47 protein-coding genes, 1 pseudogene and 1 riboswitch (2 of these 49 cut by a window edge) are annotated in these 57,671 nt (G+C 74.2%); of the genes and pseudogenes, 32 read left to right on the top strand and 16 right to left on the bottom strand.

Features of this window, described 5'->3' with window-relative positions:
* The 5 genes in view from LRS74_RS31025 to LRS74_RS31045 are tightly spaced (at most 7 nt apart) and all read left to right on the top strand, a layout consistent with a single transcriptional unit that may run on beyond the window.
* Positions 1–761, top strand: partial view of a hypothetical protein gene (locus LRS74_RS31025; protein WP_277744118.1) — the 3' portion only. The gene continues 547 nt to the left of window position 1, outside the view; only the last 761 of its 1,308 coding nucleotides appear in the window; its start codon lies off the left edge, out of view; it ends in the stop codon at positions 759–761.
* Positions 758–1,714 carry a glycosyltransferase family 2 protein gene (locus LRS74_RS31030; protein WP_277744119.1) on the top strand — a complete coding sequence of 319 codons (957 nt, stop codon included), beginning with the start codon at positions 758–760 and terminating at the stop codon, positions 1,712–1,714. The genes LRS74_RS31025 and LRS74_RS31030 overlap by 4 nt, the downstream gene beginning before the upstream one ends.
* Entirely contained in the window at positions 1,711–2,919 is a 1,209-nt protein-coding gene (locus LRS74_RS31035) for a polysaccharide pyruvyl transferase family protein (RefSeq protein WP_277744120.1), read from the top strand. Before LRS74_RS31030 ends, LRS74_RS31035 begins: the two co-directional genes overlap by 4 nt.
* Positions 2,916–3,467, top strand: a complete 552-nt coding sequence (gene rfbC, locus LRS74_RS31040) for a dTDP-4-dehydrorhamnose 3,5-epimerase (protein WP_277744121.1) — start codon at positions 2,916–2,918, stop codon at positions 3,465–3,467. Before LRS74_RS31035 ends, rfbC begins: the two co-directional genes overlap by 4 nt.
* 7 nt (positions 3,468–3,474) lie before the next feature.
* Positions 3,475–4,839 (top strand): glutamate-1-semialdehyde 2,1-aminomutase, encoded by a 1,365-nt coding sequence (locus tag LRS74_RS31045; protein WP_277744122.1) that lies wholly within the window; start codon positions 3,475–3,477, stop codon positions 4,837–4,839.
* Positions 4,840–4,852: 13 nt separating this feature from the next.
* On the opposite strand, the gene LRS74_RS31050 is transcribed toward LRS74_RS31045, so the two are convergent.
* The 5 genes from LRS74_RS31050 to LRS74_RS31070 all read right to left on the bottom strand — a co-directional run bounded on the left by LRS74_RS31050 (position 4,853) and on the right by LRS74_RS31070 (position 7,858).
* A complete protein-coding gene (locus LRS74_RS31050) occupies positions 4,853–5,539 on the bottom strand; it encodes a phosphatase PAP2 family protein (protein ID WP_277744123.1) in 687 nt (228 codons plus the stop codon).
* 124 nt (positions 5,540–5,663) lie between these two features.
* Positions 5,664–6,020, bottom strand: a complete 357-nt coding sequence (locus LRS74_RS31055) for a zinc ribbon domain-containing protein YjdM (protein WP_277744124.1) — start codon at positions 6,018–6,020, stop codon at positions 5,664–5,666.
* A 70-nt stretch (positions 6,021–6,090) separates the two neighbouring features.
* Positions 6,091–6,486: a helix-turn-helix domain-containing protein gene (locus LRS74_RS31060; RefSeq protein ID WP_277744125.1), complete on the bottom strand. Its 396-nt coding sequence runs from the start codon at positions 6,484–6,486 to the stop codon at positions 6,091–6,093.
* Positions 6,487–6,496: 10 nt separating this feature from the next.
* On the bottom strand, positions 6,497–7,147 hold the full coding sequence (locus LRS74_RS31065; RefSeq protein WP_277744126.1) for an NAD(P)H-binding protein: 651 nt from the start codon (positions 7,145–7,147) through the stop codon (positions 6,497–6,499).
* A gap of 63 nt (positions 7,148–7,210) precedes the next feature.
* A complete protein-coding gene (locus LRS74_RS31070) occupies positions 7,211–7,858 on the bottom strand; it encodes a DsbA family protein (protein WP_277744127.1) in 648 nt (215 codons plus the stop codon).
* A gap of 85 nt (positions 7,859–7,943) precedes the next feature.
* On the opposite strand from LRS74_RS31070, the gene LRS74_RS31075 reads away from it, so the two are divergent.
* The 3 genes from LRS74_RS31075 (at position 7,944) to LRS74_RS31085 (ending at position 10,896) form a co-directional block, all read left to right on the top strand.
* Positions 7,944–8,858, top strand: a complete 915-nt coding sequence (locus LRS74_RS31075) for an AraC family transcriptional regulator (RefSeq protein ID WP_277744128.1) — start codon at positions 7,944–7,946, stop codon at positions 8,856–8,858.
* A 221-nt stretch (positions 8,859–9,079) separates the two neighbouring features.
* The gene (locus LRS74_RS31080) at positions 9,080–10,594 is read left to right on the top strand and encodes an alpha/beta family hydrolase (protein ID WP_277744129.1); all 1,515 of its coding nucleotides are present in this window, start codon (positions 9,080–9,082) and stop codon (positions 10,592–10,594) included.
* A 29-nt stretch (positions 10,595–10,623) separates the two neighbouring features.
* Complete coding sequence (locus LRS74_RS31085) at positions 10,624–10,896, top strand: DUF1876 domain-containing protein (RefSeq protein ID WP_277744130.1); 273 nt, start codon at positions 10,624–10,626, stop codon at positions 10,894–10,896.
* Positions 10,897–11,082: 186 nt separating this feature from the next.
* Here the strand turns inward: LRS74_RS31085 and LRS74_RS31090 are convergent, their stop codons facing one another.
* Both LRS74_RS31090 and LRS74_RS31095 read right to left on the bottom strand, forming a co-directional pair.
* Positions 11,083–12,405, bottom strand: coding sequence for a DMT family transporter (locus LRS74_RS31090; RefSeq protein ID WP_277744131.1), 1,323 nt, complete (start codon positions 12,403–12,405; stop codon positions 11,083–11,085).
* A gap of 159 nt (positions 12,406–12,564) precedes the next feature.
* Positions 12,565–13,347, bottom strand: coding sequence for an alpha/beta fold hydrolase (locus LRS74_RS31095; RefSeq protein ID WP_277744132.1), 783 nt, complete (start codon positions 13,345–13,347; stop codon positions 12,565–12,567).
* Between the two features lie 704 nt (positions 13,348–14,051).
* On the opposite strand from LRS74_RS31095, the gene LRS74_RS31100 reads away from it, so the two are divergent.
* Positions 14,052–14,732 carry an alpha/beta hydrolase gene (locus LRS74_RS31100; RefSeq protein WP_277744133.1) on the top strand — a complete coding sequence of 227 codons (681 nt, stop codon included), beginning with the start codon at positions 14,052–14,054 and terminating at the stop codon, positions 14,730–14,732.
* A 12-nt stretch (positions 14,733–14,744) separates the two neighbouring features.
* On the opposite strand, the gene LRS74_RS31105 is transcribed toward LRS74_RS31100, so the two are convergent.
* Positions 14,745–15,722, bottom strand: coding sequence for a DUF3048 domain-containing protein (locus LRS74_RS31105; RefSeq protein ID WP_277745010.1), 978 nt, complete (start codon positions 15,720–15,722; stop codon positions 14,745–14,747).
* A gap of 198 nt (positions 15,723–15,920) precedes the next feature.
* On the opposite strand from LRS74_RS31105, the gene LRS74_RS31110 reads away from it, so the two are divergent.
* The 9 genes and pseudogenes from LRS74_RS31110 to LRS74_RS31150 form a co-directional block, all read left to right on the top strand.
* Positions 15,921–16,091, top strand: coding sequence for a hypothetical protein (locus LRS74_RS31110; RefSeq protein ID WP_186319256.1), 171 nt, complete (start codon positions 15,921–15,923; stop codon positions 16,089–16,091).
* A gap of 671 nt (positions 16,092–16,762) precedes the next feature.
* Positions 16,763–18,985 carry a hypothetical protein gene (locus LRS74_RS31115; RefSeq protein WP_277744134.1) on the top strand — a complete coding sequence of 741 codons (2,223 nt, stop codon included), beginning with the start codon at positions 16,763–16,765 and terminating at the stop codon, positions 18,983–18,985.
* Positions 18,986–19,060: 75 nt separating this feature from the next.
* Positions 19,061–20,575 carry a GT4 family glycosyltransferase PelF gene (pelF, locus tag LRS74_RS31120; RefSeq protein WP_277744135.1) on the top strand — a complete coding sequence of 505 codons (1,515 nt, stop codon included), beginning with the start codon at positions 19,061–19,063 and terminating at the stop codon, positions 20,573–20,575.
* Positions 20,576–21,201: 626 nt separating this feature from the next.
* Positions 21,202–22,947, top strand: coding sequence for a hypothetical protein (locus LRS74_RS31125; protein WP_277744136.1), 1,746 nt, complete (start codon positions 21,202–21,204; stop codon positions 22,945–22,947).
* 199 nt (positions 22,948–23,146) lie between these two features.
* Entirely contained in the window at positions 23,147–24,148 is a 1,002-nt protein-coding gene (locus tag LRS74_RS31130; RefSeq protein WP_277744137.1) for a GDP-mannose 4,6-dehydratase, read from the top strand.
* Positions 24,149–24,308: 160 nt separating this feature from the next.
* Positions 24,309–25,022, top strand: coding sequence for a sugar phosphate nucleotidyltransferase (locus LRS74_RS31135; protein WP_277744138.1), 714 nt, complete (start codon positions 24,309–24,311; stop codon positions 25,020–25,022).
* Positions 25,023–25,031: 9 nt separating this feature from the next.
* A complete protein-coding gene (locus LRS74_RS31140) occupies positions 25,032–26,045 on the top strand; it encodes an NAD(P)-dependent oxidoreductase (RefSeq protein ID WP_277744139.1) in 1,014 nt (337 codons plus the stop codon).
* 29 nt (positions 26,046–26,074) lie between these two features.
* On the top strand, positions 26,075–26,776 hold the full coding sequence (locus tag LRS74_RS31145; protein ID WP_277745011.1) for a spherulation-specific family 4 protein: 702 nt from the start codon (positions 26,075–26,077) through the stop codon (positions 26,774–26,776).
* A gap of 213 nt (positions 26,777–26,989) precedes the next feature.
* Positions 26,990–27,247 (top strand): annotated as a pseudogene (locus LRS74_RS31150) (endo alpha-1,4 polygalactosaminidase); the annotation flags it as partial.
* 21 nt (positions 27,248–27,268) lie between these two features.
* On the opposite strand, the gene LRS74_RS31155 reads toward LRS74_RS31150, so the two are convergent.
* Positions 27,269–29,128, bottom strand: a complete 1,860-nt coding sequence (locus tag LRS74_RS31155; protein WP_277744140.1) for a protein-arginine deiminase family protein — start codon at positions 29,126–29,128, stop codon at positions 27,269–27,271.
* Between the two features lie 355 nt (positions 29,129–29,483).
* Here LRS74_RS31155 and LRS74_RS31160 point away from each other — a divergent pair, with 355 nt between their 5' ends.
* The 10 genes from LRS74_RS31160 to cobM all read left to right on the top strand — a co-directional run bounded on the left by LRS74_RS31160 (position 29,484) and on the right by cobM (position 41,946).
* On the top strand, positions 29,484–29,984 hold the full coding sequence (locus LRS74_RS31160) for a helix-turn-helix transcriptional regulator (protein ID WP_277744141.1): 501 nt from the start codon (positions 29,484–29,486) through the stop codon (positions 29,982–29,984).
* A gap of 74 nt (positions 29,985–30,058) precedes the next feature.
* The gene (locus LRS74_RS31165; protein ID WP_277745012.1) at positions 30,059–30,679 is read left to right on the top strand and encodes a hypothetical protein; all 621 of its coding nucleotides are present in this window, start codon (positions 30,059–30,061) and stop codon (positions 30,677–30,679) included.
* A complete protein-coding gene (locus LRS74_RS31170) occupies positions 30,672–31,865 on the top strand; it encodes an MAB_1171c family putative transporter (RefSeq protein ID WP_277744142.1) in 1,194 nt (397 codons plus the stop codon). Before LRS74_RS31165 ends, LRS74_RS31170 begins: the two co-directional genes overlap by 8 nt.
* A 363-nt stretch (positions 31,866–32,228) precedes the next feature.
* A complete protein-coding gene (locus LRS74_RS31175) occupies positions 32,229–33,476 on the top strand; it encodes a cytochrome P450 (protein ID WP_277744143.1) in 1,248 nt (415 codons plus the stop codon).
* 212 nt (positions 33,477–33,688) lie between these two features.
* Positions 33,689–35,575, top strand: coding sequence for a methylmalonyl-CoA mutase small subunit (gene mutA, locus LRS74_RS31180; protein ID WP_277744144.1), 1,887 nt, complete (start codon positions 33,689–33,691; stop codon positions 35,573–35,575).
* Positions 35,572–37,776 (top strand): methylmalonyl-CoA mutase, encoded by a 2,205-nt coding sequence (gene scpA, locus LRS74_RS31185; protein ID WP_277744145.1) that lies wholly within the window; start codon positions 35,572–35,574, stop codon positions 37,774–37,776. Before mutA ends, scpA begins: the two co-directional genes overlap by 4 nt.
* 4 nt (positions 37,777–37,780) lie before the next feature.
* Positions 37,781–38,797 (top strand): methylmalonyl Co-A mutase-associated GTPase MeaB, encoded by a 1,017-nt coding sequence (gene meaB / locus LRS74_RS31190; protein WP_277744146.1) that lies wholly within the window; start codon positions 37,781–37,783, stop codon positions 38,795–38,797.
* A gap of 24 nt (positions 38,798–38,821) precedes the next feature.
* The gene (locus tag LRS74_RS33700; RefSeq protein WP_347178176.1) at positions 38,822–39,826 is read left to right on the top strand and encodes a (2Fe-2S)-binding protein; all 1,005 of its coding nucleotides are present in this window, start codon (positions 38,822–38,824) and stop codon (positions 39,824–39,826) included.
* 112 nt (positions 39,827–39,938) lie between these two features.
* Positions 39,939–41,165, top strand: coding sequence for a precorrin-6y C5,15-methyltransferase (decarboxylating) subunit CbiE (gene cbiE, locus LRS74_RS31200; protein WP_277744147.1), 1,227 nt, complete (start codon positions 39,939–39,941; stop codon positions 41,163–41,165).
* 10 nt (positions 41,166–41,175) lie between these two features.
* A complete protein-coding gene (cobM, locus tag LRS74_RS31205; RefSeq protein WP_277744148.1) occupies positions 41,176–41,946 on the top strand; it encodes a precorrin-4 C(11)-methyltransferase in 771 nt (256 codons plus the stop codon).
* A gap of 109 nt (positions 41,947–42,055) precedes the next feature.
* On the opposite strand, the gene LRS74_RS31210 is transcribed toward cobM, so the two are convergent.
* Positions 42,056–42,211: a DUF6131 family protein gene (locus LRS74_RS31210; protein ID WP_277744149.1), complete on the bottom strand. Its 156-nt coding sequence runs from the start codon at positions 42,209–42,211 to the stop codon at positions 42,056–42,058.
* 195 nt (positions 42,212–42,406) lie between these two features.
* Positions 42,407–43,501: a cobalt-precorrin-5B (C(1))-methyltransferase gene (locus tag LRS74_RS31215; RefSeq protein ID WP_277745014.1), complete on the bottom strand. Its 1,095-nt coding sequence runs from the start codon at positions 43,499–43,501 to the stop codon at positions 42,407–42,409.
* Positions 43,502–43,695: 194 nt separating this feature from the next.
* Between LRS74_RS31215 and LRS74_RS31220 the strand changes: the two genes are divergently transcribed.
* Positions 43,696–44,481: a cobalt-precorrin-6A reductase gene (locus LRS74_RS31220; protein WP_277744150.1), complete on the top strand. Its 786-nt coding sequence runs from the start codon at positions 43,696–43,698 to the stop codon at positions 44,479–44,481.
* Positions 44,482–45,013: 532 nt separating this feature from the next.
* Here the strand turns inward: LRS74_RS31220 and LRS74_RS31225 are convergent.
* The 4 genes from LRS74_RS31225 to LRS74_RS31240 form a co-directional block, all read right to left on the bottom strand.
* Positions 45,014–46,549, bottom strand: coding sequence for a precorrin-2 C(20)-methyltransferase (locus tag LRS74_RS31225; protein ID WP_277744151.1), 1,536 nt, complete (start codon positions 46,547–46,549; stop codon positions 45,014–45,016).
* On the bottom strand, positions 46,546–47,205 hold the full coding sequence (locus LRS74_RS31230; RefSeq protein ID WP_277744152.1) for a precorrin-8X methylmutase: 660 nt from the start codon (positions 47,203–47,205) through the stop codon (positions 46,546–46,548). The genes LRS74_RS31225 and LRS74_RS31230 overlap by 4 nt, the downstream gene beginning before the upstream one ends.
* Positions 47,202–48,896 carry a precorrin-3B synthase gene (cobG, locus tag LRS74_RS31235; RefSeq protein WP_347178177.1) on the bottom strand — a complete coding sequence of 565 codons (1,695 nt, stop codon included), beginning with the start codon at positions 48,894–48,896 and terminating at the stop codon, positions 47,202–47,204. The genes LRS74_RS31230 and cobG overlap by 4 nt, the downstream gene beginning before the upstream one ends.
* A 158-nt stretch (positions 48,897–49,054) precedes the next feature.
* A riboswitch (cobalamin riboswitch) is annotated at positions 49,055–49,134 on the top strand.
* A gap of 9 nt (positions 49,135–49,143) precedes the next feature.
* Positions 49,144–50,115: a hypothetical protein gene (locus tag LRS74_RS31240; protein ID WP_277744153.1), complete on the bottom strand. Its 972-nt coding sequence runs from the start codon at positions 50,113–50,115 to the stop codon at positions 49,144–49,146.
* A gap of 60 nt (positions 50,116–50,175) precedes the next feature.
* Between LRS74_RS31240 and cobN the strand changes: the two genes are divergently transcribed.
* Complete coding sequence (cobN, locus tag LRS74_RS31245; protein WP_277744154.1) at positions 50,176–53,814, top strand: cobaltochelatase subunit CobN; 3,639 nt, start codon at positions 50,176–50,178, stop codon at positions 53,812–53,814.
* A 46-nt stretch (positions 53,815–53,860) separates the two neighbouring features.
* On the opposite strand, the gene LRS74_RS31250 is transcribed toward cobN, so the two are convergent.
* On the bottom strand, positions 53,861–53,998 hold the full coding sequence (locus tag LRS74_RS31250) for a hypothetical protein (protein ID WP_260867903.1): 138 nt from the start codon (positions 53,996–53,998) through the stop codon (positions 53,861–53,863).
* Positions 53,999–54,588: 590 nt separating this feature from the next.
* On the opposite strand from LRS74_RS31250, the gene LRS74_RS31255 reads away from it, so the two are divergent.
* Both LRS74_RS31255 and LRS74_RS31260 read left to right on the top strand, forming a co-directional pair.
* A complete protein-coding gene (locus LRS74_RS31255; protein WP_277745015.1) occupies positions 54,589–55,548 on the top strand; it encodes a cation diffusion facilitator family transporter in 960 nt (319 codons plus the stop codon).
* Positions 55,549–55,822: 274 nt separating this feature from the next.
* A protein-coding gene (locus LRS74_RS31260; protein WP_277744155.1) for an AfsR/SARP family transcriptional regulator crosses the window boundary here: on the top strand, positions 55,823–57,671 show its 5' portion. 101 nt of this gene lie beyond the right edge of the window; 1,849 of the gene's 1,950 nt are visible here — the first part of the coding sequence; the start codon lies at positions 55,823–55,825; the stop codon falls past the right edge of the window.

Here is a 57,671-nt window from a genome sequence, read left to right on the forward strand (position 1 = left end):
GCGCGGGCAGCGTGCCCGCCTTCGTGCTCGCCTGGGGTGCGGCCGCCGCGGTGGCCGCGGTGTACGGCTGCCTCCAGTCCGGCATCCGGCCCCAGCTGACCGGAGCCCGCGAGTGGCTGAGCGAGCAGCGCGACCTCGGCTACCGGTACCTGGTCGAGAACGTCGGCGTCAGCGGCGCGGCCCAGCTGCGGGCGTACGGCCTCGGCCTGATCGTCGGGGTCAGCGCGGTGGGCGTGGTCCGGGGCGCCGAGCTCCTGCTCGGCCCCTTCCTCGCCGTGCTGATGGGACTTTCGCTGGTCACCGTCGCGGAGGCGGCGCGGGTGCTGCGCCGGGCTCCGCACCGGCTGCGCCCGTTCTGCCTCCTGCTCGGCGGCGGGCAGGCCGCCGCCGCGCTGCTCTGGGGCGCGGCGCTGCTCCTGGTGCCGGACCGGATCGGCGAGCTGGCGCTCGGCGACGTCTGGCGCTCCGCCTCGGAGCTCATCGTGCCGGCCACGCTCGGCGTCGCGGGCGCGAGCCTGGGCGTCGGCGCGGCGGTCGGGCTGCGCGCGCTCGCCGCGGCCCGGCGCAGCCTGCGCTGTCAGTTGTTCGCCTCCACCTGCTATGTCGGCGGCGGGCTCGGCGGGGCGGCCGTGGGCGGCACGGTCGGCTCGGCCTGGGGCGTCGCCGCCGCGACGTTGTGCGGCTCGGCCGTGTGGTGGCTGCACCTGCGGTCCGCCCTGCGCGAGCGCCACCACACCATCCCCGAAGCGAGGACGTCATGACTGCCTTTCGGCGCATTCCCCGGTTGAGCGTCGGCCTGCCCGTGTACAACGGCGAGGAGTACCTCGCCGAGGCCCTCGACGCCCTGCTCGGCCAGACCTACGAGGACTTCGAGCTGGTCATCTCCGACAACGCCTCGACCGACGGGACACGGGACATCTGCCGCACGTACGCCGCGCAGGACTCGCGTATCCGGTACATCCGGCTGCCCCGGAACATCGGCGCCGCGCCGAACCACAATTACGTGTTCACCGAGTGCCGCGGCGAACTGTTCAAGTGGGCCTCGCACGACGACCTGTACGCCCGGGACCTGCTGCGGGCTTGCGTGGAGGCGCTGGACGAGCGGCCGGACGTCATCCTCGCGCACGCCGACCAGGCGGTCATCGACGGCGACGGCAAGGTGAAGGTCCCGTACGAGTACACGCTCGCCACCGACTCGCCGCGCGCGCCGGAGCGCTTCCGCAGCATGCTGTTCGAGCCCGGCGGCGACGACTTCTACGGCGTGATACGGGCCGACGTGCTGCGCCGGGTGAAGCCGCACGACAGCTACCACCACGCGGACCGCACGTTCGTCGCCGAAATCGGCCTGCACGGACCCTTCCACCAGGTGCCGGAGCTGCTGTACTTCCGCCGCGACCACCCCACCCGCGCCGAACGGGCCAACCCCTCCAAGCGCGCGAGGTGCGTCAACCTGGACCCGCGCCGGGCAGGCCCGCTGCACCCCACGCCCCGGCTGCTCGCCGAGTACGTCGGGGGCTTCCTCTCGGCGATCCGGCGGGCGCCGCTGTCCTCGGTCGAGCGGCGCGCGTGCTACCGCCACCTGGCCGCGTGGATGGCCAGCCGGGCCCGGCCGGGCGCCGGCGAGCGGGTCGAGGACCGCGCCCCGGTCGACCCGACCCGGCTCACCGTCTCCGTCGACGCCCTCGTCGCGGGCCGTGAAGGCAGGCAGACATGAAGTCGGCGAACGGGACGCCGGTGCGCGTCGGGGTCTTCGGCCTGCTCGGCTCCGGCAACCTCGGCAACGACGGGTCGCTCGAAGCCGTGCTCGGGTACCTCCGCGCCGAGCACCCGGAGGCGGTCGTGGACGCGCTGTGCGGCGGACCCGAGGTCGTCGCGACCCGGTACCGGATCCCCGCGACGCGGCTGCACTGGTACCGCGGGGAGTACCGGACCGCGTCGCGGGCGGGCGCGATCGCCGGGAAGGGCCTGGGCAAACTCGTCGACGCCGTCCGCACCGCCGCCTGGGTGCGCCGACACGACGTGGTGATCGTGCCGGGCATGGGCGTCCTGGAGGCCACACTGCCGCTGCGGCCCTGGGGCTTCCCGTACTCGCTGTTCCTGCTCTGCGCGAGCGGCAGGCTGCTGCGCACCCCGGTCGCGCTGGTCAGCGTCGGCGCGGACGCGATCAGCGTCCGGCCGACCCGGGCCCTGGTGCGCTGGGCGGCGCGGCTGGCCGCGTACCGGTCGTACCGGGACGCGCTGTCCCGCGACGCGATGCGGGAGATGGGCGTGGACACCGCGCGCGACGCGGTCTACCCGGACCTCGCGTTCGCCCTGCCGACGCCGCCGCCCGGCCCGACGGGCCAGGTCTGCGTGGGTGTCATGGACTTCCATGGCGGCAACGACGACCGGGCCCGTGCCGACGAGATCCACCGCCGCTACCTCGAAGGAACGACCCGTTTCGTACGTGCGCTGGTCGAGGAGGGCCGACGGGTCCGGCTGCTCACCGGCGACGAGTGCGACGCGCCGGTGGTCGCCGCGATCCTCGAGGCGGTGGACTCGCCCCTGGTCACGGCTGCCGAAGTGTCCTCCCTCGCCGATCTGATGAAGGAGACCGCGGCCGCCGACGCCGTGGTGGCCACCCGCTACCACAACCTGATCGGCGCACTGAAGGCCGGCACCCCGACACTCGCACTCAGCTACGCGGCGAAGAGCGACGCGCTCATGGCGAGGATGGGCCTCGGCGCGTACCGCCATCCGGCCCGAGAGATCGAAGCCGACCGGCTGCTGGAGCAGTTCCGGGAGCTGGAGAAGAGATCGGCGGAGCTACGCCGGACCCTCACCGAGCGCAACGAGGACGTCGCGCAGCAACTATCGCACCAGTTCGCCGCCTTGAGCAGGACCCTGTTCAAGGAGACCGCCCGGCAGGAGACCCCGTGAAAGCGACCGAAGTCCCGGCGATCCAGGGCGCGTACCTCTTCGAGCCGACGCCGTACGCCGACGAGCGCGGCTTCTTCTGCCGCACCTTCGACGCCGACGTGGTCCGCTCGGTGGGCCTCGACCCCGACGCCTTCATCCAGGACAGCGTGTCCCGCTCGGCCAAGGGAGTGCTGCGCGGTCTGCACCTGCGCTCCGGCGCTGGCGAGGCCAAGCTGGTGCGGTGCTCGTACGGGAGGATCTTCGACGTCGTCGTGGACCTGCGGCCCGACTCGCCGACCTACCGCAACGTGGCCTCCTTCGAGCTGTCCGGCGAGACGCAGGCGACCCTCTACATCCCGGCGGGGTGCGCGCACGGCTTCCAGGCGCTGACCGAAACCGCCGACACCTCGTACCGGATCGACCGCCCGCACGATCCGGCCGAGGACGTGACGATCGCCTTCGACGACCCGGAGCTCGCCATCCCCTGGCCGCTGCCGGTCACATCGATGTCCCAGCGGGACCGGGAGGCGTCCGGCCTCGCGGAGGTCCTGAAGCAGAGGGAAAGGTGACGTTCGCGTGGACACCGAAGAGTTCCTGCTGCCCCGGTCGCGGCTGGCCAACGAGCGGCTGCACGCCCTGATTCCCGGGGGCGCGCACACCTACGCCAAGGGCGACGACCAGTACCCCGAGAACCTGGCCCCGGTCATCAGCCACGGCCGCGGTGCCCACGTCTGGGACGTCGACGGCAACCGCTACATCGAGTACGGGTCCGGCCTGCGGTCGGTCAGCCTCGGCCACGCCCACCCCCGTGTGATCGAGGCGGTGCGGCGGGAACTCGACCGCGGCAGCAACTTCGTCCGGCCGTCGATCGTGGAGGTCGAGGCCGCGGAACGTTTCCTGGCCACGGTACCGACGGCCGAGATGGTGAAGTTCGCGAAGAACGGCTCCGACGCCACCACCGCAGCGGTGCGCCTCGCCCGCGCCGTCACCGGGCGCCCGCGGGTGGCCCTCTGCGGCGACCATCCGTTCTTCTCCGTCGACGACTGGTTCATCGGCACCACGCCGATGTCCGCCGGTGTTCCGGCGGCGACCACCGAGCTCACCGTGGCGTTCCCCTACGGGGACCTGGCCGCCACGGAGGAGCTGCTCAGCCGGTACCGGGACGAGGTCGCCTGCCTGATCCTCGAACCCGCCACCCACACCGAGCCTTCCCCCAGCTCTCATCCTGGTTCGAGTAGCGGAGACCCCACTCCCGGCTACCTCGCCGGCCTGCGCGAGCTGGCCGACCGGCACGGCTGCGTACTGATCTTCGATGAGATGATCACCGGCTTCCGCTGGTCCGAAGCGGGCGCCCAGGGCCTCTACGGCGTCACCCCCGACCTTTCCACGTTCGGCAAGGCGCTGGGCAACGGGTTCGCCGTCTCCGCGCTGGCCGGTCGCCGCGATCTGATGGAGCGGGGCGGGCTGCGTCACTCCCGTGACCGGGTGTTCCTGCTGTCCACCACGCACGGCGCGGAAACGCACTCCCTGGCAGCCGCGATGGCCGTGCTCACCACCTACGTCGAGGAGGGCGTCACCGCGCGGCTGCACGCCCTCGGCGAGCGGTTGGCCGCCGGTGTCCGCGACGCCGCGGCCACCATGGGCGTCGGCGACCACATCCTCGTCCGCGGCCGGGCCAGCAACCTGGTCTTCGCCACCCTCGACGAGAACCGGCAGCCGTCGCAGCAGTACCGCACCCTGTTCCTGCGCCAACTCCTCGCGGGCGGGGTGCTGGCCCCGTCGTTCGTGGTGAGCAGCGCGCTCGACGACGTCGACATCGATCGCACCGTCGACGTGGTGGCCCAGGCATGTGCGGTGTACCGCAAGGCGCTGGACGCCGCCGACCCCACCCCCTGGCTGGCCGGGCGGCCGGTGAAGCCCGTGTTCCGCCGCTTGGCATGACATGACGGGGCGGTCAGCGGCGCTCCCGCCGACCGACATCGGCCATCCGGTCGGTCGACCAGTCGGCCGTCAGGTCGACCAGCCACGCGGTCGCCGGCACGACCGCCAGCGCGGTGCACCAGCCGCCGAGGACGTCGGTCGGATAGTGCGCGCCCAGGGCGACCTGTGCCCAGCCCATGGCGCCGCCGGCGACCAGCGCCGCGGCGAGTACGAGGAGCGTGCCGGCCGTCCTGCCGAGGCCGAGCCGGCCGGTCGCGATCAGCGCCACCGCGAGGGCGAGCGCGGTGACGAAGGCGGTGTGCCCGCTCGGGTAGGACAGGTTGTCGTCGCCGTGGATGGTGCGTCCCACCAGGGGCTTGAGCAGCGTCGTCGTCCCGACGGCCAGGGCGGCACCGGCGACGACGAGCACCGCCGCGCGAGGTCGCCGAAGCAGCAGGCAGCCCATCACGGCGGCCACGACCAGCGCCGCCGCTCCGGCGGGCTCCCCCAAGAAGTCCGTGGCCAGAGCGACACGCCGCCACGGCGGCCGCACACTGTCCGCCGTCGGCTGGATGATCCACCTGTCCACCCTGCCGGGCTGGCTGTGTCCGGCGTACAGGACCCCGAGCGCGACGACCACCAGCGTGGCGAGGGCCGCGGTCAGCCCGAGCCACGCGCGCAACGCCGGGGGCAGCACGGCGGGCGCCGGTCGGCCGGTCACCCGCGGCTTCCGCCGGGACTGATTCCCCACCGACGAGCCCCCCTGTGTCGGACGTGGACCGCGCGGGAACCGTCAGGTCGCTTCCGGCGGCCCCGCAAACTGAGGATCGGTCACGCCAGAACGGTCAGCTCTTGCGGACCACGCTGGACTTCAGCTGCATGTGGCCGAAGCCCTCGATCTTGCAGTCGATGTCATGGCCGTCGACTCCGTCGACGAGGCGGATGTTGCGTACCTTCGTGCCCGCCTTGATTCCGGTCGGGTGGCCCTTGACCTTCAGACCCTTGACGACCGTCACGGTGTCGCCGTCGGCGAGTGCGTTCCCGACCGAGTCCTTGATCACCCGCTCCTCGGACGAGGTCTCCGCCTCAGCGGAGGCAGGCGTCCATTCGTGTCCGCACTCGGGGCAGACCAGGAGCGCGCCCATCTCGTACGTGTACGCGCCGGCGCACTCGGGGCAGGAAGGCAAAGGGGTCTCACTCACCTCAACAGTGTATTTCAGGCCCCGGCGGCATCCGGCGCCGCCGCATCGCGGCCGGCGGCCCGCTCCGGGTTCACGCGGAGCGGGCCACCCCCGGTTCCGACAGGGCCGCGGGACCCGCCTCCACCGCCGACTCCTCGCCGACCGGCTCCTCGGGCCCGGTCAGATACCGCCGGGACCAGTCGCTGAGCGGCTCCAGCGACTCGTTGAGCGCGATGCCGCTGGGAGTCAGCGAGTACTCCACCCGCAGCGGGAGTTCGTGGAACACCTCGCGGTGCACGACGCCCAGCGCCTCCAGCTCCCGCAACTGCTGGACCAGCACCTTCTCGCTGATGCCGGGGACCAGTCGACGCAGTTCACCGAAGCGGGGCCGGTGGTGGTAGAGCGCCCAGAGTATGAGCACCTTCCACTTGCCGCTGATGACGTCGACGGCCGCGACGGTGGGGCACTCAACAGTCCGCTTCCTCATGCCACCGACCCTACCGGGCGACGGTGAAACGCTCCCCGATGTGCTGCGGGCGCTCGATCTCGTCGACCAGCGCGACCGCGTAGTCCTCGGCGGAGATGACGCTCTCCCCGTCGGCGTCGGTGACCAACTGCTCGGTGCCGGTGCGGTAGGCGCCGGTGCGCTCGCCCGGGGCGATGGTCGCCGCGGGGCTCAGGCTGGTCCACCGCACGTCGGTCACGCCGCGCAGGAACTCCAGCGCGTCGCCGTGCGCGTGCATGATCTGGAGCAGCCAGTCGGGCAGTCCGGGCGCGTCCCAGACCCGCACGCCGGGCGCCGTCTCCAGGCTGCCCGCGCCGCCGACCGCGATCAGTCGCGGAGCGTCCGCGCCGAGCGTGCGCAGCCCCTCCACCAGGGAACGCGCGGCCGGCTCGATGAGCTTGAGGTGGCCGGGGCCGTCGCCACCGCCGACCGCGCTGACGACCACGTCGTGGCCCTGGGCGGCCGCGGCCACGGACCGCGGGTCGAGCACGTCGCCGGTGGTCACGCCGAGGTTCTCGTGGCTGCGGGTGAGCCTGGCCGGGTCGCGGACGACCGCGGTGACCTGGTGGCCGCGGGACAGGGCCTCGTCCAGGACGCGCTGTCCGATGGTGCCGTTGGCGCCGAAGAGGGCGATCTTCGCCATGGGGGGTTCTCCTTCAGATGATGCGAGGGGTGATACGGGCGGTGATGTGGACATGGGGGGTGATCAGGCGGTGCCGGCGGCCAGGTGCTGTTCCAACGCCGCGGTCAGGTCGTCCGACGAGGCGACCGGGCCGCCCAGGCGGCGCACCCCGCCGGCGGGGGTGTGCAGCAGCAGCGTCGGGTAGGCCTCGACGCCCAGCCGACGGGTCTCGCGCATGTCCCGGACGGCCTCCTCGCGCACCGCCGGGTCCGCCAGCGCGGCGAGCACCGCGTCCGGGTCCAGGCCCAGCCGCCCGGCCAGCGTCCGGTAGGTCTCCGGCTCCGACAGGTCGCGGCCGTCGCGGTAGAACACCTGCTGAAGGGCGCCCGCGAACTCCACCTGGCGCTCCGGCGCCTGGCGGCGCAGCGCCACCAGACCCACCGCCGGACCCGCGGAGTCCATCACGGCCGAGCCGTCGGCGAGCAGCTCTTGGTAGGCGTCTCCGAAGACGGCACCGGTCAGCTGCGCGATGTGCTCGTTGGCGGCCGGGATGTACGGGTGCGCGGCCAGCGGAGCCGCCCGGTCGCCGGTGAACAGCCCGCCGCTGAGGACGCGGATGTCGACCCGCGCCGCGTTGTCGGCGGCGAAGCGACGCAGCGCGGGGCCGAAGCCGTAGCACCAGCCGCAGTACGCGTCGAACGCGTACGTCAGCCGGGCGCGCTCCTTCTCCATGAACTTCTCCTTGTTTCTCTTTCGGTCATCTGCTTTAAAGCTAAGTCCATAAGCCCAGGTGAACGAGGTATCCTGAGGACTGAGCATGGTGAAAAAGCGACACGATCGGCGGAGCGCGATCCCCGAGGTCGCCTATCGGGCCCCGGTCGGGGCGCCGCCGGGCGTCGAGGTGATGTCCCTGCGCGACCTGCGCGAGCGGGCGCCGGAGGGTGAGTTCGACGCGCCGCAGCGACCGCGCTTCCATCTGCTGTTCTCCATCGACGCCGGCACCGCCTCGCACGCCGTGGACTTCTCCGGCTACACCCTGAGTGAGGGCAGCGTGCTGTGGGTGCGCCCCGGGCAGGTGCAGCAGTTCGGCGACCTGGCCGCCATCGAGGGCACGCTGGTCCTGTTCCAGCCCGGCTTCCTGTCCCCGGCTACCGGGGCGGCGGCCCGGCTGGACGATCCGTACGCCGGCACCTGGTGGCAGCCGGTGGGGGAGGACCGCGCGGCGGTCCTCGCGGCGCTGCGGCACCTGGCCCAGGCGTACGACTCCGGTGGCGGGCTGCCGGCCGATGTGCACGCCGAGGTGCTGCGGCACCTGCTCTCCGTGCTGGTGCTCCGCATCGCGCACCAGGCGGCCCCGGCGGGCAGTGCCGTGGCCGCGCCACCGGAGGCGTTCGTGCACTTCAGAGACGCGGTCGAGCGCGACTTCGCACACACCCACCGGGTCGCCGACTACGCACGGGCGCTCGGATACTCGGCGCGCACCCTCTCCCGCGCCACGACCGCGGCGGCGGGGGTCGGCGCCAAGGAGTTCCTGGACCGGCGGGTGGTGCTGGAGGCCAAGCGGCTGCTCGCGCACAGTGACCTCGCGGTGGCGCGGGTCGCCGCGCAGATCGGCTTCCCCGACCCGGCCAACTTCTCGAAGTTCTTCCAGCACCGCGCCGGGCAGACGCCCGGCGAGTTCCGCCGCACCATGCGGGGACCGGGCACCCCCGGGGCCGTGACACCGGGGTAGCGGGCCTGGCCGGCGCCGGGTAGGGGCCCTGGTCGGCGTCGGGGTGGCGGGCCTGGTCGCCGCCGGCGCCCGGAGGCGACCGCTGGGATTCACGGCGCGCCGTCGGTGCGGGGCCTGCCGGGCCCCGCACTCCTGCCCGTTTGCCAAAAACGAACATTTCGGCTTGATTCGGAAGTGGCGGGCCATGAGCCTCGCCGCCGTCGCCGCGCTGGGGGCGCATCATGTGGTTCAACGACCGAACGGACGCCGGGCGGCGCCTTGCCGGGCGCCTGGAGGAGCTGCGCAGCGAGAGGCCGATCATCGTCGGCCTGCCGCGGGGCGGGGTGCCCGTCGCCTTCGAGGTGGCCCGCGCCCTCGACGCCCCGCTGGACGTGATCATCGTCCGTAAGCTCGGCGTCCCGTACCACCGGGAGCTGGGATTCGGCGCCATCGGTGAGGGCGGCGCGCGCGTCGTCCACGAGGACATCGTCCGGATGAGCCGGGTCGACCAGGCGGACCTCGCGGAGGTCGAGCGCACCGAGGAGGCCGAACTCCGGCGCCAGGCCGAGCGGTTCCGAGGCGGCCGAGAGCGGATCCCGCTGTCCGGACGGGTGGTGATCGTGGTCGACGACGGCATCGCCACCGGCGCCACGGCCGAGGCCGCCTGCCGGGTCGCGCGCGCCCAGGGCGCGGCCCGTGTGGTGTTGGCCGTCCCGGTCGCGCCCCCGGACGCGGCGGCCGCGCTGCGCGCCGAGGCGGACGAGGTCGTCTGCCTCTCCACGCCCAGCGACTTCTTCGCGGTCGGCGAGTGGTACCGGGACTTCTCGCAGACCTCCGACGGCGAGGTCATGGAGTTGCTGCACGCCGCCGCGGCGGCATACGGCGAGAGCGCCGCGGGCACCTCGGGCGACACCGCCGCCCCGGAACCGGAACCGGAAACGAAGACGGAAACGAAGGCGGAACCGAACCCGGAGCCGGCCGCGGAGTCGAACCCGCCCCCGAACCCGAACCCGGGGCCCAACCCGGGGCACAACCCGGGCCCCGCCGTGAATCCGGGTCCCGGGGCCGACCCGGCGCCCGCGTCCGGTCCGGTACGGATCCCGGTGGAGGGCGGCACCGTCGAGCTGGCGGGCGATCTGGAGCTTCCCGGGGCGGAGACCGCTGCCCGGCCCGAGGGGGGAGAGGGCGCCCCGGCCGGGCCCGCCCCGGCCATCGTGGTCTTCGCGCACGGCAGCGGCAGCAGTCGGCACAGCCCGCGCAACCGGTCGGTCGCGGAGCGGCTGAACCAAGCGGGCCTCGGCACCCTGCTCTTCGATCTGCTCACCGCCGAGGAGGAGATCGACCGGGCGAACGTCTTCGACATCGAGACGCTGGGGCGCCGCCTCGCCGAGGTCACCCGTTGGCTCCGCGCGGAGACCGGCGGGGCCCAGGCGGTCTGCTACTTCGGAGCGAGCACGGGGGCGGCGGCCGCGCTCCAGGCGGCCGCCGCCCCGGGCGCCGACATCGCCGCCGTGGTCTCCCGGGGCGGCCGCCCCGACCTCGCCGGGGAGCGGCTCGCCGATGTCACGGCGCCGACCCTGCTGATCGTCGGCGGCCGCGACGAGACCGTGCTCGATCTCAACCGGCAGGCGCAGCGCCGGCTGCGGTGTGAGAACCGGCTGACCGTGGTGCCCGGCGCGACCCACCTCTTCGAGGAGCCGGGGGCCCTGCGGAAGGTGGCTGATCTCGCGTGGGAGTGGTTCAGCGCGCATTCTTGAAGCCTGAGAGGCAAGAGGAGGTGGTCGCCGTGGAGACGATCGTCGGTTGCAACATCGAGATGGAGTTCCATGAGGTCGACGCGACGTTGACCGAGGCTGACGTGCGGGTGCGCCTGCACGACGGGACCGAGGTGAAGGCGCATGGCATCGCCCACCGGCACCCCGACGACCCGGCCCAGCAGCGGGTCGGCGAGGAGATCGCGGCCGCCAGGGCGCTGAACGACCTCTCCCGGCAGCTGCTCGACAAGGCAGGGGGAGACATCGAGAAGGTCACCCACTCACCGGCACACCTGATGGCTTAGGAACGTCGTCCGCGCCCCGCACGCGGGCGGGGCGCTTCCCGATGCGCATGACGGCCGGAGCGCCGGGCCCCTCCCCGGGCGCCGGTGCTCCTCTTCCAGTGGTGCTCCCACCGCACCGGGAGAACATCGGAGGGCGGGGCCCGACGGGCCCCGCCCTCCGCGCCCCCGCGGCGGCCTCAACTGCCCCTACCGCTCCTGAAGCACGCGCGACGCGCGGTCGGAGTCCTCCTCCCGGTCGTTCCGCCCGAGGGCGCCGATCCGACCGACCAGCCGCAGCGCGTCCGCGACCTGAGCGACCTGAGCGACCTGGGGGACGGCCGAGGACACCGGAGGCACCGCCGACGCGGTCGGCGCGGCCGACAGGATCGGCGGGGGCAGCTCGCCCGACCGCTGCCCCGGCTCCTCGGCGCTCTCCTCCACGGGGCGCGCACGCGGGGCGGGCACGGCCGCGACCCGCCCCGGAGCGACCTCCGCGGGGGTGACCGGGGGCGTCGACCCGGCCGGCGCGGCGACGGACCCGCTGCGGGCGTCGGACCCGATGCGAGCCGCGGGTCCGACGGGATCGGTGGTCGGCTCGACGGGGCTGGTGGTCGGCCCGACGGGACCCGCGGCCGGTCCGGAGGCGTCCGTGCTCCCCGTGCTCCCCGCGCTCCCCATGGCTTCGACGCCGGCGGCCTCGGCCGGCTGGGCCGGGCCCTCCGTGGTGAGCAGGGCCAGCCCGGCGGTGGCGATCGCCGCCGTGCCCAGGGCCAGCAGGGTGCCGGCGAGGCCCAGACGGAAGTGTTCGCCGAGGGCGGCCACGCCCACGCCGGTCGCCACCACGGGGTTGACCACCGTGGCGGTCGCCAACGGGGCCGCCAGGCCCGCGCCCCGGTAGGCGGACTGCGAGAGGAAGACACCGGCGGAGGCCAGCAACCCGATCATCCCCAGGCTGGGCAGCGCCTCGGCCCAGGCGTCCCACGCCCAGGCCACCGCCACGTTCTTGGTGAAGACCGAGGAGATCCCGAACGCCGTCCCCGCCGCGGCGGCCAGCAGCACGCTGCGGACGCCGGGCCGGCGCACCCATCGCGCACCGCCGGCGAGCACCGCGATGAGGGCGACGGTCGCCACCGTCACGGCGACGCGCTCGGCGTCGGCCAGCGCCTCGGCCGGCGCCGGACCGGTCAGCGAGAGCAGCCCCGCCAGGCCCGCGGTGGCCAGCACCGCCCCGCGCCAGCCGGTGGCGCTGACCTTGCGCCGCACGAACAGCGCCGCCATCGGCAGGGCGAAGACAATGGTGAGCGCGCCCAGCGGCTGGACCACGCTCAGCGGTCCGTAGGCCAGGGCGAGCACGTGCAGGACGCCCCCCACGCCGTTCAGTGCCACCGCCGCCCACCAACTGCCGCGTCGCACCGGCGCGTACGGCTGCTGCGGGGATGTGGCCGCGACGTGCTCCTGGAGTATGGCCCCGGCGGCGTAGCACACCGCCGAGACCAGCGCCAGGACCACGGACAGCGCGAGGGCGGTCATCTCGGGTCCCGCTGTGGTCGTCGTCCCATACCCCTAACAATGACTCCTCGGTCGCGCCGCGTCGTCGTCCTCAAGCACGCACTTCGGCGTACTACTGACGTAGTACGTCTGCGGGAACGGTCTCTTATCGGACGTCAGGGGGCCGAGTCCGTCCAGCCCTTATCCGGCCACCTCGAAGGCGCCTTCGGAGAGCGTGCGGAGGTCCTCGACCATGGCGGCGGCGACTTCCCGCTCGGCCCCGTTCAGATAGAAGTGGCCGCCGCTGAAGGTGCGCAGCCAGAACGGCCCGCTGGTGAGCCCCCGCCAGGCTTCGGCCTCGGCGGGAGTGACCCGCGGATCACAGTCGCCGACGAATGCGCTGACCGGGCAGCGCAGCCGCACTCCGGAGGAGTGGGAATACGTCTCGATGGCGGTGTAGTCGGCGCGCAGCGGCTTCACGATCATTCGCACCATGTCCGGATCGTCGAGAATCCGCGCCTGGGTTCCGCTCAGCGCCTGGATTTCCTTGAGGAGCCCGGCGTCGTCGAGGAGATGCACGGTCTCGTGCCGGTGGATGGTCGGTGAGCGGCGACCGGAGACGATGATTCCCAGCGGCGGGTTGGCGCCCCCGCTCTCCAGCCGGGCGGCGGTTTCGAAACCCACGACCGCGCCCATGCTGTGGCCGAAGAGGAGCAGCGGCAGATCGGTCATCGGGGTCAGTGCCGCGGCGACCTCGTCGGCCAGTGCCCCGAGGTCCGTGAGGGCCTTCTCCTGGTGGCGTTCCTGCCGGCCGGGGTACTGCACCGCCAGCAGGTCCACGCTGGGCGGGAGATGCCGCGACAGGGGGAAGAACGCGCTCGCGGAGCCGCCGGCATGCGGCAGACAGACGACCCGCACGGTGGCGTCGGGAGCCGGCCGGAATCGACGGAGCCAGGCCCCGCTCTGTGAGGTCTTACCAGTCAACGGAACGCACTCTCCTGGTCCTTCCCGGACCCTCCGCGACGGTTTCGCCACATGGCGCCGTGGCCTCGCTGAGGGTGGATCGAAGCGGCGGTGACGACGCGCGAATCTACGGGGTCGTGCCGTGCCATAGCGGGGGGTGAATGGTGTGTCGACCGACGCCCCGGCGTATCCGGCCCGCCCTGTGCCGAGTGCCGAAACGGCCGAGGTGTCCTCAACGCCAAAGGGCTACTCAGATTTTGACGCTATTTCAGATCTACTGAGGTTGGGCTGGCTGCATGATATACCGAGGCCCGCGGGGCCCTGCAAGACGCGGCTTCCGCCTGCGGAACGCCCCTGTCCACCGGCCGTGCGGGCCAAACCCGAGATGCGGGGGCGACCGGTATCGGCTTCACCTCGGGGCGGTGTCGCAAGCATTTCGTGGGAACGTCCGCCCATTCGACGGGGCCCGCTCTCCCCGCTCCGCCCCGGAGGAATTCCACGCCGTTTGCCGGGCTCTTTGTCCGAATCCCCTCGGTGATCGGCTGAACGTGGCGCGAATCGCGCTGGAGGGGTCCGCGGGGCGACGCGGTGCCGCCCGTGCCGGACGCGGTGCCTCCCGTTGGCGGAGCGCACGGCGCCCGCGCCGGCGTGTTCGACGCGCGGGTCCGGCTGCGGCTCGTATGGTCCCTCGCAGGCCGGAATCCGTCGCATCGGAGGCGTACCTCGTGGCAACCATCCTGCTCGTGCACGGCGCCCTCGCCGACGGCTCCTGCTGGAGCGAGGTGATCCCGCCCCTTCAGGACGCGGGGCACTCCGTCGTCGCGGTGCAGCAGCCGCTGTCCTCCATCGACGACGACGTCGCGCGGGTCCGCGCGGAACTGGAAGCGGTGGAGGAGGCGGTGGTCCTCGTCGGTCACTCCTTCGGCGGAGTCGCCATCACCCAGGCCGCGCACCACATGCCTCACGTCAGCGCCCTGGTCTATGTGGCGGCGTTCGCGCCCGACGAGGGGGAGAGCGTGGCGCGGCTCACCGAGCGGGCGCCGAAGCTGCCGTCGGCCGAGCGGTTCACCGTCGACGAGGGCGGCCGCTTCAGGCTGCCACGACAGGAGTTCCCCCGCTTCTTCTGCCCGGACGTGGAGTCGGTGCGCGCCCGCGTGCTGGCCGCGGCGCAGGGCCCCGCCGACGCCGGGCGGTTCGACTACCGCTCCGGGCCGCCGGCCTGGCGCGAGCACCCCACCTACTACGTGGTGGCGGGAGCGGACCAGATCGTCCACCCGGAGCTCCAGCGGTGGCTGGCCGCGCGGATGGGCGCCATCGTGACCACGGCCGACGGCGCGGGCCACGCCGTGATGGTCTCCCGCCCGGACGTGGTCACCGAGGTCGTCCTCGCCGCTGCCGCGGCCTGAGTCCTCGCGGGCTCAGGCGCGCGGCTGGTCGTCGGCGTCCGCGTACACGACCCACACCGGACCGGTGGCGAAGGCCAGGCGCTTGCCGTCGGGGTCGAGGAACTCGGTGCCGTCCCGCGCGGTGCGCCGCTCCCAGACCGCCTCGTACGACCTGCCGTCGCGCAGCACCAACGCCCGGCCCGCCCCGGTGGTCTCGGTCAGCGGGGACACGCTGCCCAGCCGGTCGTGGTAGCGGGAGGGGTGCACCCGGACGTACTGCACGACCACCGTCGCGGCGCCGAGCCGGTGGCCGTCCGTGGTGGTGGCCGCCGTGCCGTCGAAAGAAACCAGCCAGCGCCGCCGCTCCGCCGACCAGGTGAAGCCGAAGCGCGCCGAGGGGTACCGCACGGTGTGCTCGGGCTCGGCCCGGCCGCCGCCCTTCGGCGCGGGCCCGAAGCGGAAACCGATGTCCGCGGCCTCGCTGGCCTGCGGCGCGGCGCGCAGAGCGGCGGCCGGACGGACGTAGAGGTTGTATGGGGCGGCGCGGTCCCGCCCGCGGTAGTACGCCTCGGGCGCGCGCCCCGGCGGCAACGGGTACAACGGTGCGGCGTCGATGGCGGGCTGGAGCTTGCGCTGCACCCCGGAGTACGCGAGCGCCGGGGTGCCGAACTGACGCAGCAGGTCCAGGTCGGTCTCGCGGGCGCTGCGCACCGGGCCCACGGCGGGCGGCAGCTCGGCGGAGAAGATCGCGAGCATCCGGCTCAGCCCGGCCTCGACCTGTTCCACATAGACGATGTCGGCCCGGTCCAGCCCGGTCTGCGGGCGTGCGGGCGCGGCGTTGTCGATCTTCACGGCGAGCACCGGGCGCGGCTCCGCCGGGAGCCCGGTGAACGGCGAACGCCCCTGCGGCACCCCCTCGTCCTCGGCCTGGCAGCCCGCCAACGCCAGCAGCAGCGCGGCCGCCAGCGCGACCAGTACCCGAGTCCCCTTGCCCGCTTCGACACCTGTCACCCGCACGGCCGTCACCCCTCTCGGCACAAGCTCAGCACGCGCGGGCCGCTCACGCACCCCCTGGCCTGCTGATCGTCGCGCCGGTGGGCGTGGGACGGCGCGGGCTCCACCGAAAATCGACGCGCGCTGACAGGAGTGCGTCGTTAACCTGATGTTTGCCGTCGGACAGTCACCGCGTCCGACACAAAGGAGCCCAAGGTGACAGCCGAGAAGAAGAAGCGGAACGATTCGTCGGCCGAGAGCGAGGAGCGCCCCGCGAGGGAGCGTCAACTCGGCAATCTGGAGGTGTGGGCGCGGTCCGCGCCCATCCGACTCGCCGGTTACGAGGAAGACCTCGCGGAGCCGCACATCCTCCCCGGGATCGACTGACCTCCCGGGTGTCGGCCACCCCCGGGTGTCGCCGGCCCTCCGGGTGCCGATGGCCCCTCGGGTGTCGACGCGCCCCTCCGGAGTCGACTGACGGATCTTCAGGACCGGTCGTGGCCATGGCCGGGAGAGGCGGAGAGTCGCATTCCGTCTCACCTTTAACAATTCGGACGGCTTGCATTCGGCCGATTTAATGAAGATCCAATCAAGTGGAACGGGTTGTCGTACTCCGGGGTAATCCATGGCCATTGCCACCGGTATAGACCATTGACGTGACAGGTCAGCCCCGGATGTCCAACCCGCACGGTTTCCCGCGCCTGCCGATGACGGTCGGTGAGCCTCCGTTTCGGGAACGGCGAATTCCAGTCACCGCCGTGAGCCCGTTGACCGGAATCTCGCCACAGTGCCCTTCGATCGGTTGAGGCATGGCGCACTATATGGCGTGCGGCTTCGGCTTCGGTCGCGCGCCCACACCGCGGACATCCATGTCCGTGTCGGGCACAGGGCAGGGGAGTGTGCAGCCGGGGAGGGGAGCCCCGGCCGTCGCGGAAGCCGTTCTCGGGGATTCACTCATCTGGCGTGCGCCGTAGCCGGCTGCCGGCCTGCCCGCGCACGCGAAGACAAACCGGTCGACGGCTGCCCGCGGGCAGCCGTCGGTGTGGGGGGAGACACCAATGGGTCGTGCGACCCGGCTGGCCGCCGCATGCGCGGCGGCGGCCCTGCTCACCATCGGCGTACCGGCGACCGGCGCGAACGCCGCCGAACCGACGCCCAGAATCGATCTGCGGGTGCTCGTCGTCACCGACGGCGGCCCCGCCACCCAGGCGATCATCGCCGAACTCGAGGGATCCGGTACGCCGTACACCACGGTCGACCTCGCGGCGGCCGGGCGGCCGAAGATCGACGAGGCGTTCCTCAGCGACTCCGTCGACGGACGGCCGCGGGCCAGGTACCAGGCCGTGGTGCTGCCCGACGACAACCCGTTCGGCGACGGTTCCGCCGAGATGGCGGCCCTGGCCTCCTACGAGAAGCGGTTCGGCATCCGGCAGGTGGACGCGTACACCTACGCCCGCCCCGCCGTCGGGCTCAACTACGCCCAGAACCCCGGCTACATGGGATCCCTGGACGGGCGCACCGCGCAGGTGACCGCGGCCGGCGCGAGCGGCCCCTTCGGCTACCTCGACGGCCGGATACCCTTCGAGGACAACTCCGCCTCGGTGACCGAGAGCTACGGCTACCTGGCGGTGCCGCTGGACCAGCAGGCACCCGGCGCCGGCTACACCAGCTATGTCGACGCGCCGATCGACGGCACCTCCGCGCGGGGCTCGCTGATCGGCGAGTACACCCACGACGGACGCAGCGAACTGGTCGTCACCTTCGTCTACAACCAGCACCAGAGCCAGTACCGGCTGCTCGCCCGCGGCATCGTCGAGTGGGCCACCCAGGGCATCCACCTGGGCGCCGACCGCAACTACCTCGCGGTCCACGTCGACGACGTCCTCGGCTCCGACGACCGCTGGGACACCGAGCTCAACTGCACCCCCGGCGACATCGACTGCGGCAGCGCCGGAAGCGGCGTGGAGAACGACCCGATCCGGATGACCGCCGCCGACGCGGAACACGCCGAGCAGTGGTCCCGGTCGCACGACCTCCCCCTGGACCTCGCCTACAACGCCGGCGGCAGCGAGTCGTACAAGGAGGAGCACGACGGGACCGACCCGCTCGCACAGCGGCTCATCACCGACCAGAGCGCCTTCCGCTGGATCAACCACACCTACAACCACCCCTTCCTGGGGTGCGTCCAGGACACCGGCGTCGTCCCCTGGCGCTGCGCCGAGGACCCGCTCGGCGGCACCCGCTGGGTGGGCCTGGGCGAGATCGCCTCGCAGATCGACGACAACCTGGCCTGGGCCGGCCGGAACAACATCGCGGTGGACCGCGGCGAGCTCGTCACCGGTGAGCACTCGGGCCTGAGGACCCTCCCGCAGCAGCCGGAGGACAACCCCAACCTGTCCCCGGCGCTCACCCTCACCGGGGTGACCTCGCTCGCCAGCGACAACTCGCGCGAGCGGGAGCAGCGCACCCTCGGCCCGGCGCGGACCGTGCCCCGCTTCCCGATGAACATCTTCTACAACGCGGGCCGCACCGCCGAGCAGGTCGACGAGTACAACTGGATCTACACCAGGAAGGCCGACGGCGGCAGCGGGCTGTGCGAGACCACCGCCAACACCACCTGCCTGCCGGAACCGCTGGACACCGCGACCGGCTACGCCTCCTACATCGTGCCGCTGGAGTCCCGGATCGCGCTCAGCCATGTGATCGCCAACGACCCCCGCCCGCACTTCATCCACCAGTCCAACCTCGCCGAGGACCGCATCGCCTACCCCGTCCTGGAGAAGGTCCTCGCCGACTACGCCGGCCTCCACGCGGACAACACCCCGCTGGTCAACCTGCGGATGAAGGACATCGGCAGCGAGCTGCGGCGCCGCGCCGCCTGGGACGCCGCCGTCGACGCGGGCCGCGTCAGCGGCTACCGGATCGGCGACACGGTCACCGTCACCACCGACGGATCGCACGTCCCCGCGACCCTGCCGCCCGGCACCGAGCTGGCCCAGACCCAGGGCGGCGTCCCCTTCGGCAGCCCCTACGCCGGACGGCGCTCCGGCTGGGCCGGGCCCGCCGGGCTCCAGAGCGCAGTGGTCTTCACACTGCCCGGCGGCGCCACGCCCGCCGCGGAGTCCGCGCCGGTCACGGCCGCCCGGGTGCAGAAGCCCGCGCCCGAGCCGGTGCTGCCCTCGGGGGTGCGCGAGCCGGTGCCCTACGGGCCCGGCGACACCGCCGTGTCCTACGGGCTCGGCGACACCGCCGGCGAGAGCGTCCGACAGCCCCGCCGCTAGGCCCCCGGCCGCGACCGGCGACCGTCCGGACCGGCCACCCGCTTCCACACCGTCTCGGGGGAGACAAGAACCGACATGCGCGGACCGCTCGCCGAACCCGTCTTCGGCACCACTTCGGTGACCCTGCTCACCGAGGGCACCTACCCGCACAGCCACGGCGGAGTGAGCGTCTGGTGTGACCAGCTCGTCCAGGGAATGCCCGACATCGACTTCCGAGTCATCGCCGTCACCGGCACCGGCCGGGAGCCCCTCGCCTGGGAGCTTCCGGCGAACGTGCACGGCGTCGACTGTCTCCCGCTGTGGGGGCCGGCCACCGGCCGGCCGCCCCGCCGCCGCGAACTGCGCCGCTTTCTGACCGGTTACGAACGCTTCCTCAGCGCACTGCTCGACACCAGCCAGGACCCCGGGCAGGAGCGGGCCTTCGCCGAGGAACTGTACGGTCTGGCCCACTTCGCGGAGCGGGGCACGCTGTCCGCCGCGCTGCGCACCGAGGCGGCGGTGCGCGCGCTCAGCCGGGTGTGGAACCGGCCGCACCTGCCCACCGCCGCCGCGCGCCCCACCCTCCACGACGCGCTCACCGCCACCGACCTGCTGGAGCACGCGCTGCGCCCGCTGGCCGCGCGGCCGCCGTCGGAGGGGGTCACCCACGCGGTGAGCGGTGGGCTGCCGGCGCTGCCCGGACTGCTGGCACGGGAGCGGTACGGCACCCCGTTCCTCCTCACCGAGCACGGCGTCTACCTACGTGAGCGATACCTCGGCTTCCGCACGGAGCCGTACCGCTGGCCGGTGAAGGCGCTGATGCTCGGCTTCTTCCGGATGCTGGCCCGCGAGACCTACCGGAGGGCCGCGCTGGTCACCCCCGGCAACCGCTACAACCGCCGCTGGGAGGAACACGGTGGAACTCCGCCGGAGCGCATCCGCACCGTCTACAACGGCGTCGACCCGGCCGCCTTCCCGCCGGCCGGTCCGGAGCCGGAGACCCCGACCCTCAGCTGGGCCGGGCGGGTCGACCCCATCAAGGGCCTGGAGACCCTGATCCGCGCCTTCGCGCTGGTCCGCAAGGAGGTGCCCGCCGCGCGGCTGCGGCTGTTCGGCGGCACCCCGCGGGGCGGCGAGGGCTACCGCACCGACTGCGAACGGCTCGCCGCCGACCTGGGCGTCGGCGACGCCGTCACCTTCGAAGGCCGCGTGGAGGACATCCGCGACGCCTACGCCGCCGGCAACGTGGTGATGCTCTCCAGCATCAGCGAGGGTTTCCCCTTCACCCTCATCGAGGCCATGTCCTGCGGCCGCGCCACCGTCTCCACCGACGTCGGCGGGGTCCGCGAGGCGGTGGGCGACAGCGGCCTGGTGGTGCCGCCGCGCGCCCCCGAGCGGATGGCCCGCGCCGCGCTGACGCTGCTCCAGGACCCGGCGCTGCGCGCCCGGATGGGCGAGGCGGCCCGGCTCCGGGTGATCGAGCAGTTCACCCTTCGACAGACCATCAGCGCCTTCCGCGACATCTACCACGAACTGGCCGGAGCACGCCGCCCGGAGGCGGCCCCCGTCCCGGCACCCGCCATGGCCCTGGCCGCGGGCGGTGCCCGGTGAGCGGCCTCATACGACTCGTCCCGGACGAGCCGCCGACCGAGGCGCGCAGGGGCGCGCGCGGGGCGGTGGGGTGGGACGCGGGCGGGGCGGCGGGAGGGGACGCGGGCGGCGGGGAGACCGCCGACGTCCCGGTGGCGAGCAGCGGACTGCGGTGTGCCGCCGACACCGGAGTGCGAACGGTGAGCGGGGGAGTGCGGTCCGGCGCCGGGGCGGGAGTTCGGGCCGTGGGTGGCGGGTCGGGGGCGGAGGTCGATGCCGGAGTACGGGCCGTGGGTGACCGGCCGTGTTCCGATGCCGATCTCGGGGCGCGGTCCGTGAGCGCGGCTCAGCGGTCGGATTCCGGGGCGGGGGTTCGGGCCGTGGACGCCGGGTCGGGGGCGGAGGTCGACGCCCGGGTTCCGGCGGCGAGCACGGGAGCGCCGTCCCACCCGGACGCCGGGCGCCCGTCGACCGTTCCGCTCCGCACCCCCGGGTGGGCGCCCCACCCGGGGCACGCGGCGAGCGGCTCCGTACCACGGCAAACCGGCCCCGGGGCGGCGCGCCGCGGGCCGTCCGGCACCGTCCCTCCGGCCGCCCCGCGGCCGTCCGCGGCCCCGCGGCCTGCGCCGCGGTGGGCCACCGACCCGGTGCACGAGCTCGCCGACGACCTGGCGGAGGTGATCGCCGCCGCGGTCCACCCCGACGAGATCGCGGCGGTTCTGGAGGCCGACGGGCTCACCGGGGACCAGGTGCGGGAGCGGTTCGGCCGCCGCGACACCTTCGAGCTGGCAGCCGAGCTGTACGCGCGCACGCCGCGTGGGTTCCCCGAGCCGCCGGCCCGCCCCGACCCGTGGCGGGTGGCCCCCGGTCAGTTCGTGCTGCGCGGGCTGGTGTTCACCCTGCCCGGCCTCGGCTACGCGCTGGGGGCGCCCTTCCTCGACGGTCCGCCCGACGGCTTCGGGTTGCCCGCCGGGTGCGCCGCGCTCACCGCGGCCGCACTCCTGGGCTGGGCCTGGAACCAGGCGCTCGCCCACCGCGCGTACACCACCCTGGCCGTCGGCGGTCGCGCGGCGGCCGGGCGGTCGCTGCTGCGCGGCGCCCCCATCGGCGCGCTGCTCGGCTTCCTGGCCGCCTGGCTGCTGTCCGCCTCCGGCGGTGTGCGGGCCTTCGCCGCCGGCCAGTCGGGCTATCTGGCGGCCGCCACCGCCCTGCTGGTGCTCGGTCGGGAGCGACTGCTGCTGCTCGCCCTGGCCCCCACCGCCGCGGGGGCCCTCGCCCTGCCCCTGTTCGCCCCGCCGGGTCCGGTCCGAGCCGCGCTGCTCGCCGCCACCGTGGCCGGGGTGCTCGCCATGGCCGGGCGGGAGGTGGCCCGAACCGGGGCGGTACGGATCCCCCGCCGCGCGCGCCGCAAGGACGGCGAACCGGCCGCGGGCGGTACGGGAGAAGCCACGAGCGGTACGGGAGGAGTGGCGACCGCGCCGGACGCCTCGCCGCGCTGCCAGGTCTCCGCCATGGCGCGTGCGGCCGCCGGGGCGGAAGCGCCGCAGGCCCGGCTCGTCCCGTGGAGCCGGCATCGCCCGTGCCGCGGGCCCGCGCGACGGGCGGTGGGCGGACGGTGGGAGCGGGGGTCGGTGGTCCTCGCACGGTCGGTGCGGGGCGCGCGGACCGCGCAGCCCGCGGTCGACGCCGCGCGGGCGACCGAGCCCGGAGCCGGCTCCGCGCGGCGGCTCCCGGGGCGCCGGGCGTGGCGACTCACCCACCCTCGACGGCGGCGTGGGCGCCCGCGCGCCGGCGGGGGGCTTCCACCGATCGCCGCGTCGCTGCCGTACGGCCTGTTCGGACTGGGGTGCGGGGTGCTGACGACGGTGGCGGCCCTCGGCGACGTGCTGCGGCACACCACCGGCGCCGCGTTCGCCGGGGCCGTGGTCGTCGCCCTCACCCTCAGCATGGGGGTCGCCGAGTGGCTGCTGTACCGCTGTCGTTCGGGCGCCCTGGGCGCGCTCGCCGCCAGCCGCACCCCCGGCGGGCTGCTGGTGCGGGTCGGCCGGGTGCTCGGGCTCTGCCTGGGCGGCTATCTGACGGCCCTCGCCCTGCTCTGCTACGCCGTCGACGCGCTGTGGCCGGTGGCCGCCGCGCCGCCGCTCGGCCCGGACCGGCTGCTGGCGACGCTGACCCTGGGCACGGTGCTGTGGACCGGGCTGCTGCTCCAGGCGTTCGGCAGCGCCTGGTTCCCCGCCGTGGTCTGCCTGCTCGCCTCGGGCGTCGAGGCCACGGCGCTCGTGGCGGACATCGGATCGTCCACCACGGTCCAACTCATCGCCTGCGGAGGAGCGGCGGTCGCGCTGCTCGCCGCCGCCACCACGGTGCTCGGCCGCACCACCACGCACCGCTGAACCGCCCGGCGCCCGTACACCACACCCCGTACGCGGTCCGGTTCCGCACCACGCCCGGCACGCACCCGCACCGACAAGCCGCACCCGCACACGTACCCGCGGGCGCATCGACACGCACCCGCGACCCACGGGCGCGTGCCCGCACGCCCGCACGACATGACACAGATCGACCGACCCGTAACAGAGGGAGAGCATCCGCATGTCCGCAACGCCACGCGTCGCCGTCACCGGCGCCGAGGGATTCATCGGCTCGCACCTGGTGGAGGCGCTCGTCGCCGCGGGTCACCCGGTCCGCGCCATGGTGCAGTACAACTCGTTCTCGTCGTTCGGCTGGTTGGAGACGCTGCCCGCGGAGGTGCTCGCCGAGGTCGAGATCCAGCTCGGCGACGTCCGCGACCCCGGCTCCGTCACCGGGCTGGTCACCGGGGTGGAGGCGGTCTACCACCTCGCCGCGCTGATCGCGATCCCGTACTCGTACCGGGCCCCGCACAGCTATGTCGAGACCAATGTCACCGGCACCCTCAACGTGCTGGAGGCCGTGCGCCACCTGGAGATCCCACGACTGGTGCACACCTCCACCAGCGAGACCTACGGCACCGCGCGGACCGTGCCGATCACCGAGGACCACCCGATCAACACCCAGTCGCCGTACGCCGCGTCCAAGGCGGGTGGGGACCGGCTGGCCGACAGCTACCACGCCAGCTTCGCCACCCCGGTCGTCACCCTGCGCCCCTTCAACACCTTCGGCCCGCGCCAGTCCATGCGCGCCGTCATCCCGACGGTCATCGGCCAGGTCGCGGCCGGGGAGCGGACGATCGTCCTCGGCGACCTGCGCCCCACCCGCGACTTCAGCTACGTCAAGGACACCGTCGCCGCCTTCCTGGCGGTCGGCACCGCGCCCGCCGAGCGGGTCGTCGGCCGCACCTTCAACTCCGGTACCGGCGGCGAGATCTCCGTCGGCGAGCTGGTCGGCCTGATCGGCAAGCTGATGGGCGCCGACCTGGACGTCCGGGAGGACGAGGAGCGGGTGCGGCCCGCGGGTTCCGAGGTGATGCGGCTGGTCGCCGACGCCTCCCGGCTGCGCGCCGCCACCGGCTGGAGCCCGGCCCAGACCCTGGAGGACGGGCTGCGGCACACCATCGACTTCTTCCGCGACCCGGCCAACCTGGCCCGCTACAAGACCGACCGCTACAACGTCTGACCGACCCGACCGACCCGACCGACCTGACGGGTCGACAGACCCGTCCGTTCCCGGGGTCGGTCCGGCACCGCCCCTGCCCACGAGCGCGCGTCACGGTCCCCGAGTGGGGCGCGCCCCGGGACAGGCACCTCTTCACGACCGCTCCGAGAGAGGAAACGCCATGCACGCAGTCATCCTGGCCGGAGGCAAGGGCGTCCGGCTCCGCCCGTACACCACCGCGCTGCCCAAACCGCTGGTCCCCATCGGCGAACAGCACGCGATCCTGGAGATCGTGATGCGTCAGCTGTCGGCGGCCGGATTCACCAGCTGCACCCTGGCCATCGGCCACCTCGGCCACATCATCCGCGCCTACGTCGGCGACGGCTCCCAGTGGGGGCTGAGAGTGGGGTACGTCACCGAGGAGAGCCCGCTGGGCACCATGGGGCCGCTGCTCACCATGCTCGACCGGCTCCCCGAGCACTTCCTGGCGATGAACGGCGACGTCCTCACCGACCTCGACTTCGGCGACGTGCTCCGCACCCACCGGGAGTCGGCGGCGCCGCTGACGATCGCCACCTACGCCCGCCAGGTGCACATCGACTTCGGCGTGCTGACCACCGACTCCGGGCGCGTCGTGGACTTCACCGAGAAGCCGAGCATCGACTACCGCGTCTCCATGGGCGTCTACGGAGTCTCCCGCGCGGCCCTGGCCCGCTACACCCCCGGGCTCCCGCTCGGCTTCGACGAGCTGGTGCTGGACCTGCTGAAGGACGGCACCCCGCCGTACGCGTACGAATTCGACGGCTACTGGCTGGACATAGGCCGCCCGGACGACTACGACCGCGCCAACGCCGAGTTCACCAGCCGGCGCTCGATGCTGATCAAGGGAGCGTGAGGGCCTCCCGTGCGCATCCTCGTCCTGGGCTCCACCGGCTTCCTGGGCGGCCACACCGTCGAGCAGCTCCGCGCCCTGCCGGGCGTGCGGGTGCTCCTCGGCGGCCGCGCCCCCGGTGTCGAGCCGCGCATCGACCTCGCCACCACGCCGCTGACCGAGCTGACCGCCACCCTGCGCGACCTCGACCCGGACGCGGTCGTCAACTGCGCGGGCGCGGTCGGCGGCGCCGCGCCGCGCCTCGCCGAGGTCAACGCCCGCGGTCCCGCCGTGCTCGCCGAGGCGCTGTGGCTGGCCGCCCCCGAGGCACGGCTGGTGCATCTCGGCTCGGCCGCGGAGTACGGCGTCACCGAGGCCGGGCGGGGCGTCGCCGAGACCACGCCGGCCCGCCCCGTCTCGTTGTACGGCGCCACCAAACTGGCGGGCACCCTCGCCGTCACCTGCTCCTCGCTGGACGCGGTGGTGCTGCGGGTGTTCAACCCGGTCGGTCCCGGCGCCGCCCCCGCCTCGCTGCCCGGCCGGCTCGCCGCCGAGCTGCGCCGCACCGTCCCCGGTGAACCCGGCGCGACGATCGCGGTCGGTGACCTGTCCGCGCACCGCGACTTCGTGGACGCCCGGGACGTGGCGCTGGCCGCCGCGCTCGCCGCCACCGCCCCCCGGCAACTGCCCCGCGTGTTGAACATCGGCAGCGGCACCGCGCGGCCGGTGCGCGAGGTCGCCGAGCAGCTGATGCGCGTCAGCGGCTTCCGCGGCAGCATCGGCGAGACCCTGGACACCACCCCGGGCGCCGAGCGCTCGGGGGCCGTCTCCTGGCAGCGCGCGGAGATCGCGGCAGCCGGCGAGGCGCTGGACTGGCGACCGCGGTACACCTTCGCCGAGTCGCTCGCCGACCTGTGGGCCGCCACGGTCCCGGCCGCCGGGTCGTCCGGGGCCGCCCCGAGGGCCGCCGCCCCCGGGTCCGCGGCTTCGGGAACCGGCACCCCGCCGGCCGCCGCCGTCGCGCCGCCGGGAGACCCGGAGCGGTGACGGAGCGCCAGGGGCGGCTGCTCGTCCCGATGTATGTGCACCCGGCGGTCGATCCGGTCGCCTGGCGGGCGTTGGAGCGGGCCGCCGCGCGGCTGTACGCGGTGGTGCTGAACGTCGCCGACGGGCCGGGCGACCGGCCCGACCCGGCGTTCGGCACCGCCGCCGATCGGCTGCGCGCCGCCGGTGTGCCGCTGCTGGGGTACGTCGACACCGCGTACGGCCGCCGCCCGGCCCGCGCGGTGGTCGCCGACATCCGCCGGCACCGCCGCTGGTACCGGGTGGACGGGGTCTTCCTCGACCAGGCCGCCGCGCAGGCCGCCCTGGTGCCGCGCTACCGGCGGCTGATCGCCGCCGCGCGGCTGCTGGGCGCCCGTACCGCGGTGCTCAACCCCGGCACCCACCCCGATCCGGGATATGCGCGCCTCGCCGACCTCCTGGTCACCTTCGAGGGGCGCTTCGACGTCTACCGCACCAGCGAGGTGCCGGAGTGGACCGCCGCCCATCCACCGCGGCGCTTCTGCCACCTGGTGTACGCGGTGCCCGAGGGGAGCGACGGCCTCGTGGCCCGTATCGCGCGCCGGCGCGGAGCCGCGGTGCACTACGCGGTGCCGGGAGCGGGCCGCAACCCCTGGCGGTCCGCGCCCGCCGACATCGAGGTCGACGGGAACGCGGGGGACGGCGACGGGACGGAGGAGAGGGACGGCATGGAGCACCCGGGGGAGGGCATGTGAGGGCCTGGCGCCGGCTCGCGTTCGTCGCGCCGGCGCCGGGCCTGCCGGCGGTCGTGCCGGTCGCGCTCGCCGGCCGCTCCGGCGGGACGGGAGGCGGACGGGCACGGGGACGCGCCGCCCGGCCGGTCGCCGGAGGCCGCCCGTTCACCGGAGGGAGCCCGTCCGGCCCGCCGGCGGCCGCGCCCCGGCACCGCCCGGCAGTGGCAGCTCGGCGACGGCCCCGTCGACACCGGCGTCGACGTGCCCGTCCACGACATCGACGGCTTCGAGAACTCCGCGCGGACGGTGGCCCGGCCGCACGCCGACGGCCGCAAGGCCATCTGCTCCATCGGCGCCGGCTGGGAGGACTTCCGACCCGACCGGGGCGACGTCCCCACCGGGCCGCTCGGCCGGACCGACGGCTGGGAGGGGGAGCGCCGGCTGGACATCCGCGACCTGGGCCGGCTGCGGCCGCTGACGTCCGGGCGGATGGACATATGCCGGCGGCTGCGCTCAGCTCGACGCGGAGGCGGCTGGCGCTGGACGCCTGGCGGCGCCCGTGCTGAGCGGGGGACCGGCCTCGGCCGCATCGGACCGGACGTCGCGCAGCGCGTTGGTGGCGCAGTGCACCTCGCCGCCGTTGTGGTGCGCCCAGGAGAAGTTCTCCACCCAGTGCGTCCGCACCCCGCCCGCCGCCAGCCGCTCCTCGGTCAGCCGGCGGAACAGATCGCGGCCGGCCAGCCGCGGCCCGTGCGGATCGGGGGCCGCGTAGTCGCGGGCGGTCAACGAGAGCCCGTTGACGAGGGCGGGCGTGAAGGGGTACGCGAGCCTCGGCCCGCCCTCCTCGGGCGCCACCTCGGTGTACAGCACCGGCAGCCGGACGATCTCCGAGGGCCGCAGCCCGGTCTCGCGCAGCAGGACCGCCAACTGTCCGTCGATGTGGCGGGCGGCCGTGGCGTTGGCCCCCGTCCGCCGCTCGTAGTCGAGGAACTCCCGGACGGTCGGCTTCTCCTGGGCGGCCGTGTCCGCGAGCAGCCGCTGTCCGCCCTCGCCCGCGTCCCGGACCCGGCGCAGCACGTCGAGCGCGAGCCGCGGGTCGGCTACCGCCAGCGTCCAGCCGCGGGCGTTGCGGGCCCGCACCACGTGCACCGTCTCGTCGACATGGCCGACCAGCAGCCAGGAGGTGTCGAGGACGACCGGCGGCTGGACGCCCTGGGCCCGCAGCAGGGTGGTGAACGACCGGTCGGGGTGGCGGCCCTCGGTGGCGCCGTAGACCACCCGCCCCCGCGGGTGGCCCGGGTACGGCGGCAGCGACTCCACGTTGCCGGTGAAGTTCAACAGGTCGTCCACCCCCGCGTCGCGGTCGGCGGTGTACTGCTGGACCACGCCGACGTCCGGGCCGCGCAGGTCGCGGAAGAGCAGCCGGCCCGCGCGGCGCAGGCTCGCGGCGCTTCCGTCCTCCGCCTTCCAGTAGTTGGGGGAGCGCAGCAGGATGCGCATGGTCTGCGTGCCGTGCGCGGTCGACATGGAGACGTAACCGGGCTCGGCGATGTCCTGGCGCCAGATGTCGCGCCACCACCGGGAGGTGCCGGGGGTGAAGGTCAGCGCGTCCTTCGGCAGCCCGGACGCGCGGGCGGCCGCGCGGAGCGTGTCGGCGAACTCCGGCCACCGGGTCGGTTCGTCGGGTGAGAGGTCCAGCTCCTCGGGCTGGCCGACGCCCGGCCCGGGCGCGGCGGCGAAGACCTGCTGGGCGCGCTGGAGGTCGTGCTGGAGCAGCACCGGCGCCACGCGCAGCGGCACCCGATCGGTGCCGGTGCGGCCGTGGTCGGTGACGGTCAGCGTCACCGCGACCCGGCCGTCCCACACCCGCCGGTCCCGGACGATGTCCCGGCCCTCGACGGCGAGGCGGACCCCGGAGCGCAACTCGCCGGCGGTGAGCGCCCCGTCGGCGCCGAGCGCCGTGAGCCGGCCGGCCCGCTCGACGAAGATCCGCAGGTACCGCCGCTGTGGCTCGGGCACCGAGACCCGGCCCGTGGCGTCGCCGCTCACGCGCACCGGCAGCACGCGCAGCGGCGTCAGGTCCTTCGCGTCGGCGGGCCCGTTGACGACGTCGTCCGCGGCGTCGTGACAGGCGGCCAGACGCTCGTCGACGGCGACATCCAGCCGGTCGAGGTCGCCGCGGCGCAGCGTGCAGCGCCGCTGGTCGTCGTCGAGATTGGGCAGGAAGACGTCCGAGCCGGCCCACAGTCGCGGGGCGGGGGGTTCGGAGGCCGCGGGTCGGGTGGGCGCGCCGTGCGCCCCCACCGGAGCCAGCGCGGTGGCCAGCGTCGCCGTGCAGGCCAGGGCGCGTGCGGCCGTGTGCCGCAGGGTCATGTCGGAACCTCTCCTCGAGTGATCGGGTCGCGGGGCGTACGGCGGGCGAGCGGAGCCGCACGGGGCCGCACGGGGGGTGTACGGCCGCTATCGGCCACTGTTCTCCTCGCCCGGGCCGTGCGCGTCGTCCGAGGGGTCGAGAGGCGGGTGGGCCGTTGTGTGCAGCGCCCCCGAAACCGTCTCCACCTGCGGTCGGAGCCGCACTCCGGCGGTTACCAACTGGTAGTTAAGTTCGTCACGCGGCGATGTCCCAAGGCGGGCTGGTCCTGCGTGTTCACGCCATGGCAGGATGCCTTGGGGGAGACCACGCGCCTTAACCGGCCGTGAGAGTGCGAGCGGGGAAGGGGGGCGGGGAATGGGATCCGGAACGGGAGCCGGGGGCGACAAGTCGAGCGCCGCGGACAGTCCGCTGGCGGGTCGGCTGAACTACCTGTTCGCGAACATGCACCCGCCCGGCGCTCCGTACACCAACGCACACGTCGCGGACGAGATCAGCCACAGCGACGAATACGGCGGCGTGAGCCTGACCGAGCAGTATCTGTCGATGCTGCGCAACGGCAAGCGCACCAACCCCAGCCCCGACGTCCTGCGCGCGCTGGCCAGATTCTTCGCCGTCCCGGTCGGCTACCTCCTGGGGGACCTGTCCCCCTCGCAGACCGAGCGGATCGAAGAGGAAGTGCGGTTCCTGGTCGCCATGCGCGACCAGCGGGTGCGCGGCATCGCGCTGCGCGCCGTCGGCCTCCCGCCGGAGGTCCAGGACAGCCTCACCACGATCATCTCCCAGTTCCGGCAGCAGATGAACCTCCCGCCGGAGCCGCCCGCCCCGGGCGCGCCGGAGGGTGAGGCGTCCCGTTGAACACCACCATCGGCAGTGAGACAGCCCAGCTGTTCTACTCCTGGCAGCTGACCGCGACCGAGGACGGTGCAACCATGCGAGTGGGACGGATACGCCGGCAGTGCAAGCGGCTCATCCAGGAGCTCGACCTGCCCGCCAGCACGGATCTGCAGGGCCTGTGCGACATCGTCGCGCGCCGGATCGGCCGTCCCATCCGACTGGTGCCGATGAGCCTGGGCGGCGTGGTCTCCGGCATGACGGCCAGCACCGACGACGAGTTCTGGATCTTCTACGAGCTCAGAACCTCCCCCTGGCACCAGATCCACATCGTGCTGCACGAGATCGGCCATCTGCTGCTCGGCCACGACCAGGACCCGACCGTCACCGAGGACGCGCTGCGCCTGTGGGCGCCGTCGGTCGACGCGGCGACCGCGATGCGCCGCATGGGCCTGGCCCCGGGCCTCGCCCGGCACCACGCCTACGACAACCTGGCCGAGCGCGAGACCGAGGTGCTCGGCACCCTGCTGATGGGGCATGTGGTGCCCAGCGCGGCCGACCACGGGCTGCCGCTCCAGGGACGGGCCGCCGAGCTCGCCGCCGCCCTCGGGCCGGCGCTGCGCCACGACCGCATCCGGCAGACCGGCGCCGCGCCCGAGGGGCGTTCCGCCGAGGGTGACGACGCGGAGGACGACGGCGGCGGGGGTGCGCGTGTTTGACGTCGTGTACCTGAGCTTCGGCGTCGCCGCGTGGACGATCGTCGGCTACAAGGCCCGCGCCTGGCTCCGCGACCGTGCCAACACCGACCTGGGCCTCGCCTGCCTGATGACCGGCAGCGTCGCCAACGTCTTCCTGCTCTCCGCGCCCAGCGTCTACCGCGGGTTCGACCGGCTGGTCGGCGTGGCCAACCTGGCCATGGTCTTCCTCTACTCCTCCGTGGTGCTCTTCGCCGCCGGGGCCCTCGTGCTGCTGCTGCGCTGGACCGGCTCGACGGTGCGCCCGCGCACCGTCGTCGCCGGCATCGCCGCGCTGTGGGCCGTCGCCGTCACCGGCTTCGCGCTGGGCCGGCCGGACGCCGTGGAACACCCCCGGGACTTCAGCACCGCCTACGCCGACGCGCCCGGCGTCGTCCTCTTCCTCGTCATCTACCTCGCCATCTTCGGCGCCGCGCTGGCCGGGCTCGGGCTGCTCTGCCCGCGCTACGCCGTCAACCTGAACGGCTCCTGGCTCGCCCGGGGCCTGCGGCTGATCACCGTGGGCTGCTGGCTGGGCCTGGCCTACTGCGCCTGCAAGCTGATCGGCTTCGGCTTCTCCTGGGCGGGCCGTGAACTCACCTGGCTCTCCAACGGCGTGGCCCCACTGACCGCCTCCATCGCCGCGCTGATCGTGTTGGCCGGGTTCGCGGTCCCCGCCGTCGGCCCCCGCGTCTCGGCCTGGCGCCGGCTGCGCCGCCTCCAGCCGCTGTGGCGCGCGGTCACCACGCAGGCCCCCGAGGTCTCCATGGGCCGCTCCCGCTGGCCCGCCTGGTGGCCCTTCGCCGATCTGGAGTGGCGCGCCAACCGCCAGATGGCGGAGATCCGGGACGTCCAGCGCGGGGTGCGGCGCTATGTGGAGGCCGAGGCGCTCGACATCGCGCGTGTCAAGGCAGGCGAGGCCGCGTATGACAAATGGCAGCTTGCTGCCGTGGTGGAAGCGGCGGCCCTGCGGCGTGGTTTGCAGAACCAGGCGGTGGGACACGTCCCGGAGGTCGGGGCCGACAGCGTGGTGGTCGCCACGGGTGCGGAACTGGCCGACGAGCACGAACACCTGGCCCGCGTCGCGGACGTCTACCGCCATCCGCTCGTGGACGCGGTCCTCGACGAACTGAGAGAACGCGGCGTCGCGCGCGCCGACAGGCAACGGTAGCGACACCGGGATCCGCACCACGAGGGATCCACAGTCGAGGTGGCCCTGGACGGGGGTCAAGGCCACCTGTGGCAGAGGGCGACGCCGGGACACAACCCGGCGTCGCCCTTCGGCCTCTCGGCGGGCTTCGGGTGAGGGGGATACCCTTCCTGCCTCGTAGCCCTCACAGCCCTCACGGCCCTCACGAGTGCGCCGCGCCGCCCGCGCGGAGGCCAGGACGCCGGGGGAGTGCCCTCCGTGCTCGTCGGTCGCGGTGTGTTCGGCACCGCCGAAAGCCAGCCGTGGTGATGAACCGCCCTTCGTGGGACGGAATGTGATCACCCGTCTGCGGACGGGTGAGCGCCGCGTCTACAGTCGGTGTTCATGCAGAACACCGCCACCCCCGAACCCCCGCGCCCCGAACCCGTCGACACCACCACGCTCATCCCCGACCCCCACGGAGCCCTCGCCCGGCTGCGGGAGGCCGGGCCCGTGCACCCCGTCCGGTACCCGGACGGACAGAAGGCGTGGCTGGTCACGCGGTACGAGGATGTGCGGCGGGCGCTGGCCGACGACCGCCTCTCGCTGGACCGGAGGCACGCGCTGCCGGGCAACTACCGCGGCTTCTCGCTGCCGCCGGCGCTCGACGCCAACCTGCTCAACATGGACCCGCCGGACCACACCCGGGTGCGCCGGCTGGTGGTCAAGGCGTTCACGCCGGGGCGCGTCGAGCGGATGCGGGAGCCGGTGACACGGATCGCGGACGACCTGCTGGACGCCATGGAGCCGCACGGCCGGGCGGACCTCCTGGACGCCTACGCCGGTCCGCTGCCCATCGCCGTGATCTGCGACCTGCTCGGCGTGGAGCGCGCCGACCGGCACGACTTCCGGGCCTGGACCGACGCCATGCTGCTGCCCGACCCCCAGCGGCCGCACCTGGCCAAGGAGGCCGTCGGCAACCTGCTGCGCTTCTTCACCGACCTGATCGCCACCAAGCGGGCCCATCCCGGCGACGATCTGCTGTCCGACCTGATCGCGGTACGGGACGAGGCCGAGAGCGGGGCGGACGGGGCGCAGGCGGGCGAGAGGGACCGGCTCAGCGAGGACGAACTGACCTCCCTGGCCTTCCTCATCCTCTTCGCGGGCTACGAGAACTCCGTCCACCTCATCGCCAACTCCGTGCTCATCCTGCTCGACCACCCCGAGCTGTGGGAGCGACTGCGGGCCGATCCCGCCCTGCTCCCCGCCGCCGTGGAGGAGTTCCTGCGCTACGAGGGACCGGCCACGCTGGCGATCCGTCGCTTTCCGCGGGAGGACGTGAAAATCGGTGGCGTGACCGTCCCCGCCGGTGAGACCGTGCTGCTCTCGCTGGCGTCCGCCAATCGAGATCCGGCGCGATTCAGCGACCCGGACCGCATCAATCCACATGATGGCCAGATAGGGCATCTTGCGCTTGGCCATGGAATCCACTATTGCCTCGGTGCGCCGCTGGCCCGACTGGAGGCCGAAATCGCGCTGGCCTCGCTGGTCAGGCGGTTTCCGGGACTGCGCCTGGACGTTGCGCGCGAAGAGGTGCGCCGCCGCCCGGCAATCCGCACGGGTGGCTTGATCTCGCTGCCCGTGGCCTGGTGAACGGAGAAACGAACACCTTTTTGGTGCATGGACCGTCTTCCATGCGGTAAAAAGGTGCACGTGCCTGTCCGGTGTGCATCCCCCGTCGCACCGGACAGGCCACTTGTCTTCTTGCGGCCGGGCGGATGATCGATGACCGACCATCCAAAGAGTTGAAGGTCACAGCGGACCCCTCTGCTGTCTCTTTAGGCTCCGGCATTAGCCTTCCGTCTATGACGGTCCTGCCCGACGGGCTTTCCCTGGCCGCCGAGTTCCCCGACGCGACGCGGGAACAATGGCGCACCCTGGTCGAAGGCGTCCTGCGCAAAACAGGCACATCTCCTGCCTCAGCCGCGGACGCCGAATTGGCGCTCGCCACCGCGCTCCAGGACGGCGTATCCGTACGCCCCCTCTACACGTCGCAGGATGCCCCGGTCGATGCCGGATATCCCGGATTCACCCCCTTCGTCCGTGGTGGTCGGGCGCAGGGCTCGGCGGTGTCGGGCTGGGACGTGCGCCAGCGCCACAGCCACCCGGACCCACGGCGCACCAACGCGGCCGTCCTCGCCGACCTGGAGCACGGCGTGAGCTCGGTCTGGCTGACGGTGGGCGCCACCGGCGTGCCGATCGCCGCGCTCTCCGAGGCGCTCCAGGGCGTCTACCTGGACCTCGCCCCGGTGATACTCGACGCGGGCGCCGACTTCGAGGCCGCGGCCCGAGAGCTGCTGCGGCTCTACGCGGAGCGCCAGGTCCCGCCCGGCGCGGCGCTGGGCAACCTCGGTGCGGACCCGCTGGCCCTCGCCGCCCGCACCGGCGACCACGCCGAACTGCCCGCCCACCTGGCCGCCGCCACCGAGCTCGGCCGGCTGACCGACGCCGACCACCCGGGCGTGCGCGCCTTCGCGGTGGACGGACTGCCGTACCACGAGGCCGGCGGCTCGACAGCCGAGGAGCTCGGCTGCACCCTCGCCGCCGGCGTGGCGTATCTGCGCGGACTGACCGACGCGGGGCTCTCCGTCGACGCGGCCTGCGCCCAGCTGGAGTTCCGCTACGCCGCCACCGCCGACCAGTTCCTCACCATCGCCAAGCTGCGCGCGGCCCGACGGCTGTGGGCGCGTGTGGCACAGGTGTGCGGAGCCCGCCCGGAGTCCGGCGCGCAGCGCCAGCACGCCGTCACCTCCACGGTCATGATGACCCGTCGGGACCCGTGGGTGAACATGCTGCGCACCACCGTGGCGGCGCTCGCCGCCGGAGTGGGCGGCGCCGACGCCGTCACCGTGCTGCCCTTCGACGAGGCGCTCGGCCTGCCGGACGACTTCGCCCGCCGCATCGCCCGCAACACCTCCACCATCCTGCTGGAGGAGTCGCACCTGGCCCGGGTCATCGACCCCGCCGGCGGCTCCTGGTATGTCGAGCGGCTCACCGACGACGTGGCCCGGGCCGGCTGGGCCTGGTTCCAGGAGATCGAGGCCGCCGGCGGCCTGGCCGCCGCGCTGGCCTCCGGGATGGTGTCCGAGCGGCTCGCCGCCACCTGGCGGCGACGCTCCCGCGACCTGTCCCGCCGCAAGGAACCGATCACCGGCGTCAGCGAGTTCCCCAACCTGGCGGAGCAGCCGGTCGAGCGCGAGGCCGCCCCGGCCCCGGTCGGCGGCGGACTGCCGCGGGTCCGCCGCGACGAGGCGTTCGAGGCGCTGCGCGCCCGCTCCGACGCGGCGCTGGCCGCGGACGGCGCCAGGCCCCGGGTCTTCCTGGCCGCGCTCGGCCCCGCCGCCGCGCACACCGCCCGCGCCTCCTTCGCCGCCAACCTCTTCCAGGCCGGCGGAATCGAGGCGGTGCACCAGCCCTTGACGGTCGATCAGGACACCGTGGCCGAGGCGTTCACCGCCAGCGGCGCCCGCATCGCCTGCCTGTGCTCCAGCGACACGCTGTACGAGGAGCAGGCTGCGGCCGTCGCCGAGCGCCTCAAGGCCGCCGGCGCGCTCCGCGTCTACCTGGCCGGACGGCCCGGCGAGCGGCGCGCCGAGTACGAAACGGCAGGCGTGGACGAGTTCGTCTTCGTCGGCTGCGACACGGTCGAGGTGCTGTCCTCGGCTCTCGACACCGTGGGGGTGGCGGAATGATCCCGGACTTCTCGAGCATCGCTCTGGACGGGCCGGAGGCGACGGGCAAGGCGGCGACCTCCGAGGAGTGGCGCGCCGCGCTCCAGGAGAGCACCGGCAAGGACGTCGACAACCTGCTGTGGGACACCCCCGAGGGCATCGGCGTCAAGCCGCTGTACACCGCGGAGGACCTGGCCGGGCTGGACTTCCTGGAGACCTACCCGGGCGTGGCCCCGTATCTGCGCGGCCCCTACCCGACGATGTACGTCAACCAGCCCTGGACGATCCGCCAGTACGCGGGCTTCTCCACCGCCGAGGAGTCCAACGCCTTCTACCGCCGCAATCTGGCGGCCGGTCAGAAGGGCCTGTCCGTCGCCTTCGACCTGCCGACCCACCGCGGATACGACAGCGACCACCCCCGCGTCACCGGCGACGTCGGCATGGCGGGCGTGGCCATCGACTCCATCTACGACATGCGGCAGCTGTTCGACGGCATCCCGCTGGACCGGATGAGCGTGTCGATGACGATGAACGGGGCCGTGCTGCCGGTCCTGGCGCTGTACATCGTCGCGGCCGAGGAGCAGGGTGTTCCCCCCGAGAAGCTGGCGGGGACCATCCAGAACGACATCCTCAAGGAGTTCATGGTCCGCAACACCTACATCTATCCGCCGCAGCCCTCGATGCGGATCATCTCCGACATCTTCACGTACACCTCGCAGAAGATGCCGCGCTACAACTCCATCTCGATCTCCGGCTACCACATCCAGGAGGCCGGTGCGACGGCCGACCTGGAGCTGGCCTACACCCTGGCCGACGGCGTGGAGTACCTGCGCGCGGGACGGGCCGCCGGCATGGACGTGGACGCCTTCGCGCCCCGGCTCTCGTTCTTCTGGGCGATCGGCATGAACTTCTTCATGGAGATCGCCAAGCTGCGCGCGGCCCGGCTGCTGTGGGCCCGGCTGGTCAAGCAGTTCGACCCGAAGAACCCCAAGTCGCTCAGCCTGCGCACGCACTCGCAGACCTCCGGCTGGTCGCTGACCGCCCAGGACGTCTTCAACAACGTCACCCGCACCTGCGTCGAGGCCATGGCCGCCACCCAGGGCCACACCCAGTCGCTGCACACCAACGCGCTGGACGAGGCGCTGGCACTGCCCACCGACTTCTCCGCCCGCATCGCCCGCAACACCCAGATCCTGCTCCAGCAGGAGTCGGGCACCTGCCGGGTCATCGACCCCTGGGGCGGCAGCGCCTACGTCGAGAAGCTCACCTACGACCTCGCGCGCCGCGCCTGGCAGCACATCGAGGAGGTCGAGGCGGCCGGCGGCATGGCCAAGGCCATCGACGCGGGCATCCCCAAGCTGCGCGTGGAGGAGGCCGCGGCCCGCACCCAGGCCCGCATCGACTCCGGCCGGCAGCCCGTCATCGGCGTCAACAAGTACCGCGTCGACAGCGACGAGCAGATCGAGGTGCTCAAGGTCGACAACTCCTCGGTGCGCGCCCAGCAGATCGAGAAGCTGCGCCGGCTGCGCGCCGAGCGCGACGAGGCCGTCTGCCAGGACGCGCTGCGGGCGCTGACCGCGGCCGCCGAGTCCGGCCCCGGCACGGGACTCGAGGGCAACCTGCTGGCGCTGGCCGTGAACGCGGCCCGCGCCAAGGCCACCGTCGGCGAGATCTCGGACGCCCTGGAGAAGGTCTACGGACGCCACTCCGGCCAGATCCGTACGATCTCCGGTGTGTACCGACAAGAAGCAGGGCCGTCCTCGTCCGTGGACCGGACCCGCAAGCTGGTGGACGCGTTCGAGCGTGCGGAGGGCCGTCGGCCGCGCATCCTGGTCGCCAAGATGGGCCAGGACGGCCACGACCGCGGTCAGAAGGTGATCGCCACGGCCTTCGCCGACCTGGGCTTCGACGTCGACGTCGGCCCGCTGTTCCAGACCCCGGAGGAGGTGGCGCGGCAGGCCGTCGAGGCGGACGTGCACATCGTCGGCGTCTCCTCCCTCGCCGCCGGCCACCTCACCCTGGTGCCGGCCCTGCGCGAGCGGCTGGCAGAGGAGGGCCGGGAGGACATCACGATCGTGGTGGGTGGCGTCATCCCGCCGCAGGACGTGGAGCCCCTCCACGAGGCCGGGGCCGCCGCGGTCTTCCTGCCCGGCACGGTCGTCCCCGACGCCGCCCACGACTTGGTCAGGTCCCTTGCCGTGGACCTCGGCCACGAGCTGTGAGCCCATGCGTCCAGGAAACGGTCAGCGTATCGACATCGACACCTACGCCAAGGGCGTGCTCGACGGCAGGCGCGCGTACGTCGCCCGCGCGATCACGCTCGTCGAGTCCACCCGGCCCGACCACCGCGAGCTCGCCCAGCGGCTGCTGATCGAGCTGCTCCCGCACACCGGCAAGGCGCGGCGGGTCGGCATCAGCGGGGTGCCCGGCGTCGGCAAGTCCACCTTCATCGACGCGCTCGGCACCATGCTCACCGGCCTCGGCCACCGGGTCGCGGTGCTCGCCGTCGACCCGTCCTCCACCCGCACCGGCGGTTCCATCCTGGGCGACAAGACCAGGATGGAACGGCTGTCGGTCGACCCGGCCGCCTTCGTACGGCCCTCGCCCAGCGCGGGCACCCTGGGCGGTGTGGCCCGCGCCACCCGCGAGTCCATGGTGGTGATGGAGGCGGCCGGCTACGACGTGCTGCTGGTGGAGACCGTCGGTGTCGGCCAGTCCGAGACGGCCGTCGCCGGCATGGTCGACTCCTTCCTGCTGCTCTCCCTCGCACGCACCGGCGACCAGCTCCAGGGCATCAAGAAGGGCGTCCTGGAGCTCGCCGACGTCGTCGCCATCAACAAGGCCGACGGCCCGCACGAGCGCGACGCCAAATCCGCGGCGCGGGAACTGGCCGGCGCGCTCCGGCTGCTCCAGCCCGCCGACGCCCCGTGGAACCCGCCCGTGCTCACCTGCAGCGCGCGCGAGTCCACGGGCCTGGACGTGGTGTGGGAGCGCCTGGAGCAGCACCGCCGGGTGCTGGACGGCACCGGCGCGCTCCAGGAGAAGCGCCGCGCCCAGCAGGTCGAGTGGACCTGGGCCATGGTCCACGACCAGCTGCTGACCCGGCTCCGCGAGCACCCCGAGGTCCGCCGCCTCGGCCCGGACCTCGAACGGCAGGTCCGCGAGGGCACGGTGACCGCCACCCTGGCGGCCGACCGCCTGCTGGCGGCGTTCACCGCGACGCTCCCTCCGACCGCCGGCTGACGGGGCGTCGGAGTGTCGGATGCGATGACCCCCGACGAGGCGCTCCGGCGCGCGGCCGGAGCGGGCCCGTTCTTCGCCGTACGGCTGGGGGCGGGAGCGCCCGACGGGCCGCGCGGCGAGGGGTACGTCAGGCTGGCCGAGGTGTACGGCCTGGGCGAGGCGTCGGGGGCGGCCGGGGTGTCCGGCGCGGAGGACGTACGCGAGGCGGCGGGGTCGCCTGGGACGGCGGACGCTCCGGGCGCGCTGGACGTGTCGGGCGCACCGGGTGTGGCGTCCGCGGGCGACGGGGCCGACGCGACGGGCGGGCTCGAGTGGCCGGCCGTCGCCGCCGCGTCCGCGGGCGACGCCGCCGAGTCCGCCGGGCCGGTGTCCTCGGGGCCGGTGTCCTCGGGGCCGGTGTCCACTGGGCCCGTGTCCGCCACGCCCGGCGTCTCGCCCGCCCTGCTCGCCCGTCTCGACGCCGTCGGAGCGTCGCTGCGCGTCGACGAGCGCCGGGTGGCGGCGTCGTTGGCCTTCCAGGGGCTGGCGGCGCGGCTGTGGTCGATCGCGCTCGGCCCGGCGGCGCTCACCGGCCTGGTGCCCGACCTCTCGCCCGGCGCCCTGTGGTGGAACCCCGCCCGGACGGCCCCGGACGACCTGTGGCTGCCCGAGCCGCGTCCGCTGACGGTCGATCCGGTGCTGGCGGCGGCGAGCCTGCGGCAGACGGTCCTGCTCGCCAACCTCACGCCGCTGCACCACGCCACCCGCGCCGCCTGCCGCGTCTCGGGTCCGCTGCTGTGGGGCAACGCCGCCTCCGCGCTGGCCGGCACGCTCCGCGTCTGGCAGGACTGGTGCCACCGCGGGCGCCGTCCGGACGCCGCGGACCGGGCGGCGCAGCTGACCCGCGATCTGTTCGCCGACCCGCCGCTGCGGGACACCGGCGGCTGGACCCCCGGCCCCCGGCCGTCCTTCCGCCGGAACAGCTGCTGCCTCTACTACCGGGTGCCGGGCGGCGGACTGTGCGGGGACTGCGCGCTGCGTTCGCGATGAGCCGACGAGGCGCCCCGAGGGGCCTGACCACCCCGGCCGACGGCCCCGCGCGGGAGGTCAGTAGAGTGCGGGGGCCGTCCTTCCCGATCTTCTCCCGCCCGAGGTACGCCACGTGAGTCCCGCCCGCCCCGTAGTGACCGTCGTGGGGCTCGGCGCCGACGGCTGGGACGGCATCGGGCCGCGCGGCCACGAGGCGCTGCGCGCCGCCGAGGTGGTGATCGGCGGTCCGCGCCAGCTGGACCTGCTGCCCGCCGAGTGCGCCGCCGAGCGCGTGCCCTGGCCCTCACCGCTGCGGCCGGCCGTGCCCGCTCTGCTCGCCGCGCACGCCGACCGCCGGGTGTGCGTGCTGGCCAGCGGCGACCCCATGTTCTACGGCATCGGCCGGACGCTGGTGGAGGCGCTGGGCGACGGGGCGGCGCTGCGCGTCCTGCCGCACCCCTCGTCCGCGTCCCACGCCTGCGCGCGCCTCGGCTGGCCGCTGGAGGAGACCGAGGTGATCAGCCTGGTCGGCCGGCCGTTGGACTGCCTGGCCGCGGCTCTCCACCCGCGGCGCCGGCTGCTGGTGCTCAGCGCGGGCGCCGACACCCCGGCGGAGGTCGCCGCGCTGCTGCGGCGGCGCGGCTTCGGCCCCACCCGGATGCGGGTGCTCGAACAGCTCGGCGGCGACCGCGAGCGCCTGCTGGAGGGCACGGCCGAGGACTGGCCGCACCCGCCCGGCGACCCGCTCAACCTCATCGCGCTGGAGTGCGTCGCCGCTGCGGACACGCTGCGGCTGTCCGCCGTCCCCGGCCTGCCGGACGAGGCGTACGAGCACGACGGCCAGCTGACCAAGCGCCATGTGCGCGCCGCGACGCTGGCCGCGCTCGCCCCCGCGCCGGGCGAACTGCTGTGGGACGTCGGCGGCGGCTCCGGCTCCATCGCCATCGAGTGGCTGCGGACGCACCGCGGCTGTCGCGCCGTCTCCGTCGAACGCGACCCCGCGCGCGCCGAGCGCATCGCCCGCAACGCCGCGACGCTGGGCGTGCCGGGGCTGCGCGTGGTCACCGGCGCCGCGCCCGCGGCCCTGGCCGGGCTGCCCACCCCCGACGCGGTGTTCATCGGCGGCGGGGCCACCGCGCCCGGACTGCTGGACGCCTGCTGGACGGCGCTCCCCGCCGGCGGCCGACTGGTCGCCAACACCGTCACGCTGGAGTCCGAGGCGCTGCTCGCCGACTGGTACCGGCGGTACGGCGGCGAACTGGTGCGGATCGCCGTGGCGCACGCCGTCCCGGTGGGCGGCTTCACCGGCTGGCGGCAGGCGATGCCGGTCACCCAGTGGTCGGCGGTCAAGTCCTCGTGAGGAGAGAACGATGACGGTGTACTTCATCGGCGCGGGCCCCGGCGCCGCCGACCTGATCACTCTGCGCGGCGCGCGCACCCTGGCCCGCTGCCAGGTCTGCCTCTACGCGGGCAGCCTGGTCCCCCGCGAGCTGCTCGGCGAGTGCCCGCCGGACGCCCGGCAGGTCGACACCGCCCGGCTGACCCTCGACCAGATCGTCGAGGAGTTCGTCCAAGCCCACGCGGCCGGCCACGACGTCGCCCGGCTGCACTCCGGCGACCCGTCCGTCTTCAGCGCCGTCGCCGAACAGATGCGCCGCCTGGACGCGGTGGGGATTCCGTACGAGGTGGTGCCGGGCGTCCCCGCCTTCGCCGCCGCCGCGGCCGCCCTCAAGCGGGAGCTGACCGTACCCACCGTCGGCCAGACCGTCATCCTCTCCCGCATCGCCCAACAGGCGACCGCCATGCCCGACGGCGAGGACCTCGCGACGCTCGGCCGCAGCCGCGCGCTGCTGGTGCTGCACCTCGCCATCCGCTATGTCGACCGCGTGGTCGGCGAGCTGCTGCCGCACTACGGCGCCGACTGCCCGGTCGCCGTCGTCGCCATGGCCAGCCGCCCCGACGAACTCGTCCTCCGCGGCACCCTCGCCGACATCGCCGACCAGGTGAAGGCCGCCGGAGTGACCCGCACGGCGGTCATCATGGTGGGCCGCACGCTGGGCGCGGAGCAGTTCCGCGACAGCTACCTGTACTCGGCCGACCGCACCCGCTGCGAGGTTCCCTCGGCCGGGGCGAGCGGCTGACGGCCCGCCGGGCGCGGCCGCGCCCGGCCGTGCCGAGACCCCGCCGGGCCTCGTGCCGGGCCGCGCGGCCCGTCATCGGGTGTGCGTACCGGCACGTGTCGGCGGCTTGCTACCAGTAATGTCGACGCCCTCCGACCTCGCGCCCCACAGCCCCCAGGATCCACAGGATCGCTCCGATGACCAGGAGGATGATTCCGATGGTCCAGAGGATGGAGAGGCCGGTCAGAAAGCCGATGATGAGGAGAATGACTCCTAGGATGATCATGGAGTCTCCGATCTCTTGAGGGGTCCCCTGAGAGGACTCATCTCTCACTCTGACCCTCGGACGACCGCTACGCCACATTTGTTCGAGCCGCTCACGCGACGGTCCGCGGGGAATCGGTCTCCCCGCGATGCGTGGAGATCGTTCGGATCTTCTGGAGCCGTCTCTCCGACGACCCCCCTCGCCGTTCGCGACGGGTCATCGGGGGCCCCGCGCGTCCGCCCGTCCGACGATCGTCCCCGCTCGGTCGATGCAGATGACGTCGACGGCGACGGGGGCGCCGCGCAGCACCCCGAGGGCCGCGTCGCGGGCGGTGGCGGCGACGAGGTCGCCGAGGGGGACCCCGCGGGCGGCGCAGAGCTGCACCGTCTCCAGGCCGGTGTTGGCGGCGGCGACGGCGGCGGCCAGCTCCTCGTCGGCGCCCCCGCGCCGCGCCAGCTCGGCGAGGAAGCCCTTGTCCACCTGCGAACGGGAGGAGTGCAGGTCCAGGTGGCCGGCGGCCAGCTTCGACAGCTTGGCGAACCCGCCGGCGATGGTCAGCCGGTCCACCGGGTGGCGGCGCAGGTACTTCAACACGGCCCCGGCGAAGTCGCCCATGTCCAGCAGCGCGTCCTCGGGCAGCCCGTGCACGGCGACCGCGACCTTCTCGGAGGTCGAGCCGGTGCAGCCGGCGACATGCGTACGGCCCGCCGCGCGGGCCACGTCCACGCCGCGCCGGATGCTGTCGATCCACGCTGAGCAGGAGTACGGCACCACGATGCCCGTGGTGCCCAGGATGGACAGACCGCCCAGAATGCCCAGCCGCGGGTTCCAGGTGGAGCGGGCGAGCTCCTCGCCGTGGTCCACCGAGATCTCCACCTCGACGTCACCGCTGCCGCCGAGCCGGGCCGCGACCTCGGCGACATGGTCGCGGATCATCTGCCGCGGCACGGGGTTGACGGCGGGCTCCCCGACCGGCAGCGGGAGGCCGGGGCGGGTGACGGTGCCCACCCCGGGGCCGGCCCGGAAGACCACGCCGCTGCCCGGCGGCAGCGGCCGCACGGTGGACCGGACCAGGGCGCCGTGCGTCACGTCCGGGTCGTCGCCCGCGTCCTTGACGACGGCGGCCATCGCCTCGCGGCCGGCCGTGAGCCGCTCGGCGGCCAGGGCGAAGGCGGGACGCTGCCCCTTGGGCAGGGTGATCGTCACCGGGTCGGGGAACTCCCCGCCCAGCAGGGCGGTGTAGGCGGCCGTCGTGGCCGCGGTCGCGCACGCGCCGGTGGTCCAGCCGTGCCGCAGCCCGGTCCGCTCCAACTGGGCGGTGCGGCCACTGGCCGTCTTCGCCCCGTCGACCGCCTTGGCCGCGGGGGTGCCGGGCCCCGCGCTCGGCTCAGCCACGGCCGCCGCCGATCCGGCCGCCGGGCCCGTACGAGCGCCGACCCGGACGCGCCGCGGCGCCGGGGGCCGTGACAGGCTGCACCCGGCGTACGCACCACGAAAGGGACCCGATGAACGACCCCGAGCCCGAGGCGATCACGCGGACCGGCCGCGGCCGGCACGTCCTCATCCTGGGCGGCACCACCGAGGCCCGCCGGCTGGCGGCCGGGCTGGCGGCCGACCCGGCGCTGCGCGTCACCAGCTCGCTGGCCGGCCGGGTCGCCCAGCCACGGCTGCCGGCGGGCGAGGTGCGGATCGGCGGCTTCGGGGGCCCCGAGGGGTTGGCGCGCTGGCTGCGCGAGCACGAGGTGGACGCGCTCATCGACGCCACCCATCCTTTCGCCGACACGATCAGTTTCAACGCGGCCCGCGCGGCCGCAGAGGTCCATGTTCCCCTGCTGGCCCTGCGCCGTCCCGGCTGGGTACCGGGAGCGGGGGACCGCTGGCACTCCGCGGCCTCCCAGGCCGAGGCCGCCGAGCTGCTGCCCGCGCTGGGCGAGCGGGTCTTCCTCACCACCGGACGCATGGGGCTCGCGGCCTTCGCGCACCTCACCGAGCAGTGGTTCCTGGTGCGTTCGGTGGACGCCCCCGAGGCCCCGCACCCGCCGCGGATGGAGGTGCTGCTGGACCGGGGACCGTTCACCGTCGAGGGCGAGGCCACGCTGCTGCGCCGCCACCGCATCGACGTCCTGGTCACCAAGGACAGCGGCGGCCAGGCCACCGCCGCCAAACTCACCGCCGCGCGCGACGCCGGACTCCCGGTCGTGGTCGTCCGCCGCCCGCCCGTGCCGCAGGGTATCCCGGTCGCCCCCGACCCGACGGCCGCGACGTCCTGGCTCCGGCAGACGCTGGGCTGAATCCCGCCGTCGACGGGGTCGGCCGACGCTCCGCACGGCAGCCCGCGAGCGTTCCGTACGTAGCGCGGCGGCGCCCTCCGCGGGGGCCGACCGGCCTCCGCGCGAGGTGCGCGCCTTCGGGGAGGTCGTTCCCGGCCCCGCGCGGTCGCCGGCGGCCGACAGACGGTCGCGTGGGGCCACGGTCAGCCCTGCGGTGACGCCCGCCGGTGGGCGACCCGCCATACGGTGCCCCCGCCACACGGTGCCCCCGCCATACGGTGACCGCCGGCCGTGCGGGCATGCCGCCGGGAACCGCCCGCGTCCGCCCGGCCGGCGGGACGGCCCGCCGGCGCTCCCCGGGGAACGACGCGATGCGGCGCCGTCCCGGCGGGCCCGCGGCGCCGCGAGCGCTCGAGGGTCCCGGATCCGGAGCGGCGGGGCCGGCGCCGTACGGGGGTCCGCTCCCCGGGCGGACCCCCGGGCCGCCCCGCAGCGCGGCCCCGCGAGGCGCTCCGGGGAGCGCCTCGGCGGGTTCAGCGCCCCGGCGGTCGGCTCAGCGCTCCGGGTACCGTCGCGGCGTCCAGACGATCTCCGTGTCGTCGCCACGTCGGACCGTCCGGGTCTGCGAGGAGCCGACGAGCAGGATGGTTCTCATGTCCACCTGGTCCGGGTCGAGATCGGCCAGCTGAACGATGCGGACGCTCTCCCCGGGGCCGCCGACGTCGCGTGCGACGACGACCGGGGTGTCGGGAGAGCGGTGTGCCAGCAGCAGCTCACGGGCCTTGCCCACCTGCCAGATCCGGCTGCGGGAGCCGGGGTTGTAGAGGGCCAGCACCAGGTCCGCCTCGGCGGCGGAGCGCAGCCGCTCCGCGATCACCTCCCACGGCTTGAGCCGGTCCGAGAGCGAGACGACCGCGTAGTCGTGGCCCAGCGGCGCGCCCGCGCGGGCGGCGGCCGCGTTGGCGGCGGTGAGGCCCGGCAGCACCCGCACCGGGACGTCCCGGTACTCCTCCTGGGAGGCGACCTCCAGCACGGCCGTGGCCATGGCGAAGACGCCCGGGTCGCCGCCGGAGACGACGGCCACCCGCCGCCCGCGCCGGGCCAGGTCGAGGGCGAACTCGGCGCGCTCCGCCTCGACCTTGTTGTCGGAGCCGTGCCGCCGCTGGCCGGGCCGTACCGGCACCCGGTCCAGATAGGTGGTGTAGCCGACGAGTTCCTCCGCGGCGGCCAGCGCGCCACGGGTCTCCGGGGTGAGCCACAGCGGCCCCGCGGGGCCGGTGCCCACCACGACGACCTCGCCCCGCGCGGGGTCGCCGTCGGCCTGGACCTGGTCCCGGTCCACGGTCGGCGCGGGGTTGGCGATCCGGCTCGGCAGCACCGCCACCGAGAAGTACGGCACCGACTCCGGGTCGGTCTCCGCGAGCGCGCCGGTGCGCTCGCCGCTCATCGTGGCGCGCTCCACGTAGCGCGCCTCCGCCAGCCGGCCGGAGCGCTCCATGGCGCGGCGCACGGTCGGGAAGGTGCGGCCCAGCTTCATCACCACGGCCGCGTCGGTGCTCGCCAGACGGGCGGTCAGCTCCTCTTCGGGGAGCGTGCCCGGGAGGATCGTGAGCACCTCGTCGGCCTCCACCAGCGGGGTGCCCAACCGGGCCGCGGCGGCGCTGACCGAGGTGACGCCGGGAATCACCTCGGTCGGGTAGCGGTCGGCGAGCCGCTTGTGCATGTGCTGGTAGGAACCGTAGAAGAGCGGGTCGCCCTCGGAGATGACCGCGACCGTGCGGCCCGCGTCCAGATGGGCCGCGAGCCGCGCCGCCGCCTCCTCGTAGAACTCGTCCAGCGCGCCCCGGTAGCCGCCCGGGTGGTCGGTGGTCTCGGTGGTGACCGGGTAGACCAACGCCTCCTCGACGTGGTCGGGGCGGATGTGCTCGGCGGCGATGGAGCGGGCGATGCTGCGCCCGTGCCGGGCGCTGTGGTACGCGACGACGTCGGCCTCCGCGATGACCTGGACCGCCCGTACGGTCATCAGCGACGGGTCGCCGGGACCCAGCCCCACCCCGTAGAGCCGGCCGGTGGTCTGCTGCTCGCTCACTCTTCCTCGCTCGCAATCGCGTTGATCGCGGCCGCGGCCATGGCGCTGCCGCCGCGCCGGCCCCGTACCACCAGATAATCCAGCCCCAACGGGCTGTCGGCCAGGGCGTCCTTGGACTCGGCGGCGCCGATGAAGCCGACGGGTATCCCGATGACCGCCGCCGGGCGCGGCGCGCCCTCGGCGACCATCTCCAGCAGTCGGAAGAGGGCGGTGGGCGCGTTGCCGACCGCGACGACGGCCCCCTCCATGCGGTCCCGCCACAGCTCCAGCGCGGCCGCGCTGCGCGTGGTGCCCAGCTCGGCGGCGAGCGCCGGCACGGACGGGTCCGAGAGCGTGCACACCACCTCGTTGTCGGCGGGCAGCCGCTTGCGGGTCACCCCGCTGGCCACCATCCGCGCGTCGCACAGGATGGGCGCGCCGGCGCGCAGCGCGGCCCGGGCGCGGGAGACCACCTCGGGGGAGTAGGCGAGGTCCTTCACCAGGTCGACCATGCCGCAGGCGTGGATCATCCGCACCGCGACCTGGCTGACGTCGGCGGGGAGCCCACCGAGATCCGCCTCGGCGCGGATGGTGGCAAAGGACTGGCGGTAGATCTCCGCGCCGTCCTTCTCGTAGTCGAACACTGTGTCCTCGATCGTTTCGGTCATCTCGGTCATGCCATTCGGCGCGCCGCCGCCACCGCGTCGGCGACCTCATCCGCCGTCACGGTCCCTGTCACTGTCCCTGTCGCTCCCGCTCCCGCGGCTGTCCCAGCCACAGGTGATCCCGGTACCGCCGGCCCCGGCCGACCCACGGCCGCCGTCGGAGCCGACGGACTCCGACGGCCCGCGGGCGCCCCCGCCGGGGCGCGGTCGTGGCCCACCCGGCCGCGCGCTGTGTCCGGCGGTCCTCCTGGCCCAGGGGCCGGGGTGTCCGCCGGCTGGTGCGGCGCGTCGGCGGGTTGGTGCGGCGCGGCCGCAAGCCGGCCCGGGGCGGCCGCCGTTTGGTGTGGTGCCTCGGCGGGTTCGGGCGGTGTGGCCGCGGGTTGGCGCCGTGGCTCCGCGGGTTCGCGCGGTACGTCCGCTCGGTCGTGCGGAGCTTTCGCCGGGTCCGCCGGCAGGTCCCAGACGGATACCCGGTAGCCGCTCCCGGTGGCCAGCACGTCCACCCAGCGGCCGGCGGCCGGGTGACCGCAGCGGCGCTCGCAGCCCGACCAGTAGACCGGCAGCGCGTCGAGCGCGGTGCCGCGCGCCGTCCGGGCGGCCTGAGCCGCGTCCGCGCGGACGTCGGCCAGCGACTTGGCACAGCCGGGGCGGCCCGTGCAGGCGCCGACGCCCAGCCACGGCGAGTCCACCGCGGTGACGAGTCCGGCGTCGGCCAGCTCACCGAGTCGGGCGGCGGCGACGTCGGCGCGGAGGCCGGGCAGCAGCACCCCGCGCCACGGCGTGACGCGCAGTTCGTCCGCCCCGTCCCGGCCGGCCACGTCGGCCAGCAGCCGCCACCGAGCGGCGGTCAGCCGGCCGAGCGGCGCCAGCACGGACAGCGCGTGGCGGCCGTCCGGCCCCACGACCAGGCCGGGAGCGGGCGGGGCACTGGGCGGGCCCGCGGGCGACGGCGGCGCGGTGGGCTCACCCGGCTCCAGGCCCGCCTCCACGAGCCTGCGCGCCACCCGCCGCGCCGACAGGGCGTGGGGGGCGGGGAGTTCCCGCACCCGCCAGGCGCGCGTGCCGCTCTCCGCCACCGCCGCGAGGAACTCCCGCGCCGCCAACACGGCGGCGCGCGGCGCGTCCTCGGCCGGCACCGGCAGCCCGACGGGGTCCGCGCCCAGGTGCAGCAGTGCGTCGCCCCCCGACGTTGCGATCAATGTCACATCGCCCCCGAGGGCCGCCACATCACCGCGTCCGTCGTCGAGCGCGAAGAGGAATCGCCCGGAAAGTCCGGCGGTGTCCGCATGTTCGCGCAGCAGTGCGTCGAGTCGCCTCGCCCAGCCCTGGACGTCGGCGAAGCCCACACCGTCCAGCCCGCACAGCGGCGAGGCGACCACGTTGCGTGCCCGCTCGTGCCGGTCCGACGGCAACAGCCCGGCGGCCCGTAGCCGCTCGGCGAGCTCGCCGCCGCAGTCGGCGGCCAGTCCGCGCAGCTGTACGTTGCCGCGCGAGGTGATGTCCAGCTGTCCGTCCCCGAGCTCCTCGGCGGCGGTCGCCAGCGAGGCTGCCTGATGGGCCGTCAGGAGCCCGGCGGGCAGCCGGATCCGGGCCAGCGCGCCGTCGTCGGCCGCGTGCAGACGCAGTGCGCCGGGGCAGGCGTCGGCGCGCCCGCGCACGGGCGGCTCGACCCCTGTCGGGGCGGTTGCGGGGGAGTGCGGCATGGCGGCGAGCATACCGACGACCTCGGCTGATGCCCTCCCCTCGGCCCGTCCGGCGGCTACCTCGCGCAAGCTCGCCCTTGCCCAGGGTTGATCTCCTCCCCGTACTATGCCTCTCGGTGGACCGCTCCGGTCCGCCACCGCCAGCGACGGCGTCAGGGGAGGAAGCCGGTGTGAATCCGGCGCGGTCCCGCCACTGTCAGCGCGGCGGCCCACCGGCCGTCGCGTGAGCCAGGAACTCCCGCCGTCCTCAACCGCCCGGGGCGCGGACCCCGAGGAAGGCTTGCCGCAGCATGCTCATGTTCCGGTCGCGCTCGGGCCCCGCGCCCCTGCCGCCTCCGGCGCGCCCGGGGCCCCCGGTGCCCGCGCCGCCCCCGGCGCTCCGGGAACCCCCGGCGCCCGGCGCCCCGTCCCCGATACGCCCGGCAGCGACAGCGACCACCCGGCGCCCGGCCCCCGCCCGGCGCCTGACGCCCATGGCCCGCACCACGCCCGCCGTAGCGACGATGGCGGCGCCGCCCTCGAAGCGCGCCTCGAAGCCCACGGCGACCGCCGTACGCGCCCGGTCCACGATGCCCGCGGCGTCCTCGACACCCGCCGTACGCACGCGGTCCATGGCGCGACCGACGTCCGCGGTGTTCTCCACGTCCGCCGTGGCGCCGTCGTCCACGGTGTCCCCGGTATCCGTCGTACGGGCGGTGGCCATGGTGCCGCCGTTCGAGGGGCGGTTCGAGGGGCGCTTCTCGTCCGCCCTGCCGACGCGGTACGCGGCGTTCGCCCTGTCCGCCGTCCGCGCGGCGGCCACCGCCGTCGCCACCCCCGCGGTCCGCACGATGCGCGCCGCCCTCCCCGCGCCGTCCCCGACGTGCGGGACACGTGGTGCCGTCCCGTCACCTATGACGCGCGGTGGCCTCCCGCCACGCACGACGCGCGGCGCCGCCCCGACGCACTCCGCGGCGTCCCCGATCTCCCCGATTTCCCCGGCCTCTACGGCCTCCCCCACGCCCGCCGCCTCGACGGCGTCCGCCCGACCGGCCGCCGTATCGGCCGTCGTCGCGCAGGCGTCCGCCATGGCGCAGGCGTCCGCCACGGCCCAGGTGCCAGTCACGGCACAGGCGCCCCCGAAGGCGCAGGCGTCCGTCACGGCGGCCGTCCGCGCGGCACGCTCCGTGCCGCGCGGGGCGCCGCTCTCCGCCGCGCACCGCGAGGTGTGCGGCACCATCCCCGCCCTCCACGCCAGGTCGGCTGCCTGGCTCGGCCCGAATGCGCGAGGCGAAGTCCTGTGATCCTGCTGCTGTCGACGTCCGACACCGATCTGCTCAGCGCCCGAGCCGCCGAGGGGCCCGTGCCCTTCCGGCTCGGCAACCCGGCCCGGCTCGACCTGGACGAGCTGCCCGCCCTCCTCGACGGCGTGGAGCTCGTCGTCGTTCGCCTCCTCGGTGGCGTCCGCGCCTGGCAGGAGGGGATCGACGCGCTGCGCGCCACCGACCTGCCGATCGTGGTGCTGTCCGGCGAACAGGCCCCCGACGCCCAGCTGATGGAAGCGTCCACCGTCCCGGTCGGCATCGCCGCCGAGGCGCACGCCTACCTGGCGCACGGCGGGCCCGCCAACCTGGAGCAGCTGGCCCGCTTCCTCTCCGACACCGTGCTGCTCACCGGCCACGGCTTCGAGCCGCCGAGCCCGGCGCCCTCCTGGGGCCCGCTGGAGCGCGCCGCGCGGAACGACAGCGGCCCGGTCGTGGCCGTGCTCTACTACCGCGCCCACCACATGAGCGGCAACACCGCCTTCGTGGAGGCGCTCAGCCAGGCCATCGAGGACGCCGGTGGGCGCCCGATGCCGCTGTTCGTCGCCTCGCTGCGGGCGCCCGAGCCGGAGCTGATCGAGGAGCTGCGGGCGGCCGACGCCATCGTCACCACCGTGCTGGCCGCCGGTGGCACCCGACCCGCGGAGGCCTCCGCGGGCGGCGACGACGAGGCATGGGACGCGGGCGCGCTCACCTCGCTCGACGTCCCGGTCCTCCAGGCGCTCTGCCTGACCGGCTCGCGCAGCGCCTGGGAGGAGAACGACGAGGGGCTCTCGCCGCTCGACGCCGCCACCCAGGTCGCCGTGCCCGAGTTCGACGGTCGCATCATCACCGTGCCGTTCTCCTTCAAGGAGGTCGACGAGGACGGGCTGCCGGTCTACGCCGCCGACCCCGAGCGCGCCGCGCGGGTCGCCGGCATCGCGGTCCGACACGCCCGGCTGCGCCACATCCCGGCGGCCGAGAAGCGGTTGGCGCTGGTTCTCTCCGCGTACCCCACCAAGCACTCCCGCATCGGCAACGCGGTGGGCCTGGACACGCCCGCCAGCGCCGTCGCCCTGCTGCGCCGGCTGCGTGAGGAGGGCTACGACTTCGGCACCGAGGAGATCCCGGGCCTCGCCTCCGGCGACGGCGACGAGCTGATCTACGCCCTGATCGAGGCGGGCGGCCACGACCAGGACTGGCTGACGGAGGAGCAGCTCGCCCGCAACCCGATCCGCATCCCGGCCGCCGACTACCGCCGCTGGTACGCCAAGCTGCCCAAGGAGCTGCGGGACGCGGTCGAGGAGCACTGGGGCCCGCCGCCGGGCGAGATGTTCGTCGATACCAGTCGCACCGCCGAGGGCGACCCGGAAGGCGACATCGTGCTGGCCGCGCTGCGCTTCGGCAACCTGCTGATCCTCATCCAGCCGCCGCGCGGCTTCGGCGAGAACCCCATCGCCATCTACCACGACCCGGACCTGCCGCCCTCGCACCACTACCTGGCGGCCTACCGCTGGATCGGAACCCCGCGGTCCGACGGCGGCTTCGGCGCCGACGCCATGGTGCACCTGGGCAAGCACGGCAACCTGGAGTGGCTGCCGGGCAAGAACGCCGGCCTGTCCGCCGCCTGCGGCCCCGACGCCGCGCTGGGTGACCTGCCGCTGGTCTACCCCTTCCTGGTCAACGACCCGGGCGAGGGCACCCAGGCCAAGCGCCGGGTGCACGCCACCCTGGTCGACCACCTGGTGCCGCCGATGGCCCGCGCCGACTCCTACGGCGACATCGCCCGGCTGGAGCAACTGCTGGACGAGTACGCCCAGATCTCCTCGATGGACCCGGCGAAGCTGCCGGCCATCCGCGCCCAGATCTGGACCCTGATCCAGGCCGCCAGGCTCGACCACGACCTGGGCATGGCGGACCGCCCCGACGACGACGGCTTCGACGACTTCCTGCTGCACGTCGACGGCTGGCTGTGCGAGGTCAAGGACGCCCAGATCCGCGACGGGCTGCACGTCCTGGGCGGCGCCCCGACCGGCACCGACCGGGTCAACCTGGTGCTGGCCATCCTGCGCGCCCGGCAGATCTGGGGCGGCACCTCGGCGCTGCCCGGACTGCGCGAGGCCCTCGGCCTCGACGAGGCCGCCGCCACCCGCACCGGCGCCGACGAGGCGGAGGAGCGGGCCCGGGCGCTGGTCCAGGCGATGGAGGACGCCGACTGGCGGCCGGAGGTCGTCGCGGAGGTCTGCGCCGGGGTCCCGGAGGAGCAGCGCACCGCGGTCGTCGCGATCCTGGACTTCGCCGCCCGCCAGGTGGTGCCCCGGCTGTCCGCCACCACCGACGAGCTCGACCACGCGGTGCACGCCCTGGCCGGCGGCTTCGTGCCGGCCGGCCCGTCCGGCTCGCCGCTGCGCGGACTGGTCAACGTGCTGCCGACGGGCCGCAACTTCTACTCCGTCGACCCCAAGGCCGTGCCCAGCCGGCTGGCCTGGGAGACGGGCCAGGCGCTCGCCGACTCCCTGCTGGAGCGCTACCACGCCGACAACGGCCGCTGGCCGGAGTCGGTCGGCCTGTCCCTGTGGGGCACCAGCGCGATGCGCACCGCCGGCGACGACGTCGCCGAGGCGATGGCGCTGCTGGGCGTGCGCCCGGTCTGGGACGACGCCTCGCGGCGCGTCACGGGCCTGGAGGCCGTCCCGCTGGACCAGTTGGGCCGCCCGCGCATCGACGTCACCCTGCGCATCAGCGGCTTCTTCCGGGACGCCTTCCCGCACGTGATCGGGCTGCTGGACGACGCCGTACGGCTCGCCGCCTCCCTCGACGAGGCCGACGAGGACAACTACGTACGGGCGCACACCCGCGCCGACCTCGCCGAGCACGGCGACGAGCGCCGGGCCACGGTCCGCATCTTCGGCTCGCGGCCCGGCACCTACGGCGCCGGTCTGCTCCAGCTCATCGACAGCCGCGACTGGCGCACCGACGCCGACCTGGCCGAGGTCTACACGGTGTGGGGCGGCTACGCCTACGGACGTGGGCTGGAGGGCCGCCCGGCGCGCGCGGAGATGGAGACCGCGTACAAGCGGATCGCGGTGGCGGCGAAGAACACCGACACCCGCGAGCACGACATCGCCGACTCGGACGACTACTTCCAGTACCACGGCGGCATGGTCGCCACCGTCCGTGCGCTGAAGGGCACCGCCCCGGCCGCGTACATCGGCGACAGCACCCGCCCCGAGACGGTGCGCACCCGCACCCTGCACGAGGAGACCTCGCGGGTCTTCCGTGCCCGCGTGGTCAACCCGCGCTGGATCGAGGCGATGCGCCGCCACGGCTACAAGGGCGCCTTCGAACTCGCCGCGACCGTCGACTACCTCTTCGGCTACGACGCCACGACCGGCGTCGTAGCCGACTGGATGTACGACAAGCTCGCGCAGAGCTACCTGCTCGACCCCGAGAACCGCGCCTTCCTGGAGGAGGCCAACCCCTGGGCGCTGCACGGCATGGCCGAGCGGCTGCTGGAGGCGGAGAGCCGAGGGATGTGGGCCGAGCCGGACGCCGAGGTGCTGGCCGCCGTGCGCGAGCTGTACCTGGAGACCGAGGGCAACCTGGAGAGCGGTTCCGAGGAGGACGCCGAGGGCTGACCGCGGCCACGGCCGAGGCCGAGACGCGAGACGGCGGCTACCGGGTTCAGGGAACCTGGTAGCCGCCGCCGCTGTCCGGCCACGGTGGCCGGCGCATCAGCTCGGCCCATTCGTGGTCGTAGGAGCCCGGGACCGTGCGGCCGGCCGAGGCCCAGCGCTGCACGAGGTCGGAGTAGATGGGCACACAGGCCGACTGAGGAACCGTTTCGGCCTGTGAAGCCCAGGTCAGTGGTCTGCTGCCCGGCGAGGCGAGGCGCCGTTGCGTCATGGTAGCCACAACCCATCAACGCGCGGCCGGGGGTGCGGTCACCCTCCCCGAGCGCGTCTCACCCGGACCGGGGCGGTCTCGTACGCACCAGCGATTTCGGCGCCCGGCGCACTCTTCTGAAAAGCGTTCTCGATATCGAATTCGGAATATCCGCCAATTGATAACCGTCTCCATTGCAGTCTTTGGAGAATTCTCTGACGCGGTGTTCAATTGCGATGTTCCGACGGCGATTCGAGGAGGAGTGGGTGGGCACTCACACGCAAGCGCACGAGGACGGCCAGGACGCGCGCGGCGAGCACGACCATGGACCGGGGGCGCATGGGCGACGAGCGCGGGACCACGGTGGTCACCGTCACGACGGCCCTGGCCGCGACGGCCACGACGGACACGGACACGGGCACGACGGCGGGCACGGGCACGACGGCCACGGCCACGGGGGCCGGGACGGCCACGGGCACGTCCACGCGGGCCACGACGGACACGGGCACGGGGGCCACAGCCACGGCGTGTCGGCCGACGCCGACCGCCGCTGGTTGACCCTCGCCCTCACCCTCATCGCCTCCTTCATGGCGGTCGAGGTGGTCATCGGTGTGATCGCGGGTTCGGTGGCCCTTCTCTCGGACGCCGCCCACATGCTCACCGACGCCGCCGCGATCGTGCTGGCGCTGGTCGCGATCCGGCTCTCCGCCCGCCCCGCGCGCGGCGGCTACACCTATGGCCTCAAGCGCGCGGAGATCCTCTCCGCCCAGGCCAACGGACTGTCGCTGGTGCTGCTCGCCGGATTCCTCGGATACGAGGCGGTGCAGCGGCTGATCGACCCGCCCGCGGTCGACGGCGGACTGGTGCTGGCCACCGGTCTGGCCGGGGTGGTCGTCAACATCGCGGCCGCCTGGTGCATGTCCCGGGCGAACCGCTCCTCGCTCAACGTGGAGGGTGCCTTCCAGCACGTCCTCAACGACCTCTACGCCTTCATCGGCACCGCCGTCTCCGGACTGGTGGTCCTGCTGACCGGCTTCGCGCGGGCCGACGCGATCGCCGCGCTGGTCGTGGTCGCCCTGATGCTCAAGGCCGGGGTGGAGCTGGTGCGGGCCTCCGGTCGGATCCTGCTGGAGGCGGCCCCCGCCGGTGTCGAGCCGGACGAGGTCGGCAACCGGCTGGTCGCCCATCCGCAGGTGGCCGAGGTGCACGACCTGCACGTCTGGCAGATCACCTCCGGCGAGGTCTCGCTCTCCAGCCATGTGCTGGTCGCCCCCGGCGGGGACTGCCACGCCGTGCGCAAGGAGCTGGAGACCGTGCTGCACCGGGAGTACGGCATCACCCACACCACCTTGCAGGTGGACCATCTGCGCGGGCACGAGGTGCTGTGGCGGCCGGTCGGGGCGGAGTCGGCGGAGCCCACGCCGCGCCCCGAGCACTGTCTGACCGCCCACGGCCCGGTGCACCGCGCGACCCCCGGTCTCGGCTGACCGACCCGCCGGTCTCACGCGACCCGCCCCCCCCGGCCCCCGCCGGGCGGGCGGGTCGCGGCGTGTCGGACGGGCCTCCCACGGCGGTGCGCACGTCCCTTGGCGGGGCCGATGGGAAGGGTGCCGAGCCCCGTGTCCAAGGGATGGAGGAATAACTGAACCGAAACATGCCACACCGGTATCGATCGGGCGCCGCGATGGTATGTTCGGCCTCAGCCTGAACACGGGGGGCGAGATCCGAACCTTCACCCATCATCACAACACGGGGGTCGGGATGAGGTTTCAGGTTCTGGGCAATTTCGAAGTGCTGACGAGCACCCACACACGGGCCACACCGAGCGCACCCAAACTCCGTCGCGCCCTGGCCCTGCTGATACTGCGGCACGGTGAGGTGGTGCCGACCAAGGCGCTCATCGACGAGCTGTGGGGGAGCAACCCGCCGGACAAGGCGGTGCGCGCGGTGCACACCTACGTCTACGAGCTGCGCCGGTCGCTGGCGCGCGGACAGGATCCGGATTCGGACGGCTCCTTCCTGGAGACCCGGCCGGGCGGCTATCTGATCCGCATTCCGGACGAGGCCGTCGACGTGAGCGCCTTCCGGGCGCTGGTCAGGGAGGGCGGCGACGCCCTGGCCGCCGGGGACCCGGCGCGGGCCAGCGCCACCCTCGCCCGGGCGCTGGGCCTGTGGCGCGGCGGCGCGCTGGCCAACATCGAGTGCGGGGAGTTGCTGGAAGCGCACGCCGCCGAGCTGGAGGAGAGCCGGCTGCGGGCGCTGGAGATGCGCATCGAGGCCGACTTCCAGCTGCGCCGCCACCATGAGCTGACCGGCGAGCTCAAGGCGCTGGCCAGGTCCAGGCCGCTGCACGAGGGCATCCACGCCAAGCTGATGCTGGCGCTGTACCGCTCCGGGCGGCGCAGCGAGGCGCTCAAGGTCTTCCAGGAGTTACGCGGCCAGCTGGTCGACGAGCTCGGCCTGGAGCCCGGCCCCGAACTCCAGCGGCTGCAGCGCTCGATGCTCATCGCCTCGCCCGCCCTCGATCCGCCGCCCGCCGGGGCGTACGCCTCCCGCCGCACCGCGCCCCCACCCGCCCAGCTGCCCCGGGACACCGCGGACTTCACCGGGCGGCGGCAGCTCCTCGGCGAGCTGGGCGGGCTGCTGGCCACCCGCTCCGGACGGGCCGGGCCTCCGGTGGTCTCCCTCGTCGGCATGCCGGGCACCGGCAAGACGGCCACCGCCGTGCACCTGGCCCACGCCGTCCGCCACCGCTATCCGGACGGTCAGATCTATGTGCCGCTCGGCGGCTCGCAGCGCGCCCCGGGCGCGGTCTGCGCCGCCTGCGGCCGCCACGGACCCGGGGGCGCCGCGGACGGCTGGGAGCAGATCCTGCGCGGCATCGGCATCCCGGCCGCCGAGGCGCCGGCCACGGTGGGGGAGCGGATGGCGCTGTTCCGCACCTGGAGCGCGGAGCGGCGGGTGCTGCTGGTGCTGGACGACGCCGCCTCCGCCGCCCAGGTGGAGCCGCTGCTGCCGGGCGGCTCCGACTGCGGGGTGCTGGTCACCAGCCGGTCGCTGCTCTACGGGCTGCGCGCCGAGCGCGTCGTCCGGCTGGGCTGTCTGTCGGTGCGGGACGGGGTGCGGCTGCTGGCCCGGATCATCGGCCGGGAGCGCACCGACGCCGAACCGCAGGCGGCGGCCGAGGTGGTCAGCATCGTGGACGGGCTGCCGTTGGCCATCACCTTCATCGGCGAGCGGCTGATGGCCACCCGTCCCATCCGCGTCTCCTGGGTGGCGGCGCAACTGCGCACCGCCAAGGGGCAGCGTCGCATGGCGGACCTGGCCAGCGTGGGCCTGGATCTCTACGACCGGCTGGAGGCGTGCTTCGACCGGCTCGACGGGGACACCCAGACCGCCTTCCTCCGGCTGGCGCTGGCGCCCCGCCGGATGCTCACGGCCGCCCAGGGGGCGCGGACCCTCGGTGTCGACCCCGCCGCCGCCGACATGGTGCTGATGCGGCTCGCCGACGCCTCCCTGGTCGAACTCGCCGACGACGGCGCCGACACCGAGCGGCACTACCGCTTCCGCGGGCTGGTGCGGGAGTACGCCTTGGAGCGGATCGGCGCCC

The sequence above is a fragment of the Streptomyces sp. LX-29 genome (assembly GCF_029541745.1).
Lineage (GTDB): Bacteria > Actinomycetota > Actinomycetes > Streptomycetales > Streptomycetaceae > Streptomyces.

Bases quoted from the DNA above. Each gene is read 5' to 3' on its own strand.
- LRS74_RS31030 (WP_277744119.1), top strand. From the start codon at position 758: ATGACTGCCTTTCGGCGCATTCCCCGGTTGAGCGTCGGCCTGCCCGTG.
- LRS74_RS31035 (WP_277744120.1), top strand. From the start codon at position 1,711: ATGAAGTCGGCGAACGGGACGCCGGTGCGCGTCGGGGTCTTCGGCCTG.
- LRS74_RS31060 (WP_277744125.1), bottom strand. From the start codon at position 6,486: ATGAGGAAGCGGACTGTTGAGTGCCCCACCGTCGCGGCCGTCGACGTC.
- LRS74_RS31065 (WP_277744126.1), bottom strand. From the start codon at position 7,147: ATGGCGAAGATCGCCCTCTTCGGCGCCAACGGCACCATCGGACAGCGC.
- LRS74_RS31070 (WP_277744127.1), bottom strand. From the start codon at position 7,858: ATGGAGAAGGAGCGCGCCCGGCTGACGTACGCGTTCGACGCGTACTGC.
- LRS74_RS31075 (WP_277744128.1), top strand. From the start codon at position 7,944: ATGGTGAAAAAGCGACACGATCGGCGGAGCGCGATCCCCGAGGTCGCC.
- LRS74_RS31080 (WP_277744129.1), top strand. From the start codon at position 9,080: ATGTGGTTCAACGACCGAACGGACGCCGGGCGGCGCCTTGCCGGGCGC.
- LRS74_RS31090 (WP_277744131.1), bottom strand. From the start codon at position 12,405: ATGACCGCCCTCGCGCTGTCCGTGGTCCTGGCGCTGGTCTCGGCGGTG.
- LRS74_RS31115 (WP_277744134.1), top strand. From the start codon at position 16,763: ATGGGTCGTGCGACCCGGCTGGCCGCCGCATGCGCGGCGGCGGCCCTG.
- pelF (WP_277744135.1), top strand. From the start codon at position 19,061: ATGCGCGGACCGCTCGCCGAACCCGTCTTCGGCACCACTTCGGTGACC.
- LRS74_RS31130 (WP_277744137.1), top strand. From the start codon at position 23,147: ATGTCCGCAACGCCACGCGTCGCCGTCACCGGCGCCGAGGGATTCATC.
- LRS74_RS31135 (WP_277744138.1), top strand. From the start codon at position 24,309: ATGCACGCAGTCATCCTGGCCGGAGGCAAGGGCGTCCGGCTCCGCCCG.
- LRS74_RS31145 (WP_277745011.1), top strand. From the start codon at position 26,075: ATGTATGTGCACCCGGCGGTCGATCCGGTCGCCTGGCGGGCGTTGGAG.
- LRS74_RS31155 (WP_277744140.1), bottom strand. From the start codon at position 29,128: ATGACCCTGCGGCACACGGCCGCACGCGCCCTGGCCTGCACGGCGACG.
- LRS74_RS31160 (WP_277744141.1), top strand. From the start codon at position 29,484: ATGGGATCCGGAACGGGAGCCGGGGGCGACAAGTCGAGCGCCGCGGAC.
- LRS74_RS31165 (WP_277745012.1), top strand. From the start codon at position 30,059: ATGCGAGTGGGACGGATACGCCGGCAGTGCAAGCGGCTCATCCAGGAG.
- LRS74_RS31175 (WP_277744143.1), top strand. From the start codon at position 32,229: ATGCAGAACACCGCCACCCCCGAACCCCCGCGCCCCGAACCCGTCGAC.
- mutA (WP_277744144.1), top strand. From the start codon at position 33,689: ATGACGGTCCTGCCCGACGGGCTTTCCCTGGCCGCCGAGTTCCCCGAC.
- scpA (WP_277744145.1), top strand. From the start codon at position 35,572: ATGATCCCGGACTTCTCGAGCATCGCTCTGGACGGGCCGGAGGCGACG.
- meaB (WP_277744146.1), top strand. From the start codon at position 37,781: ATGCGTCCAGGAAACGGTCAGCGTATCGACATCGACACCTACGCCAAG.
- LRS74_RS33700 (WP_347178176.1), top strand. From the start codon at position 38,822: ATGACCCCCGACGAGGCGCTCCGGCGCGCGGCCGGAGCGGGCCCGTTC.
- cobM (WP_277744148.1), top strand. From the start codon at position 41,176: ATGACGGTGTACTTCATCGGCGCGGGCCCCGGCGCCGCCGACCTGATC.
- LRS74_RS31210 (WP_277744149.1), bottom strand. From the start codon at position 42,211: ATGATCATCCTAGGAGTCATTCTCCTCATCATCGGCTTTCTGACCGGC.
- LRS74_RS31220 (WP_277744150.1), top strand. From the start codon at position 43,696: ATGAACGACCCCGAGCCCGAGGCGATCACGCGGACCGGCCGCGGCCGG.
- LRS74_RS31230 (WP_277744152.1), bottom strand. From the start codon at position 47,205: ATGACCGAGATGACCGAAACGATCGAGGACACAGTGTTCGACTACGAG.
- cobG (WP_347178177.1), bottom strand. From the start codon at position 48,896: ATGCCGCACTCCCCCGCAACCGCCCCGACAGGGGTCGAGCCGCCCGTG.
- LRS74_RS31240 (WP_277744153.1), bottom strand. From the start codon at position 50,115: ATGGTGCCGCACACCTCGCGGTGCGCGGCGGAGAGCGGCGCCCCGCGC.